Origin of the sequence: Phocaeicola sp. HCN-40430 (assembly GCF_037890285.1) — a bacterium.
Taxonomy (GTDB): domain Bacteria; phylum Bacteroidota; class Bacteroidia; order Bacteroidales; family Bacteroidaceae; genus Phocaeicola; species Phocaeicola acetigenes.
Genome location: NZ_JBBKBS010000026.1, coordinates 1 through 41,885 on the forward strand (window position 1 = coordinate 1; position 41,885 = coordinate 41,885).

At 41.3% G+C, this 41,885-nt stretch carries 34 protein-coding genes; 21 read left to right on the forward strand and 13 right to left on the reverse strand.

Features of this window, described 5'->3' with window-relative positions:
- Positions 1-531 precede the first annotated feature (531 nt).
- Genes WKU26_RS10780 through dut form a run of 4 tightly spaced genes read right to left on the reverse strand, consistent with a single transcriptional unit; the run spans position 532 to position 4,917 of the window.
- On the reverse strand, positions 532-1,839 hold the full coding sequence (locus tag WKU26_RS10780; protein WP_269878098.1) for a murein hydrolase activator EnvC family protein: 1,308 nt from the start codon (positions 1,837-1,839) through the stop codon (positions 532-534).
- On the reverse strand, positions 1,839-2,669 hold the full coding sequence (locus WKU26_RS10785) for a DUF4292 domain-containing protein (RefSeq protein WP_340322002.1): 831 nt from the start codon (positions 2,667-2,669) through the stop codon (positions 1,839-1,841). Before WKU26_RS10785 ends, WKU26_RS10780 begins: the two co-directional genes overlap by 1 nt.
- Positions 2,666-4,462, reverse strand: a complete 1,797-nt coding sequence (locus tag WKU26_RS10790) for a tetratricopeptide repeat protein (protein ID WP_340322028.1) — start codon at positions 4,460-4,462, stop codon at positions 2,666-2,668. Before WKU26_RS10790 ends, WKU26_RS10785 begins: the two co-directional genes overlap by 4 nt.
- A gap of 20 nt (positions 4,463-4,482) precedes the next feature.
- The gene (gene dut, locus WKU26_RS10795; protein WP_340322003.1) at positions 4,483-4,917 is read right to left on the reverse strand and encodes a dUTP diphosphatase; all 435 of its coding nucleotides are present in this window, start codon (positions 4,915-4,917) and stop codon (positions 4,483-4,485) included.
- A 246-nt stretch (positions 4,918-5,163) separates the two neighbouring features.
- On the opposite strand from dut, the gene WKU26_RS10800 reads away from it, so the two are divergent.
- The 8 genes from WKU26_RS10800 to WKU26_RS10835 all read left to right on the forward strand — a co-directional run bounded on the left by WKU26_RS10800 (position 5,164) and on the right by WKU26_RS10835 (position 11,320).
- The gene (locus WKU26_RS10800; protein ID WP_340322004.1) at positions 5,164-6,495 is read left to right on the forward strand and encodes a deoxyguanosinetriphosphate triphosphohydrolase; all 1,332 of its coding nucleotides are present in this window, start codon (positions 5,164-5,166) and stop codon (positions 6,493-6,495) included.
- Between the two features lie 415 nt (positions 6,496-6,910).
- Entirely contained in the window at positions 6,911-7,321 is a 411-nt protein-coding gene (locus tag WKU26_RS10805; protein WP_340322005.1) for a hypothetical protein, read from the forward strand.
- 154 nt (positions 7,322-7,475) lie between these two features.
- A complete protein-coding gene (locus tag WKU26_RS10810) occupies positions 7,476-7,985 on the forward strand; it encodes a hypothetical protein (protein WP_340322006.1) in 510 nt (169 codons plus the stop codon).
- Positions 7,986-8,283: 298 nt separating this feature from the next.
- On the forward strand, positions 8,284-9,351 hold the full coding sequence (locus WKU26_RS10815) for a hypothetical protein (RefSeq protein ID WP_340322007.1): 1,068 nt from the start codon (positions 8,284-8,286) through the stop codon (positions 9,349-9,351).
- Between the two features lie 15 nt (positions 9,352-9,366).
- Positions 9,367-10,161 (forward strand): ankyrin repeat domain-containing protein, encoded by a 795-nt coding sequence (locus WKU26_RS10820; RefSeq protein WP_340322008.1) that lies wholly within the window; start codon positions 9,367-9,369, stop codon positions 10,159-10,161.
- Between the two features lie 21 nt (positions 10,162-10,182).
- On the forward strand, positions 10,183-10,437 hold the full coding sequence (locus WKU26_RS10825) for a hypothetical protein (RefSeq protein ID WP_340322010.1): 255 nt from the start codon (positions 10,183-10,185) through the stop codon (positions 10,435-10,437).
- Between the two features lie 104 nt (positions 10,438-10,541).
- Positions 10,542-10,793 carry a hypothetical protein gene (locus WKU26_RS10830; RefSeq protein ID WP_340322011.1) on the forward strand — a complete coding sequence of 84 codons (252 nt, stop codon included), beginning with the start codon at positions 10,542-10,544 and terminating at the stop codon, positions 10,791-10,793.
- Positions 10,790-11,320 (forward strand): hypothetical protein, encoded by a 531-nt coding sequence (locus WKU26_RS10835; protein WP_340322012.1) that lies wholly within the window; start codon positions 10,790-10,792, stop codon positions 11,318-11,320. The genes WKU26_RS10830 and WKU26_RS10835 overlap by 4 nt, the downstream gene beginning before the upstream one ends.
- Positions 11,321-11,846: 526 nt before the next feature.
- Here WKU26_RS10835 and WKU26_RS10840 read toward each other — a convergent pair.
- From WKU26_RS10840 to WKU26_RS10850, 3 genes are read right to left on the reverse strand one after another with little or no spacing between them, the layout of a single operon-like run.
- Entirely contained in the window at positions 11,847-12,830 is a 984-nt protein-coding gene (locus WKU26_RS10840; protein ID WP_340322013.1) for a GNAT family N-acetyltransferase, read from the reverse strand.
- A gap of 22 nt (positions 12,831-12,852) precedes the next feature.
- The gene (locus tag WKU26_RS10845) at positions 12,853-13,671 is read right to left on the reverse strand and encodes a 1-acyl-sn-glycerol-3-phosphate acyltransferase (RefSeq protein WP_340322014.1); all 819 of its coding nucleotides are present in this window, start codon (positions 13,669-13,671) and stop codon (positions 12,853-12,855) included.
- Entirely contained in the window at positions 13,643-13,876 is a 234-nt protein-coding gene (locus tag WKU26_RS10850) for a hypothetical protein (RefSeq protein ID WP_340322015.1), read from the reverse strand. Before WKU26_RS10850 ends, WKU26_RS10845 begins: the two co-directional genes overlap by 29 nt.
- Positions 13,877-13,971: 95 nt before the next feature.
- Between WKU26_RS10850 and rsmH the strand changes: the two genes are divergently transcribed.
- The 13 genes from rsmH (at position 13,972) to WKU26_RS10915 (ending at position 29,409) form a co-directional block, all read left to right on the forward strand.
- Positions 13,972-14,886: a 16S rRNA (cytosine(1402)-N(4))-methyltransferase RsmH gene (rsmH, locus tag WKU26_RS10855; RefSeq protein WP_340322016.1), complete on the forward strand. Its 915-nt coding sequence runs from the start codon at positions 13,972-13,974 to the stop codon at positions 14,884-14,886.
- Positions 14,887-14,893: 7 nt separating this feature from the next.
- Positions 14,894-15,244 (forward strand): FtsL-like putative cell division protein, encoded by a 351-nt coding sequence (locus tag WKU26_RS10860; protein WP_269878072.1) that lies wholly within the window; start codon positions 14,894-14,896, stop codon positions 15,242-15,244.
- Positions 15,245-15,250: 6 nt separating this feature from the next.
- Positions 15,251-17,377, forward strand: coding sequence for a penicillin-binding transpeptidase domain-containing protein (locus WKU26_RS10865; protein ID WP_340322017.1), 2,127 nt, complete (start codon positions 15,251-15,253; stop codon positions 17,375-17,377).
- Positions 17,378-17,381: 4 nt separating this feature from the next.
- A complete protein-coding gene (locus WKU26_RS10870; RefSeq protein ID WP_338158169.1) occupies positions 17,382-18,839 on the forward strand; it encodes a UDP-N-acetylmuramoyl-L-alanyl-D-glutamate--2,6-diaminopimelate ligase in 1,458 nt (485 codons plus the stop codon).
- An 8-nt stretch (positions 18,840-18,847) separates the two neighbouring features.
- Complete coding sequence (gene mraY / locus WKU26_RS10875) at positions 18,848-20,116, forward strand: phospho-N-acetylmuramoyl-pentapeptide-transferase (protein ID WP_269878069.1); 1,269 nt, start codon at positions 18,848-18,850, stop codon at positions 20,114-20,116.
- Positions 20,117-20,123: 7 nt separating this feature from the next.
- Positions 20,124-21,458: a UDP-N-acetylmuramoyl-L-alanine--D-glutamate ligase gene (gene murD, locus WKU26_RS10880; RefSeq protein WP_340322018.1), complete on the forward strand. Its 1,335-nt coding sequence runs from the start codon at positions 20,124-20,126 to the stop codon at positions 21,456-21,458.
- Positions 21,459-21,471: 13 nt separating this feature from the next.
- Positions 21,472-22,779, forward strand: a complete 1,308-nt coding sequence (locus tag WKU26_RS10885) for an FtsW/RodA/SpoVE family cell cycle protein (protein WP_340322019.1) — start codon at positions 21,472-21,474, stop codon at positions 22,777-22,779.
- Positions 22,780-22,842: 63 nt separating this feature from the next.
- Complete coding sequence (gene murG / locus WKU26_RS10890; RefSeq protein WP_340322020.1) at positions 22,843-23,970, forward strand: undecaprenyldiphospho-muramoylpentapeptide beta-N-acetylglucosaminyltransferase; 1,128 nt, start codon at positions 22,843-22,845, stop codon at positions 23,968-23,970.
- A complete protein-coding gene (gene murC, locus WKU26_RS10895) occupies positions 23,960-25,336 on the forward strand; it encodes a UDP-N-acetylmuramate--L-alanine ligase (RefSeq protein WP_340322021.1) in 1,377 nt (458 codons plus the stop codon). Before murG ends, murC begins: the two co-directional genes overlap by 11 nt.
- Positions 25,333-26,070 (forward strand): cell division protein FtsQ/DivIB, encoded by a 738-nt coding sequence (locus WKU26_RS10900; protein ID WP_340322022.1) that lies wholly within the window; start codon positions 25,333-25,335, stop codon positions 26,068-26,070. Before murC ends, WKU26_RS10900 begins: the two co-directional genes overlap by 4 nt.
- A gap of 3 nt (positions 26,071-26,073) precedes the next feature.
- Positions 26,074-27,597, forward strand: a complete 1,524-nt coding sequence (gene ftsA / locus WKU26_RS10905) for a cell division protein FtsA (RefSeq protein ID WP_340322023.1) — start codon at positions 26,074-26,076, stop codon at positions 27,595-27,597.
- A gap of 30 nt (positions 27,598-27,627) precedes the next feature.
- Entirely contained in the window at positions 27,628-28,935 is a 1,308-nt protein-coding gene (ftsZ, locus tag WKU26_RS10910) for a cell division protein FtsZ (protein ID WP_269878060.1), read from the forward strand.
- A 24-nt stretch (positions 28,936-28,959) separates the two neighbouring features.
- On the forward strand, positions 28,960-29,409 hold the full coding sequence (locus tag WKU26_RS10915) for a GatB/YqeY domain-containing protein (RefSeq protein ID WP_269878059.1): 450 nt from the start codon (positions 28,960-28,962) through the stop codon (positions 29,407-29,409).
- Positions 29,410-29,524: 115 nt separating this feature from the next.
- On the opposite strand, the gene WKU26_RS10920 is transcribed toward WKU26_RS10915, so the two are convergent.
- The 6 genes from WKU26_RS10920 to WKU26_RS10945 form a co-directional block, all read right to left on the reverse strand.
- Positions 29,525-30,730, reverse strand: a complete 1,206-nt coding sequence (locus tag WKU26_RS10920; protein ID WP_445323240.1) for an acyloxyacyl hydrolase — start codon at positions 30,728-30,730, stop codon at positions 29,525-29,527.
- A 386-nt stretch (positions 30,731-31,116) separates the two neighbouring features.
- Positions 31,117-33,075: an alkaline phosphatase gene (locus tag WKU26_RS10925; RefSeq protein WP_340322024.1), complete on the reverse strand. Its 1,959-nt coding sequence runs from the start codon at positions 33,073-33,075 to the stop codon at positions 31,117-31,119.
- 112 nt (positions 33,076-33,187) lie between these two features.
- A complete protein-coding gene (locus WKU26_RS10930; protein ID WP_340322025.1) occupies positions 33,188-34,819 on the reverse strand; it encodes a RagB/SusD family nutrient uptake outer membrane protein in 1,632 nt (543 codons plus the stop codon).
- 13 nt (positions 34,820-34,832) lie between these two features.
- Positions 34,833-37,919: a SusC/RagA family TonB-linked outer membrane protein gene (locus tag WKU26_RS10935; RefSeq protein ID WP_340322030.1), complete on the reverse strand. Its 3,087-nt coding sequence runs from the start codon at positions 37,917-37,919 to the stop codon at positions 34,833-34,835.
- 363 nt (positions 37,920-38,282) lie between these two features.
- Positions 38,283-40,682 carry an alpha-amylase family glycosyl hydrolase gene (locus tag WKU26_RS10940; RefSeq protein WP_340322026.1) on the reverse strand — a complete coding sequence of 800 codons (2,400 nt, stop codon included), beginning with the start codon at positions 40,680-40,682 and terminating at the stop codon, positions 38,283-38,285.
- Positions 40,683-40,756: 74 nt separating this feature from the next.
- Positions 40,757-41,885 (reverse strand): SusE domain-containing protein (locus tag WKU26_RS10945; protein WP_340322027.1); only part of this gene is annotated, 1,129 nt, incomplete at its 5' end.

Here is a 41,885-nt window from a genome sequence, read left to right on the forward strand (position 1 = left end):
CAATGTTTTTCACAAATAGCTGTCTTACAGCTGGTTTTACAGCCTATTTTTCTGCAAGAAGACTTTCTGAAGAGAACTATATATACATTATTATATAATATAAGCACTGATACCCAAAGAACAACAAACGGGAAATTCATTCACAGATTCGTAATCTGATACTCCAAACACAGAGAAAAACGACTCACAGCATACAATGATTCCGGTTCTAAACAAAACCGGATTCCCATTTTTTCTGTGTCTTCAACCGGAAAACAGCATCCGAAAGAATTACTCAGACTAAAATTTACCCCAAATAATAACACCAAAAAACGCGACTTGTCGCGTGAGCTGATGCAACAAGTCACGTAAGGCAACGATACAAGTATCGATAGCCAACGCGACAAGTCGCGTTTTTTAAGCCAACAAAGACCTTCTACAAGCCTCTAAAAAGTCATATCATCTAAAACGAAAAGGTTTTCGAAAGATCTATTCGATCCATCGAAAACCTCCACTTGATTCAAAAAAAAACAATCAATTATAATTTTAATACTAATGCCTCAACCAAAGTTCAGGATTCAACTTATTGACCTCTTTACGTAACTGGAAATGAAGTACCGTATTTCCATCTTTATCAGTATGCACTTCCCCAATCATATCACCTGTTTTCAGCTGGCTACCCTTACGTATCAAGACAGAAGACAAATTACAATATACCGAAATATAATTACCATGACGCACCAACACATTCGCCAATCCGTTATACTGGAAAATAGCAGAAACCTCTCCATTGAATACGGCACGTGCCATTGCCCCTTTCTTTCCCTTAATATCAATACCTTTATTATCAAGACGTACATTCCGTAAACCACTCACTTGATACTGACCATAATGACCAACTATTACATACGCACCAGTAATAGGAACAGGCAGTTTTCCCTTATTCTGTTCGAACGTACCCGACAAACGTCGATCCTCTGAATCAATCTTATAAGCATCAATCTTACCTTTCGCAAGCGTTTTTTGGTCTTTATCCGATGATTCTGCCGATTTTTTCGAAGCTTTACCAGACTGTTTTGCTTCCGCCTCTGCCTTACGACGTGCTTCTTCTTCAGCACGCTTACGCGCTTTCTCTATTTCCTGTTCAATCAAGAAATCAATTTGTGCATTCAACTTATCGGCTGAGCGACGCTTCTTAGACAATTCCGACTGAATACTACGTTGCTTCTTTTTCAACGTACTCAATAACTGCTGTCTCTCCTTTTCTTGTTTTTCCAGCTTCAGTTTTTCTTCCTCGCCCTGTTTCAACAACTCCTCTTTTGCCTTCCGACTATCCACCAATGTCTTATGCTTAGCATTAACCTCTTCTTGTTTCTTCTGCAGTTGTATTCCCTGCACACGCTGATAATCGGCATATTCCCGTACATAACGAAGTCGACGATACATCTGACTCAGATTATCGGCTGAAAAAACAAACATCAGTTTTTCCTGCACCGACTTATTTCGATACATATAATTGACAGACTGTTCATACTTCTCACGTTTATCTGCCAATTCTTTTTGCAAGCGCTTCAACTCTACCTGCAAACGATTTATTTCCCTTTGAATTGTTTCTACATCTTTTTCTATGGTAGCAAGATAACGTTTACGCTCATCTATTTGTCCAGACAACAATGCCAAGTTATTCAACTGACTATTTACATCCTTCTTAGTGGACTGCAACAACGTTTCCGATTCGGAAATCTGCTTACGAAGCTCATTCCGTTCTTTTTCCAGTTCACGAATCTTTCGTGTACTCTGTGCCACCAACGGAAGACACATGCACACACAGAATATACCTAGCCACAGAATACGTTTCATCATTTGAGTAACATTTTCACTAATTCTTCTACTTCTATCTTCTTATATCTAGATGGAATATTCGTATGAGATTCCCAGCCGTTATCAACCGATAAACGAGAAAGTTTCATATCCAATGCCACTTCCGGTTTCACACCTCCTATCGTCAATCCCATATGCTGAGGGAAAGGACGTGCATCCAACCGTTGAAAATCATCATACTTCCAATTCAACGTATACCCTGTACCTTTCACACCAATGCGGCTCTCCTGCAACAAACCACTATCGGCAGAAGTACGGAAACTGTATGTCAATACTTTCGAAGACTTAGCCTCCAACAAAGCATTATCTCCTTCTACCGAGATACGGAACAATGAAGCATCATCAGCCGTCAGTTGAGTCCGATCCGGTAAAAACAGCTCATTGAAGAACAACGACTGCAATACATGAAAACTTAAATCCGTACGCGCCCAATTGTTTACCTGTTCAAACGACGCCTGCACATACCGCTTATTCAATCTGTCAAGTACCAAAATACCTTGTGGAGATATCTCCATACGCACCACTTCTATACCCAAAAGTGGAGCAACTGAAAACTGAATCACTTCCCCCCGCTTCATACGAAGTGTAGCATTGACCTTTGTAGTACCTTTCGCGCCCATATCCAGCGCAAGCGCCACCTTTCCCGTCACACACTCCCAGTTGGGAGAAAGTTCAATCACCTTCTCTGTATATGCTTTTCCTGACAGTCCACCCACTCTCGGCGATCTTTCCATCCAACGGTTTGAACCACACGAAGCAAGCAGTAAGGTCACAACAACCACAAAAGTAAGTTTCAGTACATGTTTCATTCCGCAATATATTTCCTTAATGCAATTTTACGTTTCAAACGATTCAACTCCTCCTTAGTACGAGGAGTAGAGCCATCTTCTTCCTTATCATCCATCGAAGCAGATTGTTTCCAATACTCCAAAGCTTTCTCTTTTTCACCCAGCATATAATAAATATCCCCACAATGCTCGACAATGAGCGGACTCTTCTTTCCTTCCTCACTTCGCATTGCCTGGTCAATATAGATGCGGGCTTCAGTATATTTACCCTTTTCGAACAAAATCCATGCATACGTATCCAGATAAGTTGCATTCTCCGGCTCCGCCTTTACCGTACGATAACTCATTTCCTCTGCCTTATCCAAATTCTTCCGTTCCAAAGACAAATAATATGCATAGTTATTCAGCGAACCTATATTATCCGGATTGTACACCAGCGAAGAATCGTAAGCAGCGTAAGCCTCAGCCTGCATCTTTTTAGTATGATACAAATCACCTAAAATTGCATAAAAATCGGATACAACATTCTTATCGCTTTTTTCGTTTACCTGCTTCACCCCCTTCGAAAAGACCTCCAAAGCCTTGTCGGTTTCTTTCTTCTGGAAATGCGCCAGTCCTAAGTAATAATAAAACTCCAATGCATCCGGATTATACTCCAGTGCAGGAGTCGCAATATGAATCACCTCATCCAGGTTATTGTCACGAATTGCATAGCTCAGTAGCTGCAAACGTGCCGGTTTATTCTCCGGATCGAGCTGTAGAACCTGATTCAACACCGGCACCGATTCTTTTTCCATCCGTTTCGTAATCATATACTGTGCACAAAGCATAGCCAAATCAGCATTCTGCTGTGGACATTTCAATATATTACGAAACAGATTCACAATCTGCGTACTATCTTTTGTCGTCTGCTCCGACTGCAAAATAAGCTGTCGCATAATTTCCATCTTGGTATCCGACTGCACATCGCCATTCAGCAAAATCGTATCAAGCTGTACCTGATACAGGCTATCCTGCCCCATTTTTTTATAATACGAAGCCATCGAAAGCAAAGCTGGTGCATATCCCGGTTCTTCTTTCAGAATACGCTGATACGTATCGTAAGCTTCCTGTGGCTTATCATTCTCCAGATACACATCTCCCAAGATAGTCTGATAACGCATATCATAAGGATACTCCTTCGAAAGGCTCACAATCTCATTAAATGCCTGATCTTTTTGTCCCAGAAGAAGATACATACGAAACTTCTCCATACTAATCTGTTCTGACTTGCCATCAAGTTCTTCAAGACGATTCAATGTCTTCACCACCTCTCCATAACTCTGCGTCTGCGTATACAAATCGACTAAAGACATCAGCGGTTCAAGACGAGACGGAAACAAATTGGCCATATCTTCATACACAGCAATAGCTTTTGCCCACTCTCTCTTCTGCTGATAATACATAGCCAATGTCTGTTTATACCAGAAATTAGATTCATCGGAGTGTACCGCCTGCTTTAAAGCCTGCTCTCCTTTTTCCGGCAAATTCAGGAACATATAAAACTGTGATATTTCGTACAATGCCGCAGCCGACTGAGGATAGATATCCAAACAATGCTTATACAATTCGAAAGCCGCATCATACTCTCCTTTCTGCTTCATGCGTACCGCTTCAAGGAAATAATAATCGTACTTACGGCGCTGTTCGGGAGTAAGCGGGTCTTGCTCCGCAGTAGTCTGCAATGTTGATTTTCCAGTCTGCTTACCCAACGAGCCACATCCCGTGAGCCATGCAGCTCCACAGACCAGTAAAATATAGAGCCAATTTTTCATCATGTCATTCTAGCTATTAATTAAACAGTTCCGGTATGACCGAATCCTCCGGCCCCCCGTTCTGTTTCATCCAACACATCTACCGGTTGCCAGTCGATTTTCTCGTAACGTGCAATCACCATCTGAGCAATACGTTCTCCATCCTCGATAGTAAAAGGCTCTTCCGAAAGATTGACCATAATCACTCCGATTTCTCCACGATAATCTGCGTCAATCGTTCCCGGTGTATTAAGCAAAGTAATCCCCTTTTTCAATGCCAGACCGCTTCGCGGACGAATCTGTGCTTCATACCCTTCGGGCAATGCGATGTACAATCCGGTAGGCACCAAACAACGCTGTAACGGTTTCAATACGATAGGCTCCTCCAAATTAGCACGAAGATCCATTCCTGCAGAAAGAGGAGTGGCATACTGCGGTAAACTATGTTTCGATTTATTGATAATCTGTATTTTCATTGTGTTTTTAGGTTCTAATTCATTATAAGTTGCGAATTTACATATTTCACCGAATATATAAAGGAGTTTACCATTTTTTAAATCTCCACAAACAGACATATCTTTACCATCCTCCTCCTATCCACTTAACAGATATGAAACTTATATTTTTTCTTTCCATCTTGCAGGAGCAAAAATTTCTTGGTAACTTGCTTCTTTATTTTCACTTATGTATCAAATTAAACGTCCATCTACATACCTGACAACATGAACTGGAAACAACTGATATCGAACAAACGCTTCGGACTGGAGTTTCTCCACGAAGCACGGAAAGAAGACCGTACCGAATTCCAACGCGACTACGACCGGCTGATTTTCTCCGCTCCTTTCCGACGTCTGCAAAACAAGACCCAGGTATTTCCCCTTCCGGGAAGCATCTTTGTACACAACCGACTGACGCACAGCCTGGAAGTTTCGTGTGTAGGTCGCTCTTTAGGAAATGAAGTAGCCACAATCCTCCTGCAAAAGCACCCGGAACTGCACGATTCGCATCTGTCCGAAATCGGTTCCATCGTATCGGCTGCCTGCCTTGCACACGACTTGGGCAATCCACCTTTCGGTCATTCGGGAGAAAAAGCTATCGGTACCTATTTTTCCGAAGGCAAGGGACTTACCCTGAAACCGCTCCTCTCTGCCGCCGAATGGGAAGACCTTACCCACTTTGAAGGGAATGCCAACGCTTTCCGACTGCTGACGCATCAGTTCCGGGGACGCCGGCCGGGAGGTTTCGTGATGACCTACTCTACATTGGCTTCCATCGTGAAATACCCCTTTTCTTCGCAGCTTGCCGGAAAGAAACAGAAGTTCGGATTCTTCCTGAGCGAGGAAGACGACTACCGCCGCATTGCCGAAGAATTAGGCATTGTACGCCTGAGCCGGGAAGGAGAACCGGCACGCTATGCCCGTCACCCGTTGGTCTATCTGGTAGAAGCCGCCGACGATATCTGTTATCAGATGATGGATATAGAAGATGCCTACAAGCTGAAAATACTCACTCTGCAGGAGACGAAAGACCTGTACTGCCGTTTCTTCTCCCCCGAACGGCTGACACACATCGAGGAAATCTGCCGGATGGTAACCGATGCCAACGAACAGATAGCCTACTTGCGCTCCTCGGCCATCGGTGTACTGATAAAAGAATGTACCCGTGTATTTACAGAACACGAAGAAGATATTCTTGCCGGAACGTTCGAAGGAGTACTTATCAAGCACATGGAACCGCAAATCAGAGAAGCCTACGAAAACTGTTCGCATACCGCCTTCGCCAAGATATATCATTCGAAAGATGTGGTGGACATCGAGCTGGCCGGTTTCCGGGTTATCAGCACTCTGATCGACCTGATGGTGGAAGCTGTGCGACATCCCGACAAAGCTTATTCACAGCTGTTGATAAACCGCATTTCAAAACAATACGATGTGGAAGCTCCTACCTTGTACGGCAAGATTCAAGCCGTGCTGGACTACATTTCGGGCATGACCGACGTGTATGCGCTCGACCTTTACCGGAAAATAAACGGCAACAGTCTGCCGGCGGTGTAACATACGCTTCACCGGTATATCTTCCTTCAAAAAACGTGACTTGTATCGTAGGCTTGCGATACTTGTATCGATCGCTCACGTGACTTGTATCGTAAGCCTACGATACAAGTCACGTTTTTTCGTTCTTCTTTTCTGCTGCATAACATTCTCTTTTCTTCTTTTATATCGAAAGTTTTCATTAAATTTAAAGCATTAATAACGAAATAGTTAAGATAGGAATATGCATATTCTAAAAAAGAGAATGAGCCTTATTTATACATTGCTCATAGGGCTATGTCTTACAGCCTGTACAGACAATAAACACTCAGCATTAAGAGAATCAATAATGAGGTGCGATCGCCTCACATCATATCCTATCATTGTTCCAATGATACATGAATATGCTTCATTTGATAGTATCAGACAATTCGATACTATGCGGGAAGATACTTTTTTGTGTTGTAGTAATGCATGGAGACTCTATAAATATTCAAATATAAGAATAGATTCCTATCAGGAATTCCAAAAACGTTTATATAAAAAGCTGGTAAATAAAGAATATATCACAATCAACACTTCCATGTATGAAGAATTCTCAGAGGATAAGGTCGTAGAAGTTCCGGAAATCCGCAAATTATACGAGGAAGGAGGAATAGACAAAGTATTATTAAAATATGTACACAACAGAATACTGCCCCATGAAAATCCAACAAGAGCCTACATTGTCTATCTTGCATCTTTACATGATATACTCTTTGGCTGGGATGATGAATGTGGAGATTTCTTTTTGGAATCAACTTATTCTGAGCATTTGGAAAAAATCAAAAGAAACATATCAGATAAATAAGAACAAATATTCCAAACCTCTTGACTATCCGTCGGGCATATGATACACAGAAAGAAAAAAAGAAAAAGAGTATAATAACTCACCTAATGGAAATATAGTTTTAATGGGATGATTACTAATTTTAAAAGGTAACTACTAAATATATAAAAGAAAAATGAGAACAGTAATTTACATATTTTTTCCACTCTTTCTGTTTTGTGCAACGAACTTGAATGCTCAGCGTCAAATACAGATTGATACCTTATCATTTTGCTATTTCAATGGAATTACCGGACAAGCTCAAACTATCAGCAAATACCAAATAACAAATAAATCAAACGAGGACTATTTAACCTGGATATCATTGCTTTCAATAAACAAAAAATCAAACTCTGAATTGGTGCACGATTTTTTTAAAAAGAAAAAAGGTGATTTCAGTTTTATTGAAATGATGTTTGAAGATTTATCAGACGAACATTTAATGAATGTAGGATACTCATTTATTAAAAAAATTGCACCCGGTAAAACGTTCTCATATTTCATAGCCCAAACAGATAGGAAGTCAAAATTTTATCAAGAAAGAATTGTTCTTATGAAAAAAAGAGAAGTAGAACAATATTTAAGAATACAAATTGATGAAAAATATTTTTTCAAATTACCGAATATTTTCTTAATTGAACAATAATACATCGAAGACAAATGGATGCACCATCTATGCATTGGGACGTGTAAACATGTTTTTGATAAACGAAGAGATAAAAACAGATTCTCTCTCAGACATAGTCATCTACCAAGGAGAGAAATCGAATAAATGCTGGAAAGAAATCCAAACAAATGATTTCACAGCTTATTATGACAACGTTCCATTGGAAAAGAAAAGATTTTATGACAATATTTTATCCTCTACAACCTCTGTTCGTAACAAAGAAAGAAAAAGAAGCAGAAACCAATAAGGATACAAAAAACTAAAAAAACAAATATCCATGAAAAGAAACAAACAATACATAAAATCAATCATTCTCCTCCTATTGAGTATATCACTCTGTACTACAAAGGCACAAGAGTGGGGACAAATCAACCGGCTTAATGAACAAGGGCAGAAAGAAGGGTTTTGGATAGAAAGATTTGATGAATTTCAAATAGAGTCTTATTATAAAAAGGGGAAAGCATCAGGAGTATATAAAGAATATCATAATGATTATTTATTCTGCTTTGGAGAATATAAAGAAGAGAAAATGACAGGGATATGGTATTATTTGTACGATGACAGACGTATAACCATGCTTTGCAAAGACTGTTCGGAAAACAACAAATATACGGATACAAATAATGGAGATAAAATCATCTTTATGCCAGATACTAAAGGATATTGTATAGGTTATTATCCTGATGGGAAAATACGAGAAGAAGGATTACTCCTGTGGTGGCAAGAAAATGGAGGACCATTAGTAGAGTTCATCGAATATGGTGAATGGAAATACTATGACAAGGATGAAAACAAAATCACGTTTAAAGAATATAGGAAATTAAAATATAGAGACATTAACGAGTGGACATTTTCTACCAACAGCTTTAACAGAAACGGACAGAAAGAGGGATTTTGGGAAGAAGGTAATGCCTGCATGTATTATCGAAACGGACTCAGAAACGGGATTTATACCGAATTCACAGAAACGCCACCATCCTCTTTGCCAATAAACGGAGCTGAAGGAGAAAAATCAAGGATAACACAAAAGCTTGCCGTATTCGGAGAATACACTCACGGAGAAATGAGCGGAACATGGTATTTCTTTAATCCCATCGGACAGCTAACCAAAACATACAAACACTTTTCAAGGGAAACAAATCTTATCAACAAACCCATGAGCAAAGACAACTTCAGGCAGACACACCGGTGCTACTGTACCGAGTTCTATCCCGATGCAACAGTCAAAGAAGAGGGATGGATAATATGGACAGATGACCCACGCTCTGAATTTGCAAGAAAAAAAGGAGAATGGAAAACATACAGCCCGGAAGGGAAACTGATAAAGACAGAATTTTTCAACTGAAAATAATAAAAGCCCATGAAAAAGACAATACTTCTACTTACATTCATTGCAATAATCAGTGCCTGTACTACAGACAAGAGCAAACTGACATGTTATCACATCAGGCTGTGGGAAGACACACCTGCATGGGAGATGGCAAAAGCTGTGAAAAAAGGAGATACTGCAAAAATCAATGCCATCCTGAATGAAGGAACCATAGACATTGACTATAGAGACCCGATATACGGACAAAACCTGCTGGCATGGGCAGTATGCAACCAAAAAATAGAGATGATACGCTTTCTACTGCAAAAAGGAGCAAACCCAAACTTACACAATACCTTCAATGGCCGTTCGCCAATCGTTTTCACTTGTGGAGATCGAATGGCAGATATCAAAATACTGGAACTGCTGCTCGAATATGGAGGAGACCCTAACGACTATGTAAAAGACACAGAGCCTGTAATGCACAAAAACTCCGGGTACACCCCTTTAAAACAGGCTGCAGCCAGAGGACTTGAAAAAACCAAACTGTTAATAGAACACGGAGCAAAAGTGGATTTCACGCCTGTTCCCGGAGAAACACCATTATACAGAGCCATCGGAAGAGGATATACAGACATTATCAGATACCTGCTGATGGAAGCTAACGCGGACTATAGAAAAGCGTTTATAGTAAACATAGAAGGAGACACACTCGACTTCGACTATCTGTTGGAACACATGATATACATAAAGGAAGACAAGGAAAACGAAGAAAACCTGATAGCCATAAGGGAGTTTATCAGAAAGAAAAAAGAAGCAGAGACTAATGAGGATACAATAAACTAAAAGACAAAGAGGGTAAATAAGATGAAAAAGACATTGGCCTACATCGGTACAGACAAGCGTACCGATTATGCCGGAAACATAATTAAGCGATATCCTAATCATACTGTTAGAGCATTCTCTGATAAATATGATTTTGAACAACACAGCTGGTTAAATCCTAAAAATTGGGGACGGAATATTGAAACTGCTATTGGAAATAAATATGCAGGAAAAGGAGTCAAATACGAAATTAACATTTACGGAAGTAAAAAACAAAACCGATATTACCATGGATAAAATAATAAAAAATATATTTAGCCTAATTGTATCATTATTCTTACTATCTTTTTTACTGCTATCCACTTTGTTTAAGTGACATTAATTTATTCAACCCTAAGCGTATGATAGAATCCATATTTTCACCTAAACTGAGAAGCACCCTCTATGCATTGGGACGGGTAAACATATTTTTGATAAACGAAGAGGCAAGAACAGTACGCATCGTGAATGACGAGGCTACCGTTTATGATTGGAATACCGGAGGAGGATTTACGAGAAATTTATTTATCAAGGCAGAAAGACTTCGCACAGGGATAAATGATACACACGGATTTAAAACATTTTATTACGGAATAGGGAGACTGAAAAAATGATGAATATTCTAAAATACATACTGACATTCCTGAAATATACGCTGATTTTCATCGTGTCATTCTTTATTGTACTGATTGGATTCTTATTTTATGCAGACTCGTTCATGCCAGAATGGAATGGATCGTATAAATTAGGGAAAGGGCTGTTTCTGATTGAATGGGATTGGAACACCCAAAAAATTGTTTATTCAGGGGAAACAGAAAGTAATGGCTATGGAGGAAGATACATTATACCACCATTTCCTGACTCTCCTTGGATATGTATGCATGAAGTAAATGCAAATGACCTATGGGTTATCGTAAAAGCTACAACCCTCAAAGGCAACTACCCCCGCTATTATCTGATTGACAAATCTTTCAACATAGAAGGGCTTGACTGGAAAGCCGATAACTGTGACAGCATCATACAAAGTCATATTATTGTTACTTCCGACAGCATAAGGTTTGAAGAGATATTAAAAAAGAAAAATGTTGATCTGAGGTTTAATAATATACGTTACAAATATATGTACAGAAGAGAAGAGTGATACAGAACGGCCCTTTGTTGGACATTCCTTAGGAGGAGGATTAGCTACCGCCAATTTATTATATCAAACTGATTAAATGTACACTCTGTCGATAGCATAATGAATGAGGGAAAATATGTTTATCCTATTATCCATCAGTATTCTATTGATTTGAATAAATTCTTTAAACAACAAAAAAAGTTAATAGTAGTCATAAACGAATTTATCAGAAAGATAAAAGCAGTAAAAAGGATACAGAAACCATCCGGTAAGTTTCAAAAACGCGACTATTCACGTGAGCTCATGTGAATAGTCACGATAGCCAACGATAATAATAGCGTAAGCTTACGATAACAGTCACGTTTTTTGAGGTATATATTCATGTAAAAAAGGCTTGCCCCATCGCTGCCGGCAAGCCTTTTTATTTCATTTTCATTTTGTAGTTATCCGAGAAGAAAAAAAGTCAACAAGAGACTCTGTTCTTTATGCATAGCCCACTAAACTTCAGACAAATAGATATATAAAGAGCGTTCTTAGGGAAGCATGATCAATCTTTCGAAACAACCGGATGAGCACCTGAAGTAAGCTGCAAAGCTTCCGGGTGTTCCTTGATGTACGACTCGATATGACGTACCCGCTTTTCTTCCAGAATCTCATCTACTGCAATCAAGATACCGGTTTCCTCTACATCGCCAAAACCATCGTTGATGGCTGTACCAAACATACGCATCGTAGGCGACAGACTCATATAGGCATTAACCAGAGGAGGAATGTTGTAACCCAACTTGCGTACCTCTGTATTCAGTACCTTGTAGTCTTCCTTGAAAGTATCGTTGCAGAAAAGTTTCTCCAACACAGCAGGGTCTGTCTCTATCTGCAAGGGAACCATCGGAGTAATCAGATTATCCTTGTCGGAAAAATGCTTCTTGAGGAAATACAGAATCATATCACGGCCCTGACGGCTGTAGCTAGGATACATGGTCATTTTTCCGAAGAAATACTTCACATTGGGCTTAATCACCGTCAGTGCTCCCAAACCATCCCACAGGTTATCGAGTGCAAACAGCCCCTTCGAACCGGCACGGGTGGACTGATATTCCAGTGTCACAAACGAACGTCCCAATTCTATGGTTGTAGGCAGATATTCTTTCAGGAACTTCTCAGAGAAATTGAACATATGAGCTGTAGCCAACACCGGCTTTCCATGCTCGTCGAACTCTACTTCATTCCCCAACAGATAACGGTAACCACCCAAAATTTCTTCAGCATCGGGATTCCATACTATCAACTGCTTGTAAGGGTTTTCCATCAAATCGTATTCATCCAAATCGAGCGACTTTCCGGTACCTCCCCCTGCCGCACGGAATGCAATCTCACGTAACCGACCTATCTCCTTCAATACATTAGGAGCATCTTTCCAAGTAACCACATAGATTTCATTGTTACTTTTATTGGTGAATCTCAAACGCTTATCTTCTGTGAGTTCGGCTTTCAAGACCTCTCTATCAATCGGTGCAATAACATCTTCCATATATCTAATTTCAATCTTCTACTCAAAGTTTATATACCAACTCTTTCACATACTCAGCCCATTCTGCCGGTGTCTTCGACTTGTCGAAGGTCTCCCACGGAAGAGGCTTGCCAATAGTAACCTTAAACGTTTTATGACGGTTTTTGAACATCTCGTCGGCCAGATACAACATGGCAATGTTGAACTTGATGCCCAAGAACTTGCAGGCATTGGCCAGTCTGTAGAAAAAGTCTGAATTTCTTCCCTCGAAATGGATGGGAACCACATAGCGGCGGGTTTCCACACTCTTTGTCACAAAGGTTTTTTTCCATGCCAAGTCTTTGATGACACCATTCTGACGACGGGAACACAAACCGGCAGGAAACATAATAATGTGACTGTCCGAACAGAAACCGGCTTCTACCATACGGGGAAAATCTCTGGACTGCGAACCTGTTTTATTGATTGGTATACACAAAGGAGCCAAACCATGCAGATTCATCAACAAGTCATTGACCAGATACTTGATACGTCCATCGTAATGTTTTCCAAGTAAATACCCCAACGCAACTCCATCCTGACCGCCCAACGGATGATTGGACACAAACGTACATAAGCCGTCGGCTGGAAGATTTTCCATCCCCTCCACTTCCAGCTTCATATCCAGAAACTCTACACAGGCTTCCAGAAAATCGACACCTGTCTTGTCGTTTACACTTTTCAGAAAAGCATTGATTTCCTCCTGATGCACAATGTGTTTCAAATAAGACACGAAGAAACGGGGAATACGCGCAGCCTTCTTTCCGGCTTTCTCCCGTAGAATTTTATCTATGTCAATCAAAAATATAGAATCGGCGGCCATTCTTCACTTTATGTTTTGCCTGCAAATGTAACGTATCTTTTGAAATATCACTTACTAATACCGAAAAAAATGGCTGTTTGCTGTTCAAAAAGATAGAAATAACACTTACAAAAAAGAAAAATTGCACAACACGCAACACTCTGTGCAGGAGGCTTTCTTCATCGGTCTCGTTTTCCCCCAAGCTGTTGATAACTTCTTCAAACATTTTTATTCAATCATACCCCCGTTTGTAAGGAAAGTTGTAATTTTACAGCTCAATTGTATATTATAAGGTGTATTATTACTAATTCGAAGAAAAGGATGAACGAAACAGAACAGATTTATCACATACCTGTATTGCTCGACGAAAGTATCAACGGCATGAACCTGAAACCCGGAGGAACATACGTAGACGTAACCTTTGGAGGAGGCGGACACTCGAAGGAAATCTTGCGCCGCATGGATAAAGACAGTCGTCTGTTCAGTTTCGACCAGGACGAGGATGCTGAACGGAACATCGTAAACGACAGTCGTTTTACGTTTGTACGCAGCAACTTCCGTTACTTGCACAATTTCCTGCGTTACTACGATGTAGAAGGGGTAGACGCAATCCTGGCCGATCTCGGGGTATCGTCTCATCACTTCGATGACTCGGAACGCGGTTTTTCTTTCCGTTTCGAGGGAAATCTGGATATGCGAATGAACAAACGGGCGGGAAAAACAGCTGCCGACATCGTCAATACATACGATGAAGAACGGCTTGCCAACCTATTTTACCTGTACGGGGAGTTGAAAAACAGTAGAAAACTGGCATCGGTGCTGGTGAAAGCCCGCATGCAAAATCCGATTCAAACCATTGGAGAGTTTCTGGAGATAGTAAAACCGCTATTCGGGCGGGAACGGGAAAAGAAAGAACTGGCCAAAGTATTTCAGGCACTCCGCATTGAAGTAAATCAGGAAATGGAAGCGCTGAAGGAAATGCTTTATGCAGCTACTGAGGCATTGAATCCAGGAGGACGACTGGTAGTGATTACGTATCACTCGCTGGAAGACCGCATTGTAAAAAACCTGATGAAAACCGGAAACATTGAAGGAAAAGCAGAGCAGGATTTCTTCGGAAATGTACAGACTCCATTCAAGCTGGTCAACAACAAGGTAATTGTACCTACCGACGAAGAACAGACAAGGAATCCGCGTTCAAGAAGCGCCAAACTGAGAATTGCAGAAAAGAAATAAGAAGACAATGGAACAGAAAGAACAAGATACACAGGCAACCGCACCGCACATTACACTAAAGAGCATTTTGGGTGGGGACATCTTGGCTCACGATTTTCTAAAGAGGCAGGCCAATCTGCTTATTCTGATTGTGATCTTAACGATTCTATATATCGATAACCGGTATAGCAGCCAACAAGAGCTGATAGAAATCGACCAGTTAAAAAAAGAACTGATTGACATTAAATACGATGCATTGACCATTTCTTCGGAGCTCACGGAGAAAAGCCGACAGTCACGTATCGAAGAATATATTTCGGCAGAGGGGAATACTCTGGAAACAGCAACAACTCCTCCGTACTTAATCAGAAAGAAATAAAAAGGTATGATATCCGGATTGAAAAATATTACATTTCGCTATACTTTCATCGTGGTGATTATGGCTGTTTTGGCAATATTGATTATTGTCAAAGCTGGAATCATTATGTTTGCCGAACGCCAATACTGGAAGGATGTAGCCGACCGCTTTGTGAAAGAGAATGTAGTAATTCGTCCGACACGAGGCAATATCATTTCGGCTGACGGGAAGCTTATGGCAAGTAGTCTGCCGGAGTATAAAATTTACATGGACTTCCGAGTACAGAGTAGCAAGCAAGACACCATGCTAATGAATCATTTGCAGGAAATCTGCAACGGTCTGCATGAAATTTTCCCCGACCGGAGCGCGCAGGATTTCCGCAAACATATTTTGAAAGGAAGAAGAGCCAAAAGCCGACATTTTCTGCTCTACCCCAAACGAATTTCTTATATCCAGTACAAGGAAGTAAAGAAGTTACCTTTGTTCAATCAGAGCAAAAACATAAGCGGCTTGCATGAAGAGGTGTTCAACCAGCGTAAAAAACCATTCGGTTCACTTGCAATGCGTACTTTGGGAGATATGTTTCCCGACATGGCACAAGGAGCCAAGAATGGTTTGGAATTAACCTTCGATTCTCTTCTGAAAGGAGAAAATGGTATCACACACCGTCAGAAGGTTATGAACAAATATCTGAATATTGTAGACAAACCTGCAATAGACGGATATGATGTCATCACAACGATTGACGTGGATATGCAAGATATTGCAGAAAAAGCATTGGTTGACCAACTGAAAAACCTGGATGCCGTATTTGGAGTGGCCGTCGTAATGGATGTGGCAACGGGAGAAGTAAAAGCCAATGTCAACATGACTAAAGCCGGAGACGGTAAATACTACGAAATGAGAAATCTTGCAGTCAGCAATCTGATGGAACCGGGTTCTACCTTTAAAACGGCTTCTATCATGGTAGCTTTGGAAGATAAATATATTACTCCCGACTATAAAGTAGATACCAAAAACGGTATGGTCAACATGTATGGCAGCTGGATGAAAGACTGGAACTGGTATAAGGGAGGATATGGAGAAATTGATGTAACCCGTATTTTGGAAGTATCATCCAATGTGGGAGTATCAAGCATCATCGACAAATTTTATGGGAAAGACCCACAAAAATTCATAGATGGATTAAGGCGGATGAGCATAGACAAGCCTTTGAATCTGGGATTCGTAGGAGAGGCTTCTCCTCGCATAAAAGGGCCTAAGGAACGATATTTTGCCAAGACTACATTACCATGGATGAGTATAGGATACGAAACAATGATTCCTCCTATCTATATGCTAAATTTCTATAATGCCATTGCCAATAATGGAGTGATGGTGAAGCCGAAATTTGTCAAAGCAATCGCACGTAACGGAGAAATAGTTGAAGAATATCCTACGGAAATAGTCAATCCTAAAATTTGCTCGGATGAAACCTTACAGCAAATACAGACGATTTTACGCAAGGTCGTATCGGAAGGATTGGCAAAACCGGCCGGCAGTAAACAGTTCAGCGTTTCCGGTAAAACAGGTACGGCACAAATCTCACAGGGTAAAGCCGGATATAAAGCCAATGGAGTCAGTTATCTGGTTAGCTTCTGCGGGTATTTCCCATCGGAAGCACCTAAATACAGTTGCATTGTCTCTATACAGATTCCACACGGACCGGCTTCGGGAGGTTTGCAAGCAGGTAGTGTTTTCAGCCGAATTGCAGAACGTATCTATGCCAAACATCTGGTAAAGAACATTGCGCAAGCTAAGGACTCTACCGCTGTACTAATTCCGGATGTTGCACAGGGAGATATTACAGAAACAGCATATGTACTGAAACAACTGAACGTAAAAAGCAATAGTGCATCTATTCCTTATTCGTTTAATCCAGTCTGGGGTAAAGCAAAAACCACAGACAGCTATGTAGAATTAAGTACGGCTCAACCTGACAAGAAAAGAGTACCCAATGTTGTCGGTATGGGAGCAAAAGATGCTGTATATTTATTGGAAAGCTACGGCATGAAGGTACACCTTTCTGGAGTCGGTAAGGTACACACCCAAAGTATCCCTTCGGGTAGCATGGTCCGAAAAGGAGAATATATTACATTGACACTCAAAAATTAAGCATATGAAACTAAAAGACATTATACAAGCTGTTGCAGTCAATGAAACTGCAGGCTCGACAGAAAAGGAAATCGCGGGAATCCACATGGACTCCCGATGCATTGAAAAAGACTTTTTATTCGTCGCTGTAAAAGGAACACAGACAGACGGACATGACTATATAGACAAGGCAATAGAAAAAGGTGCTACCGCTGTGGTATGTGAAGTTTTCCCAACTAATATAGTACCGGAAGTGACTTATATCAAAGTAAATAGTACAGAAGACAGTGTGGGCAAATTGGCTACAGCCTTTTATGGAAATCCTACGTCAAAACTGGACCTTATCGGAGTAACCGGAACTAACGGCAAAACAACAATTGCTACCTTATTATATAATATGTTCAGAAGTTTCGGATACAAAGCCGGACTAATTTCTACTGTCTGCAATTATATCGATGGAGAAGCAATTCCAACTGAACATACTACTCCCGATCCGATTACACTGAATAGTCTGTTGGGACGTATGGCTGATGAAGGATGCAAGTATGTATTCATGGAGGTCAGCTCACACTCTGTGGCTCAAAAACGTATCGGAGGACTGACATTTGCAGGTGGTATCTTTACTAATCTGACCCGTGACCATTTGGATTATCACAAGACTTTCGAGAATTATCTGAAGGCTAAAAAAACATTCTTCGACAATTTGCCGAAAAATGCTTTTGCTTTAACCAATGCAGATGACAAAAATGGGTTGGTAATGGTACAGAACACAAAAGCAAAAGTATCGACATATTCACTTCGGACTTTATGCGACTTCAAGGGAAAAGTGCTGGAAGATGGATTTGAAGGTATGCTGATGGATATCAATAACCGGGAAGTAAATGTTCAGTTCATCGGACGCTTTAATGCACTTAACCTGCTGGCTGTATATGGAGCAGCTTGCCTGTTGGGTAAACAGCCGGAAGAAGTTCTGATTGCTTTAAGCACACTGCGCCCGGTATCAGGACGATTTGATGCATTGCGTTCGCCGAAAGGATACACTGCCATCGTAGACTATGCACATACTCCTGATGCGCTGACCAACGTGCTGAATGCCATTCATGAAGTATTGAACGGAAGAGGTCAGGTGATTACTGTGGTAGGAGCCGGTGGAAACCGTGATAAGGGGAAACGTCCTATCATGGCACAGGAAGCTGTAAAACAAAGCGACAAGGTAGTAATTACTTCGGATAATCCGCGCTTTGAAGAGCCACAGGATATCATTAACGATATGCTGGCTGGTCTTTCCAAAGAAGATATGAGAAAAGTTGTATCGATTGTAGACCGTAAAGAGGCAATTCGTACAGCTTGCATGCTGGCACAAAATGGCGATGTAATTTTGGTGGCAGGTAAAGGACACGAAAATTACCAGGAAATAAAAGGAGTAAAACATCATTTCGATGACAAAGAGGTATTGAAAGATATTTTTGAATCAGAAAACTAAAACATCACATGTTATATTATTTATTTGATTATCTTGAGCAATTGAACTTCCCCGGAGCACGCATGTTTGGATATGTATCGTTCCGGTCATTAATGGCAATCATATTGGCTTTGCTGATTTCGGCTATCTTTGGAGAATATTTCATCAATTTACTCAAACGAAAACAAATCACCGAGACGCAAAGAGATGCATCTATTGATCCTTTCAATGTCAATAAGGTGGGTGTACCGACGATGGGAGGAATTATCATCATTGTAGCCATACTGATACCCTGTTTGCTGTTAGGAAAGCTGCACAATGTATACATGATACTGATGCTGATTACTACCATTTGGCTTGGTACACTGGGCTTTTTGGACGATTATATCAAAGTATTCCGAAAAGACAAGGAAGGATTGCACGGAAAATTCAAGATTATCGGCCAGGTAGGTCTTGGGTTGATTGTAGGATTAACCTTGTATCTGAGTCCGAGTGTGGTCATTCGAGAGAATGTGGAAATCCAGAAAAACGGACAGATTATAGAGGTTATACATAAAAGTCAGGATGAGAAGTCTACTAAGACGACCATTCCATTCTTCAAAAACAACAATTTGGATTATGCCGACTTTGTAGGTTTTCTGGGAGACAAGGCACAAAGTATCGGATGGATCGTATTCGTGCTGATTACAATCTTCGTGGTAACAGCCGTATCAAACGGAGCCAATCTGAACGACGGTATGGATGGCATGGCTGCGGGAAACTCCGCGATTATAGGAGTAACACTTGGGATACTGGCTTATGTATCCAGTCATATAGAATATGCCAGCTACTTGAACATTATGTATATACCGGGAAGTGAAGAGTTGGTTATCTTTATCTGTGCCTTTATCGGTGCATTGATTGGTTTTCTCTGGTATAATGCCTTCCCGGCACAAGTGTTTATGGGAGATACCGGAAGTCTTACCATTGGGGGAATCATTGCTGTATTTGCCATCATCATACATAAGGAATTATTGATTCCTATTTTGTGTGGTGTGTTCTTGGTAGAGAATTTGTCTGTAATCTTACAGGTGAAATATTTCCAGAAAGGAAAAAAGAAAGGAGTACGTCAGCGCATTTTCAAACGGACTCCGATTCATGACCATTTCCGTACTACAATGGCACAGCTCGACCCGAACTGTACCTATTTAATTACACGACCGGCTAATGTTTTTCATGAATCAAAAATAACCGTACGTTTTTGGATTGTAACCATCGTACTGGCAGCTATCACGATTATTACTTTAAAAATAAGATAAAAAGATCATGGCAAAAAGAATTGTCATTTTAGGAGCTGGCGAAAGTGGTGCGGGAGCAGCTGTGCTGGCAAAGAAAAAAGGTTTTGACACCTTTGTTTCCGATATGTCTTCCATCAAAGACAAATACAAGGAAATGCTGAATGAAAGAAACATCCCCTGGGAAGAGGGTAAACACACAGAGGAGTTGATACTGAATGCAGATGAAGTGATTAAAAGCCCGGGTATCCCTAATGATGCTCCCATGGTTGTTAAACTGAGAGAAAAGGGAACACCTATCATCTCAGAAATTGAATTTGCAGGCCGTTATACCAATGCCAAGATGATTTGTATCACCGGAAGCAATGGAAAGACAACGACCACTTCGTTGATTTATCATATTTTCAAAAAAGCCGGACTGAATGTAGGACTGGCTGGAAACATCGGACAAAGCCTGGCGTATCAGGTAGCTGAATACAACTACGATTATTATGTAATCGAATTGAGCAGTTTCCAGTTGGACAACATGTATAAGTTTCACGCAAACATTGCAGTGCTGATGAACATCACTCCTGATCATCTGGACCGATATGAGCACAAAATGCAGAATTACGTTGATGCTAAATTCCGGATCATCCAGAATCAGACGGATGAGGATGCTTTTATTTATTGGAGTGACGATCCTATCATCCAAAGAGAATTACACAAATATGGCATTCACGGACATTATTATCCGTTTGCAGAACATAAGAAAGATGGACTGGCTGCCTTCGTAGACCAGAAGAAGGTTTACTTTACCGAACCCATCGCTTTCAACATGGAAGAAGAAGAATTGGCTCTGACGGGTACACACAACCTGTTCAACTCGATGGCTGCAGGTATTTCGGCTAATATTGCCGGTATACGCAAGGAGTGTATCCGCGAAGCACTGAAAGATTTTAAAGGAGTAGAACATCGTCTGGAAAAGGTAGCTCGTGTACGTGGAGTAGATTACATCAACGACTCCAAAGCTACAAACGTCAATTCTTGCTGGTATGCCTTACAAAGCATGAAAACAAAAACAGTGCTGATTTTGGGTGGAAAAGACAAAGGAAATGACTACAGCGAGATAGCTGGTCTGGTGAGAGAAAAATGTTCCGGATTGATTTTCCTTGGACTCCACAATGAAAAGTTGCATGAGTTCTTTGGAAACTTCGGACTTCCTATTGCTGATGTACAAAGTATGAAAGATGCAGTTGATGCAGCTTATCAGATGGCAAAAAAAGGAGAAACTGTTCTTCTGAGTCCTTGCTGTGCCAGCTTCGACCTCTTCCGCAGCTACGAAGACCGAGGCGATCAATTTAAAGAATGTGTGAGAAATTTATAAACAAACATCCAATATGGATTTGCTAAAAAATTTATTCAAAGGCGACAAAGTAATCTGGATTATCTTCCTGTTACTTTGTCTTGTCTCTATCATCGAAGTATTCAGTGCCTCCAGTACCCTGACCTATAAAAGCGGGGATCACTGGAAACCTATAACCAATCATCTGATACTGCTGATGGTAGGTGCTTTCGTTGTATGGGTTACCCACAACATACCTTGCCGTATATTTAAAGCAGGAATTATACTCCTCCCTATTTCATGGATTCTTCTACTCATCGTATTAGGAATGTCGGCAATCAACGGAGCAAGCCGCTGGATAGATTTAGGATTCATTCAGTTCCAGCCTTCCGAAGTTGCCAAGATGGCTACCATCATTACCGTGGCCTTTATTTTGTCTAAACTTCAAGAGGAGGAACAGGCCAGCCGCAAGGCTATGAAATATATCTTGTGGATTACAGGAATTACCTGCGGACTGATAGTTTCGGAAAACTTGTCTACAGCCGTATTACTGGCAGGAAGTGTATTTTTGATGATGTTCATTGGCAGAGTCCCGATGAAACAACTTGGTTTACTTTTGGGGATAGGACTGGCTTCCATGTTCATTGCCTTCACTACCATCAAATACGTTCCCGATAATGCATGGGATAAGGTAGGACTGCATCGTATGGTAACTTGGAAAGAACGTCTGAAAGACCATAATAAGACCAATGTTCCTCCTGCCAAATTTGACATTGATAATGATGCTCAGGTCGCCCATGCCAATATTGCTATTGCAACCAGTAACGTTTTGGGAAAAGGTCCAGGAAACAGTGTACAACGTGATTTCCTATCGCAAGCTTTCTCCGACTTTATCTATGCCATTATCATCGAAGAATTAGGGCTGATAGGAGGAGCGTTTGTCGCCTTTCTCTATATTCTTCTGTTAATGCGTATAGGGAAAATTGCCCGAAATTGCGACAAGTCTTATTACGCCTTTCTCGTTATGGGAATCGGAATCCTATTAGTTTCTCAAGCCATGTTCAATATGCTTGTTGCTGTAGGGATTCTTCCGGTCACCGGACAGCCTTTACCCCTAATCAGTAAAGGAGGAACATCTACCCTGGTAAACTGTGCCTACATTGGAATCATATTAAGCATCAGCCGGCGCGTGTACGAAATAAAGCAGCAACAAGAGGAAGAAGAGCATAGTAAGCAAGTACAGATTCAAGAAGCCGCTATTGCTCTACTTCAAAATGCAGCACAATTAGGTCAAAACAGTCAAACCTCCGCAACCGAAGATTCGACAACAGAAAAACAACAGGATACACTAAAGTCCGAATGATAAAAAAAGTAAACAATCATTATTTTAAGAGTTTATTCATAACTTTGCAATAAAATAAAGACAATGAAAAAACAATTAAGAATCATTATCAGCGGAGGTGGAACGGGAGGACATATCTTTCCGGCTGTATCTATCGCTAACGCCATAAAAGAACAACATCCTGACGCAGAAATTCTTTTCGTCGGAGCAGAAGGACGTATGGAGATGCAACGTGTCCCCGCTGCAGGTTATAAAATTATCGGTCTTCCTATTGCCGGATTCAACCGAAAAAACCTTCTGAAGAATTTCAGCGTATTGATTAAGATTATACGCAGTCAGCTGAAAGCACGTAAAATCATTAAAGACTTCCAACCGCATGCTGCAGTAGGTGTGGGAGGATATGCCAGTGGTCCCACATTAAAGATGGCAGGAATGATGGGTATTCCAACTCTCATCCAAGAACAGAACTCGTATGCTGGTGTCACTAATAAATTACTGGCTAAAAAAGCCGATAAAATATGTGTGGCATACGAAGGCATGGAACGCTTCTTTGATAAAGAAAAAATCATATTAACAGGAAACCCTGTCCGTCAAGGATTACTGAAATCCATCAATAAGGAAGAAGCCATCCGTTCATTCGGTCTGGATCCTCAGAAAAAAACAATACTGATTGTAGGTGGAAGTCTGGGAGCACGCACTATCAACAACTGTGTGATGAAAGGATTGGATAAGATCAAACATTCCGACGTACAATTCATCTGGCAGACTGGTAAATTCTACATCGACGAAGCTAGAAAGACAGTCAAACAAGCAGGAGAACTACCGATGCTCTATACTACAGACTTTATCTCAGATATGGCTACAGCCTATAGTGCGGCCGATTTAGTAATCAGCCGTGCAGGTGCCGGTTCCATCTCCGAATTCTGTCTGTTGCAGAAGCCGGTCATTCTGGTACCTTCACCCAATGTAGCTGAAGACCATCAAACCAAAAACGCTCTTGCTCTGGTCAACAAAGAGGCAGCTCTCTACGTTAAAGATGCAGAAGCCGAAAAAGAATTGCTGGATTTGGCTATAAAAACAGTACAGCAACCGGAAGTATTGAAGAAGTTAAGTAACCACATTGCTGCATTAGCTTTCAAAGACTCTGCCAATATCATTGCACAAGAGGTTTGTAAGTTAGCAGAACAATATCAACAGAAACATGAACATTAATACACTATCTGCAGTCTATTTTATAGGAGCCGGAGGAATAGGAATGAGTGCCTTAGTCCGTTACTTTCTGTCGAAAGGCAAGAAAGTAGGAGGTTATGACCGTACTCCAAGTGAACTGACAGAAAAACTGATAAAAGAAGGGGCTGACATTCATTACGAAGAAAATACAGCCCTTATTGCAAGTGATTTCCTAAACCCAGATACCACACTGGTAATTTATACTCCTGCCATACCAGCCACACATCAGGAGCTGGTGTATTTCAAGGAACATGGCTTTGAAATACAGAAACGTGCGCAGGTATTGGGTATGCTTACACAAACCGAAAAAGGCCTGTGTGTAGCTGGTACACATGGAAAGACAACCACCTCGACGATGGCAGCCCACCTGCTTCACCAGTCTCACATTGGCTGCAACGCATTTTTAGGAGGTATTTCCAAGAACTATGGAACCAACCTGCTGTTGTCCGAAAAAAGTGAGTTTGTGGTTATCGAAGCCGACGAATTCGACCGTTCATTCCATTGGCTGACACCGTATGCTACTGTTATCACCGCTACAGACTCCGATCATTTGGACATTTACGGTACTCACGAAGCCTACCTGGAAAGTTTCCGTAAATACACATCTCTGATACGTCCGGATGGTTATCTGATATTGAAAAAAGGATTGGAGCTTGTACCAGACGTGCAACAGGGAGTTACAATATATACCTACTCTACTACAGAAGGCGACTTCCATGCAGAGAACATAAGAATAGAAAATGGAGAAATCTATTTTGACTATGTTTCACCACTTGGAAACATCACAAATATACAGTTGGGAGTACCTGTTTATGTAAACATTGAAAACGGTATTGCTGCAATGGCTTTGGCACAGATTGGCGGAGCAACAGCAGAAGAAATACGCAATGCCATGGCAAGTTTCGGAGGAGTAGATCGTCGTTTCGACTTTAAGTTGAAAAACGAACGAATTGTTTTACTAAGCGACTATGCACATCATCCGGCAGAAATCAAACAAAGCGTCACTTCTATCCGCACATTGTATCCGAATAGAAAAATCACTGCAGTATTTCAGCCTCATTTGTATACACGCACCCGTGATTTTTATCAGGAATTTGCAGACAGTCTGTCTCTTCTAGACGAAGTCATTCTGCTTGATATCTATCCAGCACGCGAAGCACCTATTCCAGGAGTAACCAGCGAGCTTATTTACAACAGCCTTCGCCCCGATATGCAAAAATGCATCTGCAAAAAAGAAGAGTTAATAGAATTGTTGAAGAACAAGCCTATCGATGTGCTTATTACATTGGGAGCCGGCGACATAGATAATTACGTACCTCAAATTTACGATATATTAAAAGACCGATGATAAAACGAATTTTCATACTCTGCATACTTTTACTGATAGCAGCTTACCTCGTGTTGTCTGCTACCGTACTGAACAGCGAACCCAATCAGCGGGCTTGCAAGGGTATGGAATTGAGCATAAAAGACAGCATCGACTATGGTTTTATCACTTCAGATGAAATCAAAAGTATTTTGAAACGTAACAAACTCTTTCCCGAGGGTAAAGAATTGGGCAGTATCAATGTGCGACGTATAGAAGAAACGCTTACCAAACATCCGTTTATCGAAAAAGCAGAATGTTATCTGACCAGTGGAGGAAAAGTTGCCATCGAACTTTATCAACGTGTTCCTATCATCCGTATCCTCAGCAATAATGGAGATAATTATTATCTTGACAGCAAGGGAGAGATTATGACTACTCTTAGTCAACCCGTACATGTGGCGGTAGCAACAGGATTCATAGACCGGAAGTTTGCAAAAGAAGAACTTTATCCATTGGCAAAGTTCCTACAGAGTAATGAATTCTGGAAAGCACAGATAGAACAAATAAATGTGACTCCTAAACTGGAACTGGAATTAGTACCTCGAGTAGGAAAGCACATACTCTTTTTAGGAAAAGGCGGCGATTATAACGAAAAATTCAGTAAATTGCAGACCTTCTATAAAGAGGCTTTAAATCAGGTAGGCTGGAACAAATACGAACGTATCAGTATAGAGTTCAGCAACCAAATTATTTGTACAAAAAAGGAGAATTAAGATATGGCAGTAACAGATTTTATAGTAGCAATCGAGCTGGGATCAACCAAAATCACAGGCGTTGCCGGGAAAAAAAACGCAGACGGAAGCATACAGATTCTTGCCTATGCCAATGAGTATTCTGCCGACTGCATAAAGAAAGGAGTGATTTATAACTTAGACAAAACCACCCAGCGACTGAGCTCAGTCATCAAGCAATTGGAAAGCACTTTACAGGCATCCATCAAGAAAGTGTATGTGGGTATGGGAGGACAGTCTGTACGCAGCATTCATCATACAGAAGTCAAACAACTGGATGAAGATACCAAAATATCACAGGCTTTGATTGATTCTATGATGAAAAGCAACCGTGAAATTGCTTTGCCGGACAAAGAAATACTTGCCGTAGAACCACAAGAATATAAAGTTGGCAACAACTTGACAACCGAACCTGTAGGTATTCCTTCCGATCATATCGAAGGACGTTATCTCAATATCATTGCCCGCAATACTTTAAAAAGCAGCATTGAGCAATGCGTAAGACAAGCAGGATACGAAGTTGCCGGATACTTACTATCTCCTTCAGTCACTGCCGATATCGTTTTAAGCAGCAGTGAAAAGCGCTCAGGATGTGCTCTGATTGACTTCGGAGCGGATACTACCACTGTAGCAGTGTATAAAAGCAATATTCTCCGTCATTTGGCCGTCATTCCTTTGGGCAGTAATGCCATCACAAAGGATATTTGCAGCCTGCAGATTGAAGAAGAAGATGCAGAACATTTGAAGTTACAATATGCCAGTGCTTATACCGATACTGCAGAATACGAAGCAGACCCCAACAAAGAATTCATTATTGACGGGAAATATTCTATCAAGGCACGCAAGTTGGAGGATATTGTAGAAGCACGTGTGAAAGAAATCCTGACAAACGTCTGGAATCAGATCCTTCTTTCAGGCTACAGCGACAAGTTGCTTGCAGGCATCATTGTAACAGGAGGAGCCTCCAATCTTCCCAATTTCGACAAAGCCTTTGCCCGTCTGACTCATATCGAGAAAATCCGAATCGTCCCAATTGGCGAAGTCAGCTTGACCGGAACTGTTGAAATACCTAAAGACGGTACGCATAATACACTTTTAGGACTGCTTTATGCCGGCAAGGAAAACTGCTGCAAGATAGACCCGCATGGCTACCAGCGTACAATTTTCGAAGACATCGAAGAGCAGAAACGTAAAGCAGAAGAGGCCAGAAAGAAAGCAGAAGAAGAGGAACGTATCCGCAGAGAAAAAGAGGCAGAAGAGCAGAGAAAGCGTGAAAAACTGGAAAACTGTGACAATCTTATCAAAGAAGCCAAACGGTTATTGGGTAAGAAAAATTATAAATCAGCGCTCAACAAGGCAGAAGAAGCCAGAACCATCGGTCTGCATGAACGTGCCGATGAAATTGGCGAACTGATAGCCGAAATCAAACGAGAGAAAGATGATAACAATCCGTTCCGTATCTTTATGAAAAAGATTAAGGAAGGGGCCGATGATATCATGAAAGATTAAAATATTCACCACATATAAGAAAAAGAAGCTATGTCTGACGAAACAATTATGCCATTCGATTTTCAAGGTGGAACACCGAGCATCATCAAGGTCATCGGTGTAGGTGGTGGCGGTGGCAACGCAGTCAACCATATGTATAGAGAAGGAATCCACGATGTAACATTCGTGGTTTGCAATACAGATAATCAGGCACTCGACGAATCGCCTGTACCTATCAAACTCCAGTTGGGAAGCGAAGGGCTGGGAGCCGGAAACCGTCCCGAACGCGCACGTGCAGCCGCAGAAGAGAGTTTGGAAGATGTAAAAAACATGTTGAACGACGGCTGTAAAATGGCATTCATCACAGCCGGTATGGGTGGAGGAACCGGTACTGGTGCAGCTCCTATCATTGCCAAGACTGCCAAGGATATGGGCATCCTGACTGTAGGGATTGTGACAATTCCATTTGTATTCGAGGGAAATAAGAAAATCGACCAGGCACTCGATGGCGTAGAAGAAATGAGCAAGCACGTAGATGCACTGCTTGTTATCAACAACGAGCGTCTGCGCGATGTGTATTCCGATATCAGTGTATTGAATGCTTTCGGTAAAGCAGACGACACACTTTCTATTGCAGCAAAAAGCATAGCCGAAATCATTACGATACGTGGTAAAATCAACCTCGACTTCAACGACGTGAAAACTGTTTTGAAAGACGGAGGTGTAGCTATCATGAGTACCGGATTCGGCGAAGGGGAAGGCCGTGTAACACAGGCCATCAACGATGCCCTGCACTCTCCGTTGCTGAACAACAATGATATATTCAACTCCAAAAAGATTCTGTTCAATATTTCATACAGCAGCCAGAACGACCTGATGATGGAAGAAATGAACGAAGTTCACGATTTCATGAGCCGTTTTGGAAAAGATGTGGAAACCAAATGGGGTCTTTATATCGATGATGCACTGGAGAACAAAGTAAAGTTTACCATTCTGGCTACCGGATTCGGTATCAAGAATATTCCGGGTATGGACAATCTGCTCAACAAACGTTCGGCAGAAGAACAGCAACGCCTGGAAAAACTGGAAGAAGAAGAACAGCGCCGCGACGAACGCCGTGACGAATACTACGGCGAAAGCATCATCAAGAGCAACAAAGACAAACGCCGCTTCAATATCTATACTTTCTCACAGGAAGATTTGGACAACGACGACATCATCAGCATGGTAGAAGCGAGTCCTACTTATCAGCGTACCAAACTGATTTTGGAAAGTATCAAATCGAAGTCAACCATTGATGCTCCTGTCAGCAACCAACCGGAAACGACTGATACAAACTCAGGTATTATTACATTTTAAACTATATCAATAAAAAATACGACTATGGATTTATTCGATCAAATCAGCAATGATATCAAAGAGGCTATGAAAGCCAAAGACAAGGTAAAACTGGAAACCTTGCGCAATGTAAAGAAATTCTTCCTCGAAGCCAAGACAGCTCCGGGAGCCAACGATACACTGACAGACGATGCTGCACTGAAAATCATGCAGAAACTGGTAAAGCAGGGTAAAGACTCAGCCGCTGTATACGAAGGACAGGGACGTGCCGACCTGGCTGAAGCAGAAATGGCTCAGGTACACGTTATCGAAGCTTACTTGCCCAAACAATTGTCGGCAGAAGAGCTGGAAGCTAAGCTAAAAGAAATCATTGCCCGTACAGGTGCTACAAGTGGCAAAGATATGGGTAAGGTAATGGGTGTTGCCAGCAAAGAACTGGCTGGTCTTGCAGAAGGACGCGCCATCTCTGCCAAAGTAAAAGAACTGTTAGGATAACACTGTTATTCTTACATACTGTGGAAAAAGACAAATCTTCTTCCACACACCATACAAAGGCTCCTGAAAGGAAAACAGAATATTGCTTTCGGGAGCCTTTGCTATATCCGAACTTTTATCTTCCGAAACGGTATCCTATCCCTAACATTAAATTATTCGGATTTTTAAAGTTGTTCAACTGATATCCCACATGAAGAAAAACATGCCGGGTAAGAAAGGTTTTCAAGGCCAATATCTGATAAAAGCCACGTGTATCTTCTCCTGTAAAAAACAAATTGTGTCCGATTCCCACATTTACCGAAAAAATTGGCATATTCAGTTCAGCACGTAAGGATACCCCTACGGCAATCTGTTCACGAAACGGCGGACGATAGAATTTGATATTTTCTCCACCGGTCCCTTCCACGCGAAACTCCCGTAAATTAGCACTTTCATCATACTGTGCATCAAGCGATATACCTGTCCGGAAATACTTGTTTACAATATACATGGGATTAAAGTTAAATCCAGCTACCCCAAACGACCCTGGAATCAATTCACCATGCTCTTCATCCCACATAATTCCTCTTTTACGGGTAGAACCATACACCACAAAATCATAACAGAAACGCTGCCTGCCCGAAAGTTTCCCCCAATGTTCAGACACATGCTGCCTCCCTACTTCCTGCCCCAATGTATGCGATAAACCGATGCGGGCTCCTACTGTATTGACCCCGGAATTAGGATAATTAGTGTTTCCATTGGAGTAATGTACAAAATCGATACCTGCCGTCAGATTCCATTTTGGAGACAATTGACAATTCAAGAAAAAACCGGCACTGATATAAGCATTGATGGCCGACCCTACCACATCATTGTATGGATTTGTTTCCCGATTGTATTTTTTCCATCCAAACGAAGCCCCGAAATTCCATTCATAATCCAATGAAAGACGAGAAGAGAAACGGGCTATCCGAGAACCTTGAAATACATAAACAGCAACCGGATTACCCATTTCCGACGTTTGAGGAAAAGTGTTATAAGCCACTCCTACCCCTTGATAAGCATACGGATAAAGTTGCCTGAGACGAGAAGCAGGAGAAAACTGAAAAGAATATCTAAGATGTGCCGCCAGTTGGGTATTCACAGATTTGCCTTTAGCATTGTTTCCGCTGAAGAATCCACGGGTAGGAAATACATACGAAGGACGCAAATCCATGCCGATACGGTGTACCGGTTTAGTATCCAAAGTATCGGAAATACCACACTTCCCCCATGCAAAAGAATTACAGGAGAATAGTAACAACTGCATGCAACAGAAGAGGAATAAGGGTATTTTCATATTGATTCTTTCATTAACAGAGAACCAAAAATACAAAATTATTTTTCCCAATTCTCTCTAATACGGGTATTTTTCCACTTTTTGTCTTCTATTTGCCCTCTCGCATAAGGGGCTGTATTCCATAAAGAACAAGTTACTTTCATTCAATAGCATCGCTATACAATCCAAGTTATATCCTATCACCGACAACGCCGGATAGAGAGCCGACGGTGCTGAATGTACAGCCAACGACGTCGGATATACAGACATCGTCGCTGAATATAGCGTATTTCCAGAAGAATTTCCATTTACTTTTGTACATATACAAATCTATCCCTAAACATGAAAAGGCTATATCAGAAAATATCCGATACAGCCTTTTCCATAAATTTATTGCCTTCGCAATATTATTTTTTCATCAACGCCTTAATTTTACGGGCTATTTCATAATTGGCATACTTACCGATAAACTTATTTGCCTGCGGGCCGTAAGTAAATACCGGAAGCATAATCGGTGTATGGTCGTCGGTCACATAAAGAGCCGTCATATATCCCGTTTCATTGCTACCGTCTATCAAGGTCAAACCACCGGTTTCATGGTCGCCTGTTACAATTACCAACGTTTCTCCGTTCTTGTCGGCAAACTTCAAGGCTTCAGCCACTGCCATATCAAAACTTAAAGTCTCTACTATCGAACCCGGGAAGCAATTGGAATGTCCGGCATAGTCAATTTTTGCTCCTTCTACCATAAGGAAGAATCCCTCAGGAGAACTCTTGCTCAATTTATCGATAGAACGGGCAGTTGTTTCTGCCAATAAGCCGATGGTCTTTGCTTCTGCCGCTTTTTCCATTTCTTCGTCTATGCAGATGGTTTTCTTTCCGTCGGCCTTGATATCTGCCACTTCTGTAACTACCTGATAACCTTCTTTCTGAAGCTCAGCCAATAAGTCAACTCCGTCTTTTCTGTCTTTGAAGTTACTCATACCACTACCAGCCAGCAAAGAAATCTTTCCTTTCAGCAGTTCACGGGTAATCTCATCGGCATTATCACGCTCAGTAGTATGTCCATAAAATGCCGCCGGTGTAGCATCGGCCACATTTCCCAAAGTCACAACCCCGCACTGTTTTCCCTGCTCTGCAAAAAAGTCGGTCAACGAAGGATAAGCCACTCCATCCTCACTCATACTGATATGACGATTATTATTCTGCTCTCCGGTAGCCAATGCACTTCCGGCACCTGCCGAGTCGGTAGTAAAGGCATCTTTTGCTGAAGTGGAAATCAGTCCCAGATGCTGCATATTCAATATGGTCAAGCCTTTGTTTACACGATCTGCAGCTGTAAGTTGTGCCAATCCCATACCGTCACCAATGAGGAAAATGACATTCTTCACCGGACGGTCTGTTCCATCGGATTCAAATGAAGGAACATAAGTCTTCACCGGCTCTGCCAACTGCAACTTCTCATTCTTGAATCCCTCAAAATCGTGAGTAGTCTTGTCCAGACGATCTGTCTTGGTTACCCCCTGTACCGACTCTACAGCTTTTGAAGCAATCTCATAATGCTTGTTATGCCAGTCACTGAAAAAAGCTGTACACTTCTCTACCTTATCCGTATTGATATAATCTACTCCCAACATATGGAAAGTATTCCAGGCAGTCATACCATCGGGAGCTCCCCAGAAACGAACCTGTTTACCCATAGCATGTGCCTTTTCAATAGCAGCAACCACTTTTTTCTTGTCTTCTTTTACCAATGAGCCTTTTCCATTCCACTTCGACAAGTCACGGAAATTGGTACTGAATACCCCTACCCGTTCAAGTTGCTTTTCTGTATAGTCTTCTGATAAATTGCCATCGAAAAGAATATAAGAAGTATACTTGTCAAAGTCTTCGGGCTCTGGCACATTACCTGTAATCACAATACGAACCGCATACGGATTGACTGACGGATTGAATACTTCCGGATACTTGTTCAGTTTACGCTGCAATGCTTTCAGAAAAGCGTCAGTATTATCCGACTTGATTTCTACCAGCAACTGCATTTTCTCATCCGATCCCTTCCACGCTCTGCCTTCATTATGACGATACAGCGACAGAATAGGATTCAGATACAAAGCATCGAAGGTTAACTCCGAATTAATATCCTCTTCGTCGTGAGCCACATAAAACTCCTTGCCTTTATAGAACAAGTCGACTTCTATCGAATACACTTTCTGTGAATAAGCCTCGTAGAAAGGTACTGTTTGCTTATAATCATTATGCGAATGAATTCTGACCGGATATTGCTGTGCCACTACCGTATCGTGCCCCAATAAAGAAAGACCCGCTACAAATAAAGAAGATACAAGAAAATGTGTTGTCTTCATATGTTTCAGTTTACAGATTAATGTTTGAAAAATAATATAACCGCCAATTCTCAGACGAGCGAAATCCAGAATCGACGGTTACAAAGTTATATTATTTATATCTATTCACTTCTTAATAACCTTTATTTTGCTTCAGTTTACCATTTGAGTTCTTCACCACATCCGAAGGATAAGGGAATACTCTCATATACTGCTCATAAGGCCGTTTGTTGGTATAATCTTCATAATAAGCTTCAGTCCAGGTTGATTCCGGATTTGAACGATCGTCATACTTACGGATACGAGGACGGGCATTCAGTTCTTTTTCTGCCAAAGCCTTGATTTCTGCATTAGAAGACTGAGTCCAACGTTTCAAATCGAACAAATGGTCAGTAAACTCGAATGCCAGCTCACAACGACGTTCATGATACAAGTCAGCCATTGTCGGAGTATGATCAAGTGGCTGCAAACCGACACGTTCGCGGATATCATCCAAATCTCCTTTAGCCAAATCAGCACGGTTAGTCATCAGATAAGCCTCAGCACGGAACAGTTTCATTTCTGCAAAACGCATAATCGGGAAATTCAGACGTGCGGTAGGCCAGTCTCCATTTGCATTCACATATCCATTCTCTACCGGATTTTTATGTTTGAACGGATCCATATACTTATTAATCATAAAGCCGGCTTCATAATCGGCTGTAGAATAGAATTTTTTTGTCGTACCAAAATATTCGAATTCCTGGTTGTACTCAAGAATAGAACGTACAAGACGTTCGTTACCTTCACCGTCTTTCACCATTTCTTCATAGATATCAAGAGTCGGTTTCAGCTGTCCCCAGCCATTATATACACCCCATCCTTTGTTTTCCAATACTACTCCCGGGAAGTCTACTCCCCCACCGATATTACCTCCGTCCGAGGGAATTGTCCAAAGATATTCCTGATTCCAGAAATCAGCATATTCTGAAGAAAACAGCTGAGAGAAAGAAGGATTCAGGTCGCGTCCGTATTCTGTTTCCAGCAAATCAACCATTTTGATTACATTCTCCCACTGAGTAGCATCCCATGTAGCCCAGTAAGCATATACTTTTGCTTTGTAGGCTACAGCTGCTGCCTGATGTGCACGACCTCTATTTTCAGTATCATACTCTTCGAATTTAGGCAAATAGCGGATAGCCTGATCCATATCTTCAATGATATATCGGTAGTTATCTTCTACTGATTTCTGCTGAGGAGGAATCGAGTTATCATAATCGCCTGGCAGATCTTCGTAACGCATGAAAGGTACTCCCTGTTCGTCTGTTCCATAACGGTATGCCACATAAAAATGGGCAAAACCTCTCAAGAAATAAGCTTCTCCCAGACTTCTTGTTTCAATCGCAGAAAGTCCTTTTTCCGCCTGCTTCTTCAACAATTGCTGAATAATCCAGTTTGAACGGGAAATATTCTGATAAAGCAGTTCGAATGCACTTTTCAACGGACTCTCATCACCGGTATAAGCCATTGTAGCCAAGGTGTTGAAACTTCTGGAGCGTCCCCATACTACGTCACATCCGGCTCCCTGTTCCCAGAACAAGTCACGTCCGAACATGGTTTCCTTATGGAAAGGTTTATAAAGTCCGTCTATTGCATCAATGGCTTGTTGGTCGTTGGTAAAATAGGCGTTTGTGATAGGACTTCCTTCAGACTGTACATCCAGGAAATCGCTGCACGAACTAAGCAAGGCAACAGACAACGCTAAAACTGATATATATTTTTTCATGTTCATTCAATTATTAATAAGTAAGTTTAAGACCGAAAGAGAATACTCGAGATACAGGATATTTCAAGGCATCGTATCCACCTGTTTCAGGATCCATACCCGAATAATTTGTAATAGTAAACAAGTTTTCACCACTGAGGTATACCATCAGGCTACTGTTTCTTTCCTTCATATGTGACCATTTACGCAGATAATCACTCAAATCGTAAGATACAGTCAGGTTTTTCAAACGCAAGTAAGAAGCATCTTCCAAGTACCAGTCGGATGGAGTAGTGAAGTTTCCATTCGGGTCGTTCTTAGACAAACGTGGAATATCAGAAGAAGTATTTGTTTCGCTCCATGCATTCAAAATTTCTTTCGAACGGTTGAAGTTACCTTCTACATCGCTGAGTAACATACATTTTGCTACATACAGTGACTGAGCCCCACCTACACCCTGCAACATTGCACTTACAGATAGTTTCTTATAAGTAAAACCTCCAGATAAGCTGAATGTTGTTTTGGGAGTAGCGCTACCACAGTACTGACGGTCACCATCATCAATCTTACCGTCTCCGTTATAGTCTACAAACTTCAAGTCACCAGCTACAGCATCCGGCTGAATACGGTTTCCGTTCTTGTCTACATAAGCTGCAGCTTCTGCATCACTTTGGAAAATACCATCGGTCTTAATCAAGTAGTAAGAATTAAGAGGCTGACCTTCTGCTGTCTGATACATATAAGGCAGTGTAGAACGGAATTCTCCTTCACCAACCCATACTCCCGGTGTACCATCTGCATTTTTCACACCTATATCCGATACCCAGTTTTTCAAGTAAGAAAAATTACCACTGATATAATACGAGAAGTTGTTATTCACCCGATCACTCCAGTTAGCCTGAAATTCGAAACCACGGTTACGCACTTCACCCTGGTTTACCAACATAGCATCCAGACCAATGGTAGAAGGCCAGTTCATGGTTTGTGTCTGAATCAGATTGAAAGTACGTTTATCGAAGTAGTCCATCTGCAAAGACAAACGGTTCTGGAACAAATCAAGATCCAAACCTAAGTCCCACTGTTCTGAGGTTTCCCAAGTAAGATTAGGATTTACTGCAATCGAGTTATAGATTACATTACCCCATGAAGACTGTTGTCCATATTGTCCATAATCGTTAGAAAACTCTTGTCCCAATACAGTTGAACGGTAATTATAGTCGATAGAACCCAAGTTACCCACACGTCCCCATGATGCACGCAGTTTCACCAAGTTTACGACATCGTTTTTCGGGAAGAATTTTTCATTCGAAATCTTCCATGCCAATGTAGCAGCAGGGAAGTCACCGTAATTGTTTTCTTTTGGCAAACGTCCTGCATAGTCACGTCTCCAGGAAGCTGTTACGAAGTAACGGTCATCATAAGAATAAGCCAGACGGGCAATTGCGGAAACGTTGGCATCAGGACCTTCCAGATAATCTTCCGCAGCTACAGAACCCGCATAAGCCAAATACTGAAGATAAGCCGTTTCGTCAGAGAAATCAGTACCTGTTACTTCCAAACCACGCTTGTTGTAATGGTCGGCAGTAGTAGATACCAAAGCTCCGATGCTGTGTTTGTCGAAAATACGGTCGTAAGTCAATGTATTTTCTGTTTTCCATGTATCCGAGCGGAAAGTAGTCTCGTCCAGTTCGTTGTTCAAATTAGGTTTTCCAACTTCATCACGAATCGGAGCAAAGTTCTTATAATAATTGCTCTGCAAGTTATAAGTAAAACGGCTGGTAAACTTCAATCCCTGCAGGATATTGGCAATCTCCAAACTGGTAGTAGACCATACATCACTTGTTCTATCGTAGCGGTTGTCTGCTTCCAGCAAACGCACCGGATTCACTGCATCCCCGTGGATATCGGCATAGTTTGAACCATATTTTTCAATATATGCAGGGTCTTCTGTAGTTACACCTCCATACGAACCATCCAACGGATTGTACACAGTAGCACTGGCTGGCATATACACTGCCGACAAGATAGCTCCAGTGTAACCAGATTCTGTATCTGATTTACGCTTTTCTGTATTCTTCCATATCAAATCTTCCGTTACAGTCACCCATTTGTTCAGTTTGAAACGTCCGTTATAACGCAAAGACAGATTCTTGTTGAATGTATTAATCAATACACCTTGATCGTTGTCATAAGATAATGACAAACGGCTTGAAGCATTTTCTGTACCCACGTTCATGGCCACATTATGGCGCTGATAGAAAGCTGTACGGAAAATTTCATCCATCCAGTTTGTACGTGTAGTCGCAATCCATGGGTTTTTATTTACATCCCAGCCATCGGGTAAAGAAGTATTGGCATTAGCATAAGAGATTTTTCTCATTTGCAACTGCTCTTCCGCATTCAAAGGCTCAATCAGATTAGTTGCCTGACGAATACCAAATGTAGCATCGTAAGTAACAGAAGGAGCGCCTTCTTTTGCTTTCTTGGTAGTTACCAAGATAACACCTCCGGCTCCCGACTGTGCACCATATACAGCAGCCGATGCAGCATCTTTCAATACTACAATCGATTCGATATCATTCATAGAAGTAATCGGTGCTCCAGGAACTCCATCGACTACCCAAAGAACTTTTTCACCGTTTTCATTCTGAGAACCTTGTCCGCGGATTACTACAGAAGGTGCAGAAGTAGGATCTCCACCATTCGACTGTACTGTAACACCAGCTAATTGTCCTTGCAACATTCCTTCAGTAGAACTAACCGGACGTGAAGTCAGTTCTTCTGTATTGTTCAATACACCGACAGATGCCGACAAGTCTTGTTTACGAGAGTTAGCTCCATAACCCAACACAACAACTTCTTCCAGCAATTCGGTGTTTTCTTTCATAGTTACTACAATTTCTTTTTTACCTTCCGGACGTATTTCCAAAGAAGTAAAACCAATGTAGCTTACAACCAGTACGCTGTTCTTTTCTACAGCCAGATCAAACTCACCGTTAAAATCTGTAATAGTACCGTTTGTTGTTCCTTTTACCAAAACACTAGCACCAATGATTGCTTCACCTTTCTCATCAACGACACGTCCATGCACCTTTTCTCCACTCTGGGCTAAAGTACTCATGGACACATGATTCAAATCACTACTTACTGTTTCCCCTAAAACAGGATAAGGAAGTAAAACTCCCAACGAAGCAATTCCTAAGAAAGGAATGATTCTTTTTTTCATACTCTATTATATGTCTATGTTTAATGTTGATTTCTTTTTACCCGCCGCAAAAGTAATCCATTCACTCATAGTATATATAAGTACGATAATCCAAACACCTTATTGTAACAGTCTTTTCAAATCTCTGTAAATTCGTTTCAATGTAAATTAAATAGAAATGTAATATAACACTTATTTCCCGATAAGAATAAACGACAGCCATAAAAAAAGAGAAGGCTTCATACGAAGTCTTCTCTCTCTATTTATATGTTCACACACTTATTGTACCGCAAATGTTGTATACACACGGAAGCTATGAGCCGGCAAGGTAACCGACGTAGAAGATATTGTTTCTTCTTCTCCTGTTTCCATATTATACCACTTACCGGTACTGGGCAGTGCATTAGCAACCGTAATCTCTGAAGTTGTAAAGTTTCCTACCACTACCAGTTGCTTACCGTTTGTGCTTTGCAAACGAATCCAACGTCCGTTATCCCAGTAACCTTGAGCAACCTGCCATTCTCGGAAGGCTTCCGGTGCAAAGACTTCCGGATTGGCCTGACGAAGTTTCATCAGCTTGCCATAGGTATCGTACAATCTTTTTCTGGCCGAATCATTGAAATACTCCCAGCGCAAAGGTTTTGGATCTGTCCGATGAGAATCATCCGGATATTCATTGCCCTGCAGGTCGGCATTAATAGACACATCGTACCCTAGTTCTTCAAACTGCCAAATCATCTTTGCCCCCGGAATTGTAAAGAAGAATGCTGCATTAACCTCCAACTGCGCCATGCGTGCCTGCAAATTGGAACGGAAAGGTTCCTGCGAATAAGCAACCTGCTTGTATGCCGTTCGTTCCTCATCGTGGCTTTCCATGTAGCTTACCCAACCGTCATGATTACCGGCATTGCCTGTCCAGCGTACATTCTCAAATCCACTGCCATCAGAATCATACCCCATAGCAGTCTGATAATAAGCCTGACACTGCTTATTCCACATCTTCAATCCATAGTTCGCCAACTCTTCGTTTTCTCCCATATCGCCCACCAAATGTTCACAAATCATCACTGCATTCGGATTAGCTTCCTGAATCGCATCATAATATCCTTTCAGAATTTTGATACGGCCTGCATCATAATTATTAGCAGTGGCTTCATCGCATGGAGTATTGGTAAAGCCTTTTGTCAGGTCAAAACGGAATCCGTCAATCTTATACTCATCGAGCAAAAACTTCAGATTACGCTTCACAAAGTCGCTGGTAAGCTTCGATTCATGATTAAAATCATGGAATACACTGAACGGATGAGGAGCATCTACATTAAACCACGGATTGTTATCGGCTGTCTTATTGGTAGAGCTATTCCAGAACAAACGGGCAAAAGTATGCGAACCAGTTGCATGATTATACACTACATCGAACAGCACGGCAATGCCTTGACTATGACATTCGTCAATAAAAGCCTTGTAGTCTTCCTTTGTACCGTAAGCCTTATCGAGGGCAAAGAAATAGAATGGGTTATATCCCCAACTATTGTTTCCTTCAAATTCCTGTACAGGCATCAGTTCGATGGCATTCACTCCCAAGTCACGGAAATATCCGGCTTTCAGTTTAGCCAAAGCCCCTTTAATATCGCCCACATCTACACTACCGTTGTTGCGGGTAAAGTCGCGGAAAAGTAATTCATAAATCATCAGATTATCTGGATCTTTAATCTTGAAATCCGGATTTTTCCAAGCATATTTTTCCTTAGAAATCTTAAAGGTAGATACGATTCCAATCCCTTTTTCCGGATAAGCAATATCTGCTTTCGGATAAGTGCTCTCAGGAATGTACTGATCGTTGTTCGGATCGAGGATTTTCTCGGTATAAGGGTCTCCCAAACGCATGGAACCCGCAATCTCTGTACCTACATAATACTGGAAGCGATATTCCTTAGACGGATCAAGATTATTTAATGTAATCCACCAGCAGCCAGCAGCCTCATCACGATACATCTGTGAGGTCTCGTCATTGGCTAACGTCCAATTGTTGAAATCCCCCACTACAAAAGCATAATCCTGATGTGCTCCATCAGTTCCTTTGTCATAAAGTACCAGCGTCACAGAATTTGTCGCAACATCGGTATTAATGCCGTACTGCATACCGGCAGGCAAAGACTGGTTCTTCACTTCTCCCGGTTCGAAACCAGTATACAGGTTGTCAGTTACAGTGATAAATTCATCGGTTTCCAGTCCTTTCTTTGTACCGTCGGCACTTCGGATAATAACACCCAACTGAGTTATCGGCGTAGTACCTGAGCCAAACCATTCACGCAAAGAAGGCGACAATGTAATACTCCATACATTTTCCAGTTCTGCATCCTTTTCGAATTTACATTTATCAATATTTTCATTCCAACCGGCTGGTACAAACTGCCATTGGCCTTCTACAATTACACCTGTATGGAGGTATACATCTCCCGTAAATCCATAAAGAGCAGAAGAAGCCGGAGCTTTAAAGGTTAGAGTAAGAGGCTGGTCGGCATCGGGAGAAGAAGAACAGCTGAATCCTTCAGGAACTTCTCCTGGCGGAATATTAGGTTTAGGAGCAGGAACAATGATTTTCTCGTCCTCAGTACAAGACAACAAGGCAGTACACACGCAGACTACCCACATACAAATAAACCAAATCGTTTTCATAGAAATTTCAAAGTATTAGAACAAAGGTATGCCCGCGCAAAGGCAGACATACCTTTATATATAAAACCTACAATTTATTTATTATAATCCTCTGCATTCAGTTCATAAGTCTGATTACCAGAGTTATTCAAATTAACGTATACACGATAGTTACCTGCCGGTACCTTGATGTTGTCACCGCTATCCAACAACCCTTCGGTAGAAGAGCCAAAACTTGTATCCCAAGCTCCATCAAGTCTGAACTTCATCTCTCCCTCAGTCAAGGTTACATCTGCATAGAAACGCTGCTTTTCTGCATCAAATTCCATTACTACATCATTGTCCCAGCTACCAACCGCAGCCCCTACAATTCCTAACTGATTGAAGCCCAAATTCTTCTTCAGAACCAAAGTAGAAGTATTAAAAGTAAAGCGATAGAAACGGTAAGCCGAGTAACAAGAGAGATCTTTTGAACCACCGTCATTAATCAATGTGATTTCAGCAGCTTCATCCTCAATTACACCATCTCCAGAAGCACCATAGTTCCCGTTGTCCCAATTCTTATCACCGGTAATCTTAAAACCTTGAGATTTATCACCAAAGTCTATCACACCCTCATAATCTTCATTCTCCTTGAAGCTGAACAGAGACTGTGCTGTATCCCATTTCCAACTAGAATAATTACCAATCACATAAACTTCCGGATAAGCAATATCCATGCTATAAGGAGTAATATTCACTGTAATGACATTAGAGTAAACCGGAGTAGCTTCTGTAGATACAGAGCTCTGGATTCTAAATTCAAAATTACGAGCTACAAATGTTTCCGGATCATTTTCCACATCCATACCATAGCCATCCTTCAGCAATTTAAGGATATTAGTATTCAATTCTCCATGAGTAAAACTCTTGGTCACATCAGTGATGGTAGCAGCCGACAAAGTCATCTTATTAGCAAAATTATTCTGTGCCACATCCATCTCTATATAATTGGTAACAGCAGCACTGTAGCCTCCCGAATAATTCAGTTCTGGTGCAGTCCAATTCAAGGTAAGTGCCACTTCATCTGCTTTTTTATTTTCCAATACACAAGAAGTTTTTATCTCCTCAAGCGCAGCCGGTACTGCTTCAGCACTATTATAAGTTACCTTTTCCAAATCACTATCGCAAGCATTCAGCAAAAGCACCGCACCCAACGCTGCAATATAGCTATATATTTTTTTC

Coding starts and splice junctions, on each gene's coding strand:
- WKU26_RS10780 (WP_269878098.1), bottom strand. CDS start 1,839: ATGAAACGTATTCTGTGGCTAGGTATATTCTGTGTGTGCATGTGTCTT.
- WKU26_RS10785 (WP_340322002.1), bottom strand. CDS start 2,669: ATGAAACATGTACTGAAACTTACTTTTGTGGTTGTTGTGACCTTACTG.
- WKU26_RS10790 (WP_340322028.1), bottom strand. CDS start 4,462: ATGAAAAATTGGCTCTATATTTTACTGGTCTGTGGAGCTGCATGGCTC.
- dut (WP_340322003.1), bottom strand. CDS start 4,917: ATGAAAATACAGATTATCAATAAATCGAAACATAGTTTACCGCAGTAT.
- WKU26_RS10800 (WP_340322004.1), top strand. CDS start 5,164: ATGAACTGGAAACAACTGATATCGAACAAACGCTTCGGACTGGAGTTT.
- WKU26_RS10805 (WP_340322005.1), top strand. CDS start 6,911: ATGCGGGAAGATACTTTTTTGTGTTGTAGTAATGCATGGAGACTCTAT.
- WKU26_RS10810 (WP_340322006.1), top strand. CDS start 7,476: ATGAGAACAGTAATTTACATATTTTTTCCACTCTTTCTGTTTTGTGCA.
- WKU26_RS10815 (WP_340322007.1), top strand. CDS start 8,284: ATGAAAAGAAACAAACAATACATAAAATCAATCATTCTCCTCCTATTG.
- WKU26_RS10820 (WP_340322008.1), top strand. CDS start 9,367: ATGAAAAAGACAATACTTCTACTTACATTCATTGCAATAATCAGTGCC.
- WKU26_RS10825 (WP_340322010.1), top strand. CDS start 10,183: ATGAAAAAGACATTGGCCTACATCGGTACAGACAAGCGTACCGATTAT.
- WKU26_RS10830 (WP_340322011.1), top strand. CDS start 10,542: ATGATAGAATCCATATTTTCACCTAAACTGAGAAGCACCCTCTATGCA.
- WKU26_RS10835 (WP_340322012.1), top strand. CDS start 10,790: ATGATGAATATTCTAAAATACATACTGACATTCCTGAAATATACGCTG.
- WKU26_RS10840 (WP_340322013.1), bottom strand. CDS start 12,830: ATGGAAGATGTTATTGCACCGATTGATAGAGAGGTCTTGAAAGCCGAA.
- WKU26_RS10845 (WP_340322014.1), bottom strand. CDS start 13,671: ATGGCCGCCGATTCTATATTTTTGATTGACATAGATAAAATTCTACGG.
- WKU26_RS10850 (WP_340322015.1), bottom strand. CDS start 13,876: ATGTTTGAAGAAGTTATCAACAGCTTGGGGGAAAACGAGACCGATGAA.
- rsmH (WP_340322016.1), top strand. CDS start 13,972: ATGAACGAAACAGAACAGATTTATCACATACCTGTATTGCTCGACGAA.
- WKU26_RS10860 (WP_269878072.1), top strand. CDS start 14,894: ATGGAACAGAAAGAACAAGATACACAGGCAACCGCACCGCACATTACA.
- WKU26_RS10865 (WP_340322017.1), top strand. CDS start 15,251: ATGATATCCGGATTGAAAAATATTACATTTCGCTATACTTTCATCGTG.
- WKU26_RS10870 (WP_338158169.1), top strand. CDS start 17,382: ATGAAACTAAAAGACATTATACAAGCTGTTGCAGTCAATGAAACTGCA.
- mraY (WP_269878069.1), top strand. CDS start 18,848: ATGTTATATTATTTATTTGATTATCTTGAGCAATTGAACTTCCCCGGA.
- murD (WP_340322018.1), top strand. CDS start 20,124: ATGGCAAAAAGAATTGTCATTTTAGGAGCTGGCGAAAGTGGTGCGGGA.
- WKU26_RS10885 (WP_340322019.1), top strand. CDS start 21,472: ATGGATTTGCTAAAAAATTTATTCAAAGGCGACAAAGTAATCTGGATT.
- murG (WP_340322020.1), top strand. CDS start 22,843: ATGAAAAAACAATTAAGAATCATTATCAGCGGAGGTGGAACGGGAGGA.
- murC (WP_340322021.1), top strand. CDS start 23,960: ATGAACATTAATACACTATCTGCAGTCTATTTTATAGGAGCCGGAGGA.
- WKU26_RS10900 (WP_340322022.1), top strand. CDS start 25,333: ATGATAAAACGAATTTTCATACTCTGCATACTTTTACTGATAGCAGCT.
- ftsA (WP_340322023.1), top strand. CDS start 26,074: ATGGCAGTAACAGATTTTATAGTAGCAATCGAGCTGGGATCAACCAAA.
- ftsZ (WP_269878060.1), top strand. CDS start 27,628: ATGTCTGACGAAACAATTATGCCATTCGATTTTCAAGGTGGAACACCG.
- WKU26_RS10915 (WP_269878059.1), top strand. CDS start 28,960: ATGGATTTATTCGATCAAATCAGCAATGATATCAAAGAGGCTATGAAA.
- WKU26_RS10920 (WP_445323240.1), bottom strand. CDS start 30,730: ATGAAAATACCCTTATTCCTCTTCTGTTGCATGCAGTTGTTACTATTC.
- WKU26_RS10925 (WP_340322024.1), bottom strand. CDS start 33,075: ATGAAGACAACACATTTTCTTGTATCTTCTTTATTTGTAGCGGGTCTT.
- WKU26_RS10930 (WP_340322025.1), bottom strand. CDS start 34,819: ATGAAAAAATATATATCAGTTTTAGCGTTGTCTGTTGCCTTGCTTAGT.
- WKU26_RS10935 (WP_340322030.1), bottom strand. CDS start 37,919: ATGAGTACTTTAGCCCAGAGTGGAGAAAAGGTGCATGGACGTGTCGTT.
- WKU26_RS10940 (WP_340322026.1), bottom strand. CDS start 40,682: ATGAAAACGATTTGGTTTATTTGTATGTGGGTAGTCTGCGTGTGTACT.